Source organism: Insulibacter thermoxylanivorax, from assembly GCF_015472005.1.
In the GTDB taxonomy this organism is placed as follows: Bacteria; Bacillota; Bacilli; order Paenibacillales; family DA-C8; genus Insulibacter; species Insulibacter thermoxylanivorax.
Genome location: NZ_BMAQ01000020.1, coordinates 1 through 42,136, shown reverse-complemented (window position 1 = coordinate 42,136; position 42,136 = coordinate 1). Strand labels below are relative to the sequence as shown.

Sequence of the window (42,136 nt, the reverse complement as noted above, 5' to 3'; positions counted from 1 at the left end):
TGAGCGGGGGAACCGCGAAGATTAGAAGATTATATACTAAATCTAGTATAAAAGATGATGATCGGATTCCTCCGGAAGGTACGATGTTGGTTTTTGTCCTAAATTTAGCATAAAAGGCTCCTGGATCAGCATTCATCCAGATATCTGTATCCTAAAAATCGTATAAAATGTGCCATCCCCGATTCCACGTCATCTTCAGTGCATAACGCTTTTATTACCGAACGAATGAAATTCTTCGGGCGTCGAATGTTCGGGTTTACTGATGAATAACAGGATCATGATCTAGTGTTTGTCTTCATGACATATACATGTGTTAGTTAGTACATGTCATGTATGGGTCAAGGCCGGGATAATCGAACAAAACAAAGTACCGCACAGAAAGCACAGCACGAAACAGGAGACACAGCATCACAGGGTACAAGCGGTCGGAGCAGTGACAAAGGCCAGGTCTGGTTAATACCTTAATATTGGGCTCTGAACAGCTGAACTTCACGATGGGGATCGAGGTGGAGATGATGTGGCAGAGGTGGAATGCGAAGGAGCGGTTCTGGTGTGTTGTTTTTCTATTGGCGACACTCTCGCTGATCACGGCGGCGAATACTTGGTTGGATATGGAGACGGAACGCCGGCGGGCGGAGCGGGTTGAGCGGATAGCGGAAGAACTTCGTACGGCGATTCAGGAGATCCAGGCGATTCAACGGACGGGAGCAGAGTCGACAGGGGCTTGGGATATCGGATCGGAAGTGACAGGAGCGCAGACTTTGGATTCTGGAAACCCAGGAACGGAAGTGACAGGAACGCAGACTGCGGTGGCTGAAGGGCAGACTGCGGAGACTGGGAGCGCCAAGACGAAAGCCGAGGAGATGCCTGTCCATCCTGCGCTGATGCGGAAGCGGGAATCCTATGAGGAGCTCTTGCGGCTGGAGGTCGTCTATATCCCCTATTTGCTGCGGCAGTTGGAGCGGGAGGAGGAGCAGATGGGACGGATTCTGGCGTATGGGATTACTGAGATCGGCAAGCTGAACATCCCTCCGGATGCCTGGTCGAACACAGCAGAGTGGAAGGAGCTTTGGAATGCCAGCGTGGCGCGGGCAGAGACGGCGGTTCCAAGTATTCTGGCATCCGAAGACTTGACGGAGGCTCAGCAGGCAGCGCAGCTGATCGCGCTGGGAGCGCCGGCGGTTCCTCTGCTTATCGAAGAGATGAAGTCGGGGGAGGGATCGCAGGCGTGCATGATCGCCCTGACGATCCTGCTGGAGCATGACCTGTTGGAGCAAGGTGTGAGTCGGGCTGCGGATGCGGATCACGCGGAGCCCTTCGATGCGGCAAAGTGGCGCTGGTGGGCTGAACGATATTATCAAGAATATGCTGGTTTAGCCGTTTATTTTCATTAATTCTTGTAAATATCCAGTTGATCATCGAGCTAAAAACGAACATTCGAGATAAAATTTCTCGAAGTGTTCGTTTTTTCGTTGACAGAATCGTGCCGTCCTACTACAATAATACGCATGAACCATCACGTGAACCATAAGGAGAGAGATTGCTGGTAAGATACCAATCGCCTTATGGGGAACGAATCGTAAGGATTGCAAGTAAGCAATGATTATATCTTGTGGAGGTATGAACTTTGTCGAACAAAGGAAGCAATGAGAAGGGATTGGCACGTTATTTTGAATTCAGCAAGCACGGCACGAGCTACAGACAGGAATTCATCGCCGGGCTGACAACCTTCCTGGCTATGGCCTACATCCTGGCCGTGAACCCGCTCATCCTGAGTGAAGCGGGGATGGACTATCAATCGACGATCACAGCAACAGCGATTGCCGCGATCGTCGGCTCACTGGTCATGGGCTTCTTCGCGAAGTACCCCGTCGCGCTGGCACCGGGCATGGGCTTGAACGCCTTCTTCACGTATGCAGTCGTAGGCGGTATGGGAATTCCGTGGCAGACAGCGTTGGCCGGCGTATTTGTCTCCGGGGTGATCTTCCTGCTGCTTGCGCTGTCAGGCATTCGCGAGACGATCATCAACGCGATTCCCGCAGGGTTGAAACAAGCGGTATCCGCGGGGATCGGTCTGTTCATCGCCTTCGTCGGGCTGCAGGGCGCAGGGATCATCGTCGATGATGGTGCAACCCTTGTGAAACTTGGAGATCTGGGTGATCCTTCTACGCTGCTGGCACTCTTCGGCATCGTCATTACGGCGATCCTGATGACACTCAACATCCGCGGCGCCATCTTCATCGGCATCGTCATCACCGCAGTTGCAGGCATGATCTTCGGACTGGTAGAACTGCCTGCCAGCATCATCAGCATACCGCCGTACCCGACGGCTTTGGGTGAGTTTGCTGGTCCTTTGTTCGGCGAAGTGATTGACGGTGTGAGTTTCTGGTCGATTGAGATGCTGATCGTCGTCTTGACCTTCTTGTTCGTCGATTTCTTCGACACGGCGGGTACGCTGGTGGGGACAGCCAGCCAAGCAGGGCTGTTGAAGGACGGCAAACTGCCGCGCGCTGGACGAGCTCTGGCTGCAGACTCGGTCGCAACGATTGTCGGTGCAGCGTTTGGTACATCGACAACGACATCTTATGTTGAATCCTCTGCGGGTATTGCCGCCGGCGGCCGCACAGGTTTTACAGCTGTTGTAACGGCGGGCTTCTTCTTCCTGGCGCTGTTCTTCTCGCCGCTCTTGTCCATCATTAACAGCAGTGTGACGGCTGCAGCTCTGGTGATGGTCGGCGTGCTGATGGCATCCAACCTGAGACTGATCGAATGGGATCAGTTCGATGAAGCGGTGCCGGCATTCGTTACAGCCGTAGGGATGCTGCTTACTTACAGCATCTCGAAGGGGATCGCCCTTGGCTTCGTGCTGTATCCAGTGCTGAAACTGGTAAAGGGCGACGGCAAGAAGGTGCACTGGATTATGTATGTGATGTTCTTCGTATTTATCGCTTACTTCATCTGGGGTAAGGCTTAATCGAATCGAATACCAACATGACTGGCTGCTTGAACGTTCGTTTTCAAGCAGCTTTTTATTATCTTGTAAGAAGAATAGACGTTTGTAGAAAAGGCGAACTATATTTATAAAAACTCAAAATAATGTTCGTGTTTACCATTGACACTCTCGGTTATCTCTTGATAAACTATCCATGTTGAGGTCAAAAGGCTAACGACGTCATGTTGATGTGACATATGTTACGCGGTATGACGGAGGCTTTATCCAGCAGCTTTTCGCATCATGATATCGAGATGAAGGAAGGTTGAAGCAATGTCTGCTAAAGTCGGAGTTATCATGGGCAGTACTTCCGATTGGGAAACGATGAAGCATGCTTGTGAACTGTTGGACCAGCTGGCCATCCCATATGAGAAGAAGGTCGTCTCCGCTCACCGAACGCCGGATCTGATGTTTGAATATGCGGCAACGGCTGTGGAACGCGGTCTGCAAGTGATCATCGCCGGCGCCGGCGGAGCGGCTCATCTGCCCGGCATGGTGGCTTCGAAGACGGTGCTGCCGGTCATCGGCGTGCCTGTGAAGTCGTCCAACTTGAACGGACTGGATTCGCTGCTGTCGATCGTGCAGATGCCCGGCGGCGTCCCCGTAGCGACGATGGCGATCGGCAAGGCCGGAGCGATCAATGCCGCGCTGATGGCAGCGAGCATCATCGGCAGCACGGATAAGGAAGTGCAAAGCCGGTTGATCGCTTGGCGCGAAGCTATGAAGCAGAAGGTGCTCGATTCCAGCGACTCCTTAGGAGTGGAGGGGCCGTGAAGCGGATCGGAACGAATAGAGAGAGGGAGATAAGGACACTGGAAAGCAATGCACCGCGCATCCTGCCCGGGGCGGCGATCGGCGTGCTGGGCGGCGGGCAGTTAGGCCGGATGATGGCCCTGGCCGGGCGGAACATGGGCTATCGGTTCGTCACCCTGGACCCGACGCCGAACGCCCCTTGCGGGCAGGCCGCTGATCAGCAGATTACGGCGCCCTATGACGACATGGAGGCGGCGCGTAAGCTGGCGGAACTCTCCGACGTCATCACCTATGAATTTGAGAACGTCGATGCCGATGTCACCGCCATGCTGATGAAGGAATCCTATGTTCCCCAAGGCAGTGAGCTGCTCTATACGACGCAGCATCGCCTGCGGGAGAAACGGGCGGTGGAAGCGGCGGGCATCGCCGTCACTCCCTATTCACCGATTCACAGCGTTGAAAAGCTGGAGCGGGAGGCGGAGCGGCTGGGATGGCCCTGCGTACTGAAGACAGCGACAGGAGGATACGACGGCAAAGGACAAAGAGTTCTTCGCGATCCGTCGGAGCTTGCCGAAGCTTATGCCGAACTTGCAGCGGAAGGGACGGAGCTCGTTCTGGAGAAGTTCATTCCTTTCACCAAGGAGATCTCGGTGATCGCTGCACGCAGTGCCGGGGGGGGAGATCGCCGTTTTCCCGCCGGCGGAGAATATTCATCGCGAGAATATCCTGCATGTGTCGATCGTGCCCGCTCGTATTTCCCGGGAAATTGTCGAGGAGGCACAGCGCATGGCTGTGCGGATCGCCGAAGCCCTGAACGTGGTCGGACTGATCGCTGTCGAAATGTTCCTCACCGCGGACGGCAAGCTGTATGTGAATGAGTTGGCGCCGCGTCCGCATAACTCCGGGCATTATACGATGGAGGCTTGCCGCACTTCGCAGTTTGAACAGCACATCCGTGCGATCTGCAATCTCCCGCTGACTTCCACGGAGCTTCTGACACCGGTCGTGATGGTGAATGTGCTCGGTGAGCATTTGGAGCCCCTGATGGCATGGCTCGCCGCCGGTGGAGAAGCGGAATTGGAACGGGAGTACGGGATCACGGCGAAAGTTCATCTCTACGGCAAAGCGGAGGCGAAGCCGAAGCGCAAGATGGGGCATGTGAATTTGTTAACGCCGGATGTGGAACGCGCGCTCGTTTGGATCGAACGATCGACAATCTGGAGCTGACCGGCTGCGGGTTGTCGAAGCGGAAGGAAGAAAATTAATGAACTTAACTAATTTTCGAGCTTTTTTATCCTTTGAATGAATTAAGGAGGCACCTGTCTATGTTGAAAGCAGCCGTATATGTGACGATGAAGCAGAATGTTCTGGACCCGCAAGGCAAAGCATCGCAAGAGGCGCTCAAGGCCCTCGGTTACGAAGAGGTCAGCTCGGTGCGCATCGGCAAGTATATCGAGCTCAAGTTGGATACGAATAACCGCGCAGAAGCAGAGGAGCGGGTCAAGGCGATGTGTGAACAACTGCTGGTCAATACCGTGGTGGAAGATTACCGCTTCGAGCTTACGGAAGAGTAATTGGGCCAGGATCTAAGGGTGATCTAAAGGTTGTTCTAAAGGTTGTTTGAATCGACATCGAGGGAAATGTGAATGAACCTATGAAGGGAAGGTCGTGTGCCTCATGAAGGTTGCAGTTCTAGTATTTCCAGGCTCCACTGGTGATATCGAGAGTTACAAGGCTGTCGAAGAAGTGCTTCAACAGCAGGCAGCATATGTCCCTTATACGGCGGAGGATCTGTCCAAGTACGATACGATCATCCTTCCAGGCGGGGCTTCGTACGGGGATGCCCTGCGTCCGGGAGCGATTGCAAGCCGGATGCGGGTGATGGAAGAGGTGCGGAAGGCGGCGGAAGCAGGCCGTTATGTGCTCGGGATCGGCAACGGGTTTCAGATCCTGCTGGAGAGCGGCTTGCTGCCGGGCGTGATGCTTCCCAACGAATCCCTGAAGTTCCGCTGTCAGCTGGTCAGCCTGCGCGTGGAGAACAATCGCACGTCATATACCAGCGAGTATGAAGCCGGCGAAGTGATTCAGCTTCCGATCGCGCATCGTTTTGGCAATTACTATTGTGATGATGCAGTCTTGGCGAAGCTCAAGGAGAAGGGACAGATCGTGTTTCGCTATGCGGGTGAGAACCCGAACGGTTCCTTGGATGAGATCGCGGGCATCTGCAATGAACAGGGCAATGTGCTCGGCATGATGCCGCATCCGGAGCGGGCGATCGATCAGCTGCTAGGATCGGGAGACGGCAAGAGGGTATTCACGTCCGTATTAAAAGCTTGGAGGGAGAATCATGGCACAACAAGGATCGGGTAAAGAGCCAACCGTTGAACAGATCGCGGAACAGAAGCTGTACAGACAGATGGGCGTCACCGATGAGGAATATGCGCTCGTCTGCAAATTCCTCGGCCGCAAGCCCAACTACACGGAGATCGGCGTATTCAGCGTCATGTGGTCAGAGCACTGCTCGTACAAAAACTCCAAACCCCTGCTTCGCCGTTTCCCGACGAAGGGACCGCGGGTGCTCATCGGTCCCGGGGAGGGCGCGGGCATCGTGGATATCGGCGACAACCTGGCGATCTGTTTCAAGCTGGAGAGCCATAACCACCCTTCGGCAGTAGAGCCTTATCAAGGAGCGGCTACGGGCGTCGGCGGCATCATCCGCGATATCTTCTCGATGGGCGCGCGGCCGATCGCGATGCTGAACTCACTGCGCTTCGGCAGATTGGACAATGAACGGGTGAAATATCTCTTCGAGAATGTGACAGCGGGCATCGCAGGCTACGGCAACACCATCGGCGTTCCGACCGTCGGCGGCGAAGTGATGTTCGATGAGAGCTATGAGGGCAATCCGCTGGTCAATGCGATGTGCGTCGGGCTTGTGGAGCACGACAAGATCCAGCGGGGCGTGGCGCAAGGCGTCGGCAACCCGGTCTTCTATGTTGGTCCGCCAACGGGCCGCGACGGCATCCATGGGGCGACCTTCGCATCGGAGGAACTGACGGAGGATGCGAAGGTCGAGCCGCCATCCGTACAAGTCGGCGATCCCTTCATGGAGAAGCTCGTGATGGAAGCTTGTCTGGAACTGATCGAATCCGGGATCGTCATCGGCATCCAGGACATGGGGGCGGCGGGACTCACCTGCTCGAGTGCGGAGATGGCGAGCAAGGCGGGCAACGGCATGGAACTGAACTTGGATGCGGTGCCGCAGCGGGAAGAGGGCATGACCGCCTATGAGATGATGTTGTCCGAATCCCAGGAGCGCATGCTGTTCGTCGTTGAGCCGGATAAGGAGGAGCAGGCGAAGGAGATCTTCGCGCGCTGGGGCGTGCCTTGCGTGAAGGTCGGTCGTGTGACCGATGACGGCCGCCTGCGCCTCATCAAGGACGGCGAAGCGGCCGGCGATATGCCGGTATCGGCGCTGGTCGACGAGTGCCCGGTCTATCACAAGCCGTCGCGCATTCCGGAATATTACGTGAAGAACGGTTCCGTAGATACGACAAGGTATCCGGAAGTGAAGGATCTGGGGGATGCTTTGCTGAAACTGCTGGCTTCCCCGAATATCGCAAGCAAGGAATGGGTCTATCAGCAATACGACTATATGGCGCGCAATGAGACGATGGTGGCGCCGGGGTCCGATGCAGGAGTGGTCAGGGTGCCGGGGACGCGCAAGGCGATCGCCATGACGACGGACTGCAACGGCCGCTATGTCTACCTCGATCCGGAAGTCGGGGGCAAGATCGCCGTGGCCGAAGCGGCGCGCAATGTCGTCTGTTCCGGTGCAGAGCCGCTGGCGGTGACGGACAACCTGAACTTCGGAAGTCCGGAGAAGCCGGAGGTGTTCTGGCAGCTGGAGAAAGCGGTGGACGGCATCTCGGAGGCCTGCGAGACCTTCGCAACACCGGTCATCGGCGGCAATGTCAGCCTCTACAATGAAAGCGAGAAAGGCCCGATCTACCCGACGCCGGTGATCGGCATGGTCGGTCTCGTGCATGATCTGGATCATATCACGACACAGGCCTTCAAATCCGAAGGCGACGTGATCTTCCTGCTCGGCGAGACGAAGGCAGAGCTCGGCGGCAGCGAATTCCAATACGTCATCCATGGCGTCACGGAAGGGCGACCGCCGCAGATCGACCTTGCGGCGGAGAAGCGGCTGCAAGAAGCGGTGCTGCGTGCGATCCAGTCCGGTCTCGTCGCTTCGGCGCATGATCTGTCGGAAGGCGGCCTGGCCGTTGCCCTTGCGGAAAGCTGCATCAGCGGCGGCATCGGCGCTGCGGTGGAGATCGAGACGGAGCTGCGTCATGATATCGCACTGTTCAGCGAGAGCCAGTCCCGCATCCTGCTGACGGCCAAGCCGGAGCAGGCGGAGGAACTGGAGCGGACGATCGCGGCGGCCGGCGTACCGGTGAAGCGCATCGGCACGGTAGGCGGCAGCGATCTGTCGATTCGGATCAACGGCGGGCAAGGTTTGGAACTTCCAGTCGACCGACTGGCACAAGTATGGAAGGATGCGATCCCATGCATGATGAGATGAAGCATGTGAGCCGCGGGGCCGGCGCTGCGAACCGGGGATTCCCGGTTCCCGCCGTTACGCAGGGGCTCTGCGCGATGCGCTGTGAGCGGGATGAATCCCTTCGGACAGGGAAGATCTGGTCCGGGGATTATTACAACGAAGGTCTCGTGAGCAAACACGACCAGGTCTTCGACAAATTGGGGGAAGAGTGCGGCGTATTCGGGGTGTTCGGTCATCCCGATGCGGCACACTTGGCTTACTACGGCCTCCATGCCCTGCAGCACCGCGGTCAGGAAAGTGCAGGCATCTGTATCTCCGACGGTGAGCAGTTTCATTATCATCGCGATTTGGGATTGGTGAAGGAAATCTTCGACGGCAAGATCATGAGCGGACTGCGCGGGACGATGGGCATCGCGCACGTCCGCTATGCGCCGTCCAGCGAAAAATCTTCTGCTGAGATCAAGATGGCGAATGCCCAGCCCTTGGTGTTCAAGTATCGGGAAGGGGATCTGGCGATCGCTGCGAACGGGAGCCTCGTGAATGCAAAGGAACTTCGGGATCGCCTGGAGCGTGCGGGTTCGATCTTCCAGACGACGGGGGATACGGAGGTGCTCGCCCATCTCATCGCCCGTTCTTCCCATGACGATATCGTGGATGCGGTCAAAGAGGCGCTTCACCAGGTCGACGGCGCTTATGCCTTCCTCTTCCTGACGCGCACGAAGCTGATCGCGGCCAAGGATCCGCACGGCCTGCGTCCCTTCGTATTGGGCAAGCTCGGCGATGCATATGTGTTCGCGTCGGAAACCTGCGCCTTCGATGCGATCGGCGCGGAGTATGTGCGGGATATCGAGCCGGGCGAGCTGCTCGTCCTTGAACTCGGCAGCGGGAAGCTGCGTGCAGGGCGGTTCACGGAACCGAAGCGGCGCGCCATCTGTGCGATGGAATACATCTACTTCGCACGGCCCGATTCGGATATCGATGCTGTGAATATCCACATGGCGCGCAAGCGGATGGGACGCCGGCTGGCGATGGAGTCCTTCGTCGATGCGGATGTCGTGACGGGCGTTCCGGATTCGAGCATCTCGGCGGCGATCGGCTATGCGGAAAAGACGGGCATCCCGTATGAGATCGGGCTGATCAAGAACCGCTACATGGGCCGCACCTTCATCCAGCCGAGCCAGGCGCTTCGCGAACAGGGTGTGAAGATGAAGCTGAGCGCTGTGCGCAAAGTCGTCGAAGGCAAACGGGTCGTCATGATCGATGACTCCATCGTGCGCGGTACAACGTCGCTTCGCATCGTCAATCTGCTGCGGGAAGCAGGAGCGAAGGAAGTGCATGTGCGGATCTCGTCGCCGCCTTTTCAGAATCCGTGTTTCTACGGCATCGATACGCCTACGCGGAAGGATCTGATCGCTGCGCAGAAATCCGTGGAGCAGATTCGACAGGCGATCAATGCGGATTCGCTGTATTTTCTCAGCCATGAGGGCTTGCTTGAGTCGATCGGCCGCGGCGACGGCAGCGAGTACAACCGCGGGCTGTGCACGGCATGTTTTGACAACAACTATCCGACCCGATTGTACGGGATTCATGAAGATGAGCGAGCAGGGATGAAGGACGGAAACGAAGTCCTGGGCGGAACATCTTCTGAGCTGCAGTTCATGAGCCCCCGTTCCGATTATGCGAAGGTGTAAGGGCTGACGTGACCGTTCAGGCGGGGGAACAGAGGAACTAGAACTATAGAGACTAGATTATATCGATGTTAGGAGAGGGATCACCGATGTCCGATGCATATAAACAAGCCGGGGTCGATATCGCCGCGGGCAATGAGGCCGTCGAGCGAATGAAGAAGCATGTCAAGCGCACCTTCCGGTCGGAGGTGCTGACGGATCTGGGCGGCTTCGGCGCACTGTTCGACCTGGATCTGAAGCGCTATGAGGAGCCCGTGCTTGTCTCGGGTACCGACGGGGTCGGCACGAAGCTGATGCTGGCCTTCATGATGGACAAACACGACACGATCGGCATCGATGCCGTCGCCATGTGCGTCAATGACATCGTCGTGCAAGGAGCGGAGCCGCTGTTCTTCCTCGATTATCTTGCATGCGGCAAGGTGGTGCCGGAGAAGATCGAGGCGATCGTGGCCGGCATCGCAGAGGGCTGCGTACAAGCGGGCTGTGCCTTGATCGGCGGCGAGACGGCGGAGATGCCGGGGATGTACGGCGAGGATGAATATGATATCGCCGGATTCGCCGTAGGCATCGTCGATAAGAAGAAGCTGATCGACGGCCGCAGCATCTGCCCGGGCGATGCCGTGATCGGCCTGGCTTCCAGCGGCGTGCACAGCAACGGCTTCTCCTTGGTGCGCAGGCTGCTTCTCGAACAGCAGGGCTATCAATTGACGGATGTGGTGCCGGAGGCAGGCGGTGACAGCGGCAAGACGCTGGGTGAGGTCCTGCTCGAGCCGACGAGGATCTACGTGAAGACGATCCTGGCACTTAAGGAACAAGTGACGCTGAAGGGCATGTCCCATATTACCGGCGGCGGTTTCATCGAGAATATCCCGCGCATCCTGCCGGCTGATGTGGATGTCGAGATTGATTACGTCTCATGGCCGATCCTGCCGATCTTCAAACATCTGCAGGAAGTCGGCAGGATCAGCGGCCGCGATATGTTCACGACCTTCAATATGGGCATCGGCATGGTGTTGATCGTGCCGGAAGAGGAAGCGGAGCAGACGCTGCAGCTGGCGCAGGAATTGGGTGAAGCGGCGTACCGGATCGGCACGGTCATCCCCGGCGAACGCAAGGTGAGATTCAAGGGAGCGGAGATCGCATGAGGAAGCGCATCGCCATATTCGCCTCAGGGAGCGGGTCGAATTTTCAGGCGATCGTCGATGCTCAGCGCCGCGGCGAGATCGATGCGGAGATTGCCCTGCTCGTCTGCGATAAGCCGCAGGCGAAGGTGGTTGAGCGGGCGGAGCAGGCAGGCGTGAAGGCCTTCACCTTCCGGCCGAAGGATTATCCCTCCCGCGAGGCCTATGAGGCGATGCTCGTTCAGGTGCTGGAAGAACATCGGATCGATCTGATCGTACTCGCCGGCTATATGCGGCTGATCACCCGGGTGTTGCTCGAGCCGTATGAAGGCAGGATCATCAACATCCATCCTTCGCTTCTGCCGAGTTTCCCGGGGGTGGAAGGCATCGGTGATGCCTATCGCTACGGCGTGAAAGTGACGGGCGTGACGGTGCATTATGTCGACGACGGGATGGATACGGGACCGATCATCGCTCAGGTCCCCGTGTCGATCGAACCGCAGGATACGCTGGAGACGCTGGCTGAGAAGATCCATGCGGCGGAGCACGCCCTCTATCCCAAGGTGATCCAGTGGATCTGTGAAGGGCGTGTGCGATTGGATGGACGGCGTGTGTTGATCGATGGATTATCGTAAAATATTGGAGATAAAGAAGATCAGTTGTCACTATATACAATAAAGAAACCAAGGAGGAACAGGATTCGTGGCTATCTCAAGAGCGTTAATCAGCGTGTCTGACAAAACGGGCATCGTGGAATTTGCCGCAGGGCTGGCTAAGGCCGGCATCGAGATCATCTCGACCGGGGGGACGAAAAGGCTGCTCGAGCAAAACGGCATCCCAGTGATCGGCATCAGTGAAGTAACGGGTTTCCCGGAGATCCTCGACGGCCGGGTCAAAACCTTACATCCTGCAGTGCACAGCGGCCTGCTGGCAGTGCGCGATAACAGCGAGCATCAGCAGCAGCTGCAGGAATTGAATCTGGGGTATATCGACATGGTGGTGGCTAATCTCTATCCCTTTGCGGAGACGATTGCCAAACCCGATGTCACCTATGAGGATGCGATCGAGAACATCGATATCGGCGGGCCGACGATGCTGCGTTCGGCGGCTAAGAATCATGCCTATGTGACTGTCGTCGTGGATGCGGCGGATTATGAGACCGTGCTGGCGGAGATCAAGCAGTCCGGGGATACGACTTTGGAGACGCGCAAGCGCCTGGCTGCGAAAGTATTCCGTCATACCGCGGCTTATGACGCGCTGATTGCGGATTATTTGACCCGACAGGTCGGGGAGGCATTCCCTGAGAAATACACCGTAACTTATGAGAAAGTGCAAGAACTTCGCTACGGCGAGAATCCGCATCAGAAGGCGGCCTTCTATCGCAAACCGCTGGCTGAGGCCGGCAATATCACGACGGCGGAGCAGCTGCACGGCAAGGAGCTGTCCTACAACAACATCAATGACGCCAACGCGGCTCTGCAGATCGTCAAGGAATTCCAAGAGCCTGCCGTGGTTGCCGTGAAGCATATGAACCCATGCGGCGTCGGCATCGGCAGCACGATCCTTGAGGCTTATGAGAAGGCTTATGAAGCCGATCCCGTCTCGATCTTCGGCGGCATCATCGCGGCGAACCGGGAGATCGACGGGGAGACGGCGAAGCGGATGCATGAGATTTTCTTGGAGATCGTGATCGCTCCGAGTTTCACGGATGAAGCGCTGGAGATCCTGACTCAGAAGAAGAATATCCGCTTGCTCCGCCTGGGCGATGTGTTCACGGCGGAACATGCAGCGGCGAGCTATCACAATATCACCTCGATCGAAGGCGGCATGCTCGTGCAGGATAACGATCATCTGCAGCTCGATCCGGATTCGCTGCAGGTGGTAACGGAACGGGCGCCGTCTGAAGAAGAGCTGAAGCAGCTCTTGTTTGGATGGAAAGTCGTCAAGCACGTCAAATCCAATGCCATCGTGCTGGTGAAAGACAATATGACGATCGGTGTCGGCGCCGGGCAGATGAACCGCGTCGGTGCGGCGGGCATCGCCATCAACCAAGCCGGTGAGAAGGCGCGCGGCAGCGTGCTGGCATCGGATGCTTTCTTCCCGATGAGCGACACGGTGGAGCTGGCGGCCAAGGCCGGGATCACGGCGATCATCCAGCCGGGCGGCTCGATCAAGGACCAAGATTCGATCGATGCGGCGAACAAGCACGGCATCGCGATGGTCTTTACGGGAGTCCGACATTTTAAACATTGATATATAGAATAACAAGGAATTAATCAAGGACTAGGAATCCATTAAGGATAAGCAATCCATAAGGCAAAGGAGGCAGCTCACGGTGCGGATCTTAATCGTCGGCAGCGGGGGACGCGAGCATGCGATTGCTTGGGCGCTGAGCAAGAGCCCGCAGGTGGAACGTATCTACTGCGCGCCGGGCAATGCGGGTATAGCAGAGATCGCAGCATGTGTGCCGATTGGCGAGATGCAATTTGAGGCATTGGCACAGTTTGCGCTGCAGCAAGAGATTGATCTCGTAGTGGTTGGGCCGGAAGCGCCGCTCTTCGGCGGATTGGTCGATGTTCTGGAGGAGAAGGGGCTGAAGGTGTTCGGTCCTAGGAAAGATGCGGCGATCATCGAGGGCAGCAAGGTTTTTACCAAAGAGCTCATGAAAAAATACAACATCCCTACTGCGGCCTATGAGACCTTTGACGACTATGAAGCGGCCAGAGCTTATCTGCTCAAGCAGCAGGCGCCGATCGTCATCAAAGCGGATGGTCTGGCAGCCGGCAAAGGAGTCACCGTTGCGCAGACGCTGGAGGAAGCGGAACAGGCGCTGTGCGGCATCATGGTCGAGAAGGTATTCGGCGAAGCGGGATCGAAGGTCGTCATCGAAGAATATTTGAGCGGACAAGAGATGTCGATCCTGGCCTTCGTCGATGGCGAGACGGTCCGGCCGATGGTACCGTCCCAGGATCATAAGCCGGTATACGACGGCGACCGCGGACCAAATACAGGCGGTATGGGGACCTATTCGCCGGTGCCGCATATTCCGCAGTCCGTCGTGGATGAGGCGATCGAGACGATCCTGAAGCCGGCGGCACGGGCGATGGTGCAGGAGGGGCGGCCGTTTCGCGGCGTGCTCTATGCGGGACTGATGATCAGCGAGAAGGGCGAGCCGAAGACGATCGAGTTCAATTGCCGTTTCGGCGATCCCGAGACGCAGGTCGTGCTGCCGCGGTTGAAGTCGGACCTGGCGGAGATCTTGCTGGCGACGGTAGAAGGACGGCTGCATGAAGTCGAGATCGAGTGGAGCGATGAGGCGGCGGTATGCGTTGTGCTCGCTTCGGGCGGCTATCCCGGCCCGTACGAGAAGGGCAAACCGATCACCGGGCTCGATCAAGTCGAGCACTCCCTCGTCTTCCATGCCGGCACGGCGCTCCAAGACGGGCAGATCGTCACGAACGGCGGCCGCCTGCTCGGCGTCACGGGCGTCGGACGGGATATCACGGAAGCCCGGGAGATCGCCTATGCGGATATCGAGAAGATCCGCTATGAAGGCAAGCATTACCGCACGGACATCGCGCTCAAAGCCTTGCAGGCGATGAAGGGTTGAGGAAGGGCAGAGGAAGGTTTGGAGAAGAGTTGAAGAAGTGCTGATGAAGAGTTTGATGATGAGCTTGATGAAGAGTTGATTGCAAAGACGGCCTTGTTTCCGATCGGTTGTTGATCGGGCAGGCCGTTTTGTTTTGGTACATCATGGCAGGCATTAAGGCGGGTGGCGTGCGGAGGCTGAGTTGGCGTGCGGTGAATGTATGATGCGTGAAGTATGTATGATGCGTGAACTTGCATGGATGCTAAGTCGAATCGATGTGTGTTGGGCTGAGAATGAGCGTGAGTCGACAAAAACTGTTGATTCAGGCTGTGCGGAGAGGAGGTCGGCGTGCGAACTGACAGAAACTGTTGATTTAGGCTGTACGGAGGCAGGATCGGCGTGCAAACCGACAGCAACTGTCGACTCATGCTGTGCGGCGGCTGGATCGGCGTGCGAGTCGACAGAAACTGTTGATTCAGGCTGTGCGGAGAGGAGGTCGGCGTGTGAATCGACAGAAACTGTTGACTCAGGCTGAGCGGGGGCGGATCGGCGTGCGAGTCGACAGAAATTGTTGATTCAGGCTGTACGGAGAGGAGGTCGGCGTGTGAGTCGACAGAAACTGTTGACTCGGACTGTGCTGAGGCAGGATTGGCGTGTGAGTCGACAGAAACTGTTGATTCAGGCTGTACGGAGAGGAGGTCGGCGTGTGAGTCGACAGAAACTGTTGATTCAGGCTGTGCGGAGAGGAGGTCGGCGTGTGAATCGACAGAAACTGTTGATTCAGGCTGTACGGAGAGGAGGTCGGCGTGTGAATCGACAGAAACTGTTGACTCGGACTGTGCTGAGGCAGGATCGGCGTGTGAGTCGACAGAAACTGTCGATTCAGGCTACGAGGATGCGAGATCGGAGTGCGAACCGACAGAAACTGTTGACTCACGCTGCGAGGTGACGAAATCGGAGCGCAGCCGACAAATGACATCGTTTCATAGTCGCATCATTCCGCTCATTTTGCGCAGATTTGAAAATATGTTCAAATAATGGTTCTCTTTTTCCGTATTTGTGATAAAATTTAGTAGATATCGTGTACCTTGGGGTCGTGTACCCAGGGGGGACGATTCTATTCTCAGTTGTATAGGTGGTGTATGAAATGAATGTTGAACAGACGCAAACAACCTATCTAGGAACGGCTGAACAGGAGACGCGCTCGGATTCCTTTCAACGTCTGATGCGCACGTTCTCGCTCTCCGTGTTGCTCTGCTTCATCGGTACACTCGTGGGCATGGCGGTGCCGATCCAGTGGTTCATGCCGCTCGCGGTTGTGCAGCTCATCATGATGATCGCAGCGTTCATCATCCAATGGCGGGGCAAGGCGATCGGTTATCCCTTCGTCTTCAGCTTCATCTTCCTGACCGGCGTTGTGTTGTATCCGGCGGTTGCCTATTACACCTTTGTCGGCGGCGGGGCGATTGTCACTCAAGCTTTACTGCTGACGGTGGTCGTATTTGGAGCGCTGACTTTATATGCCTACTATTCGAAGCGCGATTTCAGCTTCCTGAGAGGCATCCTGCTCGTCGGTCTGATCGTGCTGATCGGCGCAGGATTGATCTCGCTGTTCACCGGCGGCATGGGCGGTACGACAAACTTGGTGATCACGATCCTCGGGGTGCTGGTCTTCTCTGGATTCGTCCTTTACGATGTATCCCAGTATAAGCACGGCGTTCCGGAGCATCTGATGCCGCTTGCGGTGCTCAGCATGTTCCTGTCGTTCATCAACCTGTTCCTGTATATCTTGCGTTTGCTGGTCATCATCGCCAGCGAATAATCAAGTGTTGTTGGACAGAGGCACATCGTGCCGCAAAGATTTATATCACGTATCGAAAATATCGGATGATGTCTCGAATGGATCGGATCACATGACACATGATGTGGTCCGATTTTTTCTTTTATTTGTTCAGAAAATTCCGACTCATCCCGCAACCTTTCCCGATCGTCAAACGTCTGTTAATCAAATTCCAGATCTTACAATTAAGAAAGGGTTGAGACTATGGGGGGTCGTTCGTGTTGGTTTAGAAAAATCGGCATCGGAGCGGCGGCGGTATTCCTCGGCTTGGTACTCATCATGGCAGGATGCAGCAGCGGCTCCAGTTCGGACACGGCGGGAAATGCTGCACCGAACAGTTATATTGCGAATGAGTCGACATTAGGTTTTGTGGACACGGGAGCAGGCGCGGATGATGAACGAGACGATGCAGCGAATGCTGCCGCGCCGGAAAGCGGCGGCGGAAGCGAAGCAGGAATCATTGGCGGCCGTGATGCTGCAGGTTGGGGGATTGACGAAGCGAATCCTGCGATTAACCGAAAGCTGATCTACAAAGCATATGTAACGATAGAAGTTGAAGACTTCGGTGAAGCGCGGTCGAAGATCCGCAGCCTCGTTCAGTTAGCAGGGGGGTATCAGCTGAATTTTAATGAGATTAATAGCGAGCATGATAGGAGCGGGCATTTTACGATTAAGGTTCCGGCGAGCGGCTTCATGGACCTGCTGAATCGACTGGAGGAACTCAGCCCGGATCATTATGAGAGCAAGGTAACCGGGCAAGATGTAACCGAGGAGTACGTGGATCTGGAGGCCCGTCTGAACGTATTGGAGGTTACGGAACAACGGCTCTTATCGTTCATGGAACAAGCGGCGAGCACGGGGGATCTTGTGATTTTCTCGCAAGAGTTGAACGACGTGCAGCAGGATATCGAGCGGATCAAAGGCCGGATGCGGTATCTGGAGCAGAACGTCGCATACTCCACCATCGAATTAACGGTATATGAGAAGAACGACAACCTCACAGCCAAACAAGAAAAACAACAGGAACCCTCCTTCGGCGAGCGTCTGAGTTCTGCCCTGCAGTCGGTGTTAAGCGGTATCTCCAGCGTGCTGCAGGAACTGGTCATCTTCATCGTCGCCGCCATTCCGGTATTGCTCGTGTTGGCCTTGTTGGCATCGCCTTTCTTCTTCTGGTTCCGCTATAAGTTGAAACGGGAGCGAGAGGAGAGACTGGAGCGTCATCCCGATATGAGACGGCACGATCGAGATGTGTTCAAGCAGGCGTATAAGGATGAGGATGAAGCGCCAGAAGAAGCGGCAGACCGTGAAGTCATGCAGGGTGGAGAGACAGATGACGGAACAATAGACGATCGAGCAGCAAACGGCGGCAAAGACTGCGAAAAAGATGAACCTGATGAGAATCATGGCGAGGATAGCGAGCCAAAAGTCAAGAAATAACAAGTAATCATCCATACAGCAGATGAGATAAGGGAAACCTGAGGACATTCGAAGAGCGTCCTCGGGTTTCCCTTTCTGTACCCGGATTGACCAAAAAACCTTCCCCTCAAGGAAGGAAATGGGGTGCCGGAGAGAGAAGAAGGTATCCGGGCTTTATCATCTAGACATCAACAAACGAGTATGAGGTGAATTAGACAAGTGACGAGGATGAAAGGATGGCCTGCTGTACTAATCGTATGCTTAGCACTCATCGTCTTGGCTGCCGGCTGCGGACAGCCCCAACCAACGGAGGACCTTGAGCCGGAACCGCCGCTTCCAGCACCGATCATCGAACCAGAACCTGAGCCTGAACCGGAGATCGTCTATCCCTATACATATCCATTAACCGGGATCGGCACGGAAGAGGAGATGGCAGCTCGTCCGATCCTCGTGATGATCGAGAATCATAGAGCAGCTCGTCCGCAGAGCGGACTGATCGATGCGGATATCGTTTATGAATTCTTGGTAGAGGGAGAGATTACTCGATTCGCTGCTGTGTTCCACAGCCAGCAACCGGAGGTCATCGGTCCGGTGCGCAGTTTGCGTCCGTATTTTGCACAGATCGCCGAAGGGATGGACGCGATGATCGTCCATGCCGGATACAGCCCGGCTGCCATCGAATATGTACAGAAGAAGAAATTGGACCGTTTAGATGAGATCTACGGCGGCGGCGCTTATTTCTGGCGCAGCAAAGAACGGTCTAAACCGCACAACCTTTATACGAGCATGGAGTTGATCCGCAAGGGGCAGGAGAACCGGAAACTGCGCACGGAATGGAATCAGCCGGAGGCGATACCCTTTGCTGATAAGGATATTGTGATGACCGGGGAACCCGCGGAGAAAGTCCGTGTCAACTATCTGCTGGGCTATCATGTGGAATATGAATATGATGCTGAGAAGGAGACGTACCTGCGCTATATGGCAGGAGCACCCCACGTGGATAAGGAGAGCGAAGAGCAGATTGAAGCGGCGAATATCATGATCATCGCCGCTTCCCACCGCGTAGTGGATAATGTCGGCCGCCGGGAGATTGATGTATACGGCCCGGGCAAGGGCTGGATTGCCCAGAAGGGCAAGGTGCGGGAGATCGTATGGGAACAGAAGGACGGCATCATCAGACCGTATATCAACGGCGAAGAGGTGCCGCTGATCCCCGGCAAGACCTGGGTGCAGGTGATTTCTCCGGATCTCAAAGTCACCTTCTCCGCGGCTGATGAGAACGCGGATGCGTAACATCGTATATTGCAACTTCGCAGCATAGTACTTACGATAGTTATATGGAATCATGACCGGGCATTAGAACCGATAGAAGCGATGAAGAAGACAAGGCGAACGACCTTGGATGGAGTAACCGTCTGGTCATCGCCTTGTCAGCTGACTTCCGCCGTTTCGTGTTCACCTGATGCGATTCCTGGATCGGGAACGGGAGGAGCCGGAACCAGAACCCGCTCTTCCAGTTCGGCTGGTATTCCTGCCAGACCGTCTCCCTCGCCTGCTGCCGCTGCCGCTCCGGCGCCGGCGGCGTCTTCGGCTGGGTGAACGGTAGCCGGCATCCGCCTGGGCAAGACTGGTTCCAGGTCCCTTCTTATTCAGAAGGAGGCTGAGCATCGGAGTAATCTGCTGAACGGTGGACATGAGTTTCTGAACTTTGGTAACCGTCGATAAGATGCCGTCGATCCCGCCCATTCGATTCACAAAACTTTGCAGATCTCCGAGCATCTGACCTGCCCGGCCGCCGCCGAGGAGACCGCCTAGACCGCCCCCGCCGCTGCCTCCAGCCGGCTGCTGCAGCAGCTCAGCAGGAGGTTGGGGGTAGGCATCGGGATAGGGATTATGGAAGCCCGCAGGCGGATAACTGGCTGGCGGATACGGCGTTCCCTGCGGCAGTTGGTTGTGCTGATGAATGTGCGGTTGATGCCGATAAGATGGATAGGGATATTGATTCACGCCAATTCACGATCCTTCATAAGAGATGTAGATCTGTACGTTTTCCCTATACTCTATGTGGCAAAGGCCTTGGTTGTATGGACGAATATCCCGATTATTCCCATTCGCACAAAATGGGCGGAAACTTATACCGCGTCATCCGCTGGCAACCCGTGCTTAACCCATTTAAAGTTTGATATCTTTACAGAGGTAAAGTAAAATAGAAGTATCAACGTTCATGAAGAGGTGAATCGTTCGTGCAACTCAAGAAGTTAAACGACAAAACGATCGATCAATTATTCGAAGCTATCCTATCGCTCAAGACGATCGATGAATGCTATATTTTCTTCGAAGACTTATGCACGGTTAACGAGATTTTATCGCTCTCGCAGCGCCTGGAGGTTGCACGTATGCTGGGTAAGGGATGCACGTATAACCAGATCGAACAGGAGACGGGGGCAAGCACAGCTACGATCTCGCGGGTGAAACGCTGCCTCAACTATGGTACCGACGGTTATCGCATGGCCTTGGAGCGGATCAAGAAGTTATAATATCAGATCATAGGACGACATGAAGACGGACCTGGGTGTCCGTTTTATTATATGTTAGGAAGTTTTTCCAGCGGAGCTGAGGAGGTGCGTTGCCGATGATGATGTATAAGGGCAAATACGGCGTCCTGGTGATCAGCCATGGTTCACGGGAGGAGGACTGGGTCCAGCTCGTCGATGAAGCAGTGGCGCAGGCGGCTATCCCTGCCGGTATTCCGGTGTTCTCCTCTTATCTTGAGCTCGTCGAGGGAAGATTGATCCAGGATGGGATCGACTGCTTGGAAGCGAAAGGGGTGACGGACATCATCACCGTGCCCCTGTTCATCTCATCGGGCAGCGTCCATATCGATGAGATCCGATATGCGCTCGGACTGGAAGCGGAGCCTGCGCTGCCGACGGATCTTCCGCGCATGCGGGCAGAGGCGAAGATCCATTGGACCTCGGTGATGGACGATCATCCGCTGATCCTCGAAGCGCTCTACGATAAACTCCGTCCGCTGTCCGAGGAGCCGGAACGCGAGGTATTGATCGTCGTCGGCCATGGCAGCCGTGAGGAAGGATTCTATGAGAGATGGCTGGCCGTCTTGGAGCGGGCCGCACATCGGCTGCGGGAGCTGGGCGGATTCCAAGTGGCCTATCCGGCGATGCTGCAGCAGGAGGAGCAGGCGCGTCAGTTGATGGAGAAGGTGCAGGTGGAGCATCCGGGTTGTCAGGTGATTTTGTCGCCGTTTTTTGTCAGTGAGGGGTATTTTACGAGGAAGGTTGTGCCGCAGCGCTTCGCTGGGTTCGAATGGCGTTACAATGGGAAGACGCTCCTTCCCCATCCCGCTGTCAGCAAGTGGATCGCAGAGCAGGTTCGCAGCGTGCTGCCTGGGATGGAATGATCAGACAGGAGAGGGGCAGACAATAGTAAGGTCAAGAGGAAGCTGCAAGGAGCCGTCAACAGGACGAATCGCAGCGCCGGCGTGAGGCGTGAGTGGACAGGTTTCGCTTAGGTGATCAGGATTGGAACGGAACAGGGTTTGTGCCATAATGGAACTAAACGGTATATGATATTATCGTGGATGGTGGTGCTGTACGAATGGTGAAGCGCGCCAGATTGATCTATAATCCGAGTTCTGGTCGAGAGGAGATGCGCCGGCGGCTGCCTGATATCCTGGATCGTTTGGAACGGGGCGGTCTGGAGACTTCCTGTCATGAGACGAAGGGAACGGGGGATGCTACGCAGGCTGCGGCGGAGGCGGTCGCCCGTGGTTTCGATATCATCATCGCTGCCGGCGGCGACGGCACGATCTACGAGGTTGTGAATGGCTTGGCGGAGCTGGAACACAGGCCGAAGCTGGGGATTCTGCCCGTCGGAACGACCAATGATTTTGCCCGGGCGGTCGGCATACCGCGCTCTTGGGAGCAGGCCGCCGATGTCATCCTGCAGCAGCATACCGTGCCGATCGATCTCGGCAAGTGCGAGCTGGAGGATGGGACGAAGTATTTTATCAATATTGCCGGCGGGGGATCGATTACGGAGTTGACTTATGAGGTGCCCAGCAAGCTGAAGACGATGCTGGGACAGCTGGCATACTATGTTAAAGGGATCGAGAAGTTGGCTTGGCTGCGGCCGATCAAGGTGGAGATGCGCACGGGGGAGCGGGTCGTCGATGAGGAGATCATGCTGTTCTTCCTGGCGAACAGCACTTCTGTGGCCGGCTTCGAGAAGCTGGCTCCGGAAGCGAGTCTCAATGACGGCAAGCTTGATCTGATCATTCTGAAGAAATGCAGTTTGGCGGATTTTATCCGATTGGCATCGATGGCTTTGCGCGGGGATCATCTGAACGATCCGCTGGTCGAATACCTGCATGTCGATGAGATCATGCTAAGGTCCGAGGATCAAGTGCAGTTGAATCTGGACGGGGAATTAGGCGGCAGTCTTCCCGGCCGATTCAGCGTTCTGCCGCATCATCTGCATGTGATCGTTCCCGCGGACAGTGCAGCAGCAGGCACAAGGCCGATCTGACACGTTTGTTGTGTGCAGAATCGGCCTTTTTGGGTGAGAAGATATGGGATATATATCAGCGAACTATCAAGCAGCGCAGGACTGTTATTCGTTCCCTGCCGCGGCTGTGCCCATGAAGTTAACAGGGCCGCGTATGCGTACGCGGGATTTCCTGCTTCTCTCGGCAACGGCGAACATCGTATAGCGAATCTCGCCGCTAGCTGCATCGAGAGCTGAAGGGAAGTCTCCTGCTGTGAAGTTAAGCAGCCGGGTGTTGCCCGCCTCCGCGGGCAGATCGCCCTGCAGGGTGTAGATGATCGTCCCGGAACCGAAAACTTCGGTACTGCCGCGCTGGACATAGACTATGACTCTGGGATTGCCGGAACGGATCGTAACGCCGATCGTTCCCACGAGTTGAACGCGAATGCTGCTTTGGTTAGGCGTGCCGAGTGCCGCTGCGGTCTGCAAACCGATATCTCCAAGCAGAATCGGAGTATCCGTTGGCAATATAAGATCCTCGTTATCCGAAGTGAAGAAGTCGGATACTCTGGAGTCTAGGAATTGTACTGGCATCGTCCTGCACCTCTTCTCGACAAGCGTTACTCCAATATATGAATGGACTTGCAGAGAAGGCCGTGCAACAGCCGCCTTGCGGAAGGGTTTAAGCAAAAAAGGCAGATCAGCATGGGCAAGTCCAGCCGAACGCGCTCGCCGGATGGACTTGCGTTGCTCGGAAATCATGCGTATTTGCTCGGCATCGCACTTCGCTGCACGCAGGGCCGGCTGTTGTGGCATAATGATGGTAATTGTGATAAGAGAATGATGTTAGAGCGGCATTCATTCGATAGTAACGGGAATTAAGAATGAATGAGGATACAGGATATAAGGGACAGGGAGCATAGACAAGCTATGAACAAAAAGACACGTACAACGATTAAACAAAATCATCCAGCACCGCTTCCGGTGAATCAGGGACAAGTCTGCGAGGTGGAGATCCTTGATCTCACCTATGAGGGACATGGCGTAGGGCGTGTGGAAGGATTCACGTTGTTCGTGTCCGGTGCTTTGCCCGGTGAGCTGGCACGTGTGCGGGTAACGGAGCTGAAGAAGCAGTACGGCCATGCGAAGCTGGAGGAGGTGCTGCGAACCAGCGGGGAACGGGTCGCACCGCTGTGTCCAGTCTATGGCCGATGCGGCGGCTGCCAGCTGCAGCATCTAAGCTATGAAGGGCAGCTGAGGTGGAAGAGACAGCTCGTTATCGATAATCTGCAGCGTATCGGGAAGCTGGATGTCCGGGGATCATCGAGCGCCAGCGATGCTGGCTCGCACGGAGTGATCGTGCACCCCGTGATCGGCATGGAAGATCCATGGCGATACCGCAACAAGGCCGTCGTGCCGATCGGAGAGCGGGAAGGCGGATTGATCGCAGGATTCTATGAGCCGGGGAGCCGCCGCATCGTCGATATGGACAGCTGTCTGATTCAAGATCCGCAGAATGATGAGCTGATCCGGCAGGTGAAGCAGATCGCCGGTGAGCTGGGGATCCCAGCCTATGACCACGCGACGCATCGCGGCCTGCTGCGCCATGTGGTTGTGCGGGTCGGCGTGCAGTCGCGGGAGTTGATGCTCGTGCTGGTGACCAACGGCAGGAAGCTGCCGAAAGCGGATGAGCTGGTGGATCGCATCCGTGAGGCGGTGCGCGTGAGCCAGCCTGAGTATGCGCTTAAGAGCATCTGTCAGAATGTGAATACGAAGCGGACAAGCGTGATCTTTGGCGAGGAGACACAGGTGCTGTGGGGAAGCGAGACGATCGAGGATCGGATCGGGGAGGTTCGCTTCGCGATCTCGGCGCGGTCCTTCTATCAGGTGAATCCCGTGCAGACGAAGGTGCTGTATGATAAAGCATTGGAATATACCGCACTTACCGGAGAAGAAACAGTGATCGACGCTTACTGCGGCATCGGGACGATCTCGCTGTTCCTGGCCCAGCGGGCGAAGAAGGTGTACGGCGTAGAGATCGTGCCGGAAGCGGTCGAAGACGCAAGGCGCAATGCGCAGCTGAACGGTGTAACAAACACCGAATTTGCCGTTGGCCGGGCGGAGGATCTGCTGCCGCGTTGGCGCAAGGCCGGCATAGCGGCGGACGTGATCGTCGTCGATCCGCCGCGCAAGGGCTGCGATCGTTCGCTGCTCGAGACGATCATCGAGATGAAGCCGAAGCGGGTCGTCTATGTCAGCTGCAATCCAGCGACCCTCGCCCGCGACCTGCGCATCCTTGAAGACGGCGGCTTCCGCACAGTCGAGGTGCAGCCGGTCGACATGTTCCCGCATTCGGGGCATGTGGAGTGTCTAATATTGATGGTTAGTGAAGAATAGATGAGATGTGGCAGTATTGCTCAGATATATTATCGCTAGTGGTAAGACGGAAAGTTGAGTTGAGTGTTGAAGCGGCAATACTTAATTTACAGGTTGGGGCATAAATTCGTTTAAGAACTCGATACTTAAAGGAGCAGTAGCTTCAATGATAAGTCACAATGAGAAGGAGTCGATATCTAAGGTATTAATATTGTGTAGAGATGACAATCACGCTAGTATGGTACGCTTTATTAAATGAATGTTATTAAATTTGTTGTAAGGAGGTATTTTATGAACATTGAGAAAAAGCTTACCGAACATCTTAACAACTTTGAGTCCGCACCTTTTCTTTTTGTTGGATCAGGGTTTTCACGAAGGTACCTTGGATTAGAAGATTGGCATGGGCTTCTTCGGAAATTTGCTTCCTTTAATGACAAGCCATACGAGTATTATTTATCTTCTACTGAAGACGGCGCGGCTGAACAGGTAGCTACACTACTGGCAAACTATAATGGACCCATAAAACTAGACACGAAATGAGGAGATGTTAAAGTAGGTTTATGAAAAGAAAACGATATACACCAGAGTTTAAATCCCAGATCGTGCTAGAGGTCCTAAAAGAAGAAAAAACTATGAGTGAAATTGCTTCCTCTCATGGAATCCATGTGAATCAGATCCGGCAATGGAGGAATGCGTTTCTTGAACAAATGCCCCAGTTGTTTGCGAAAGAAAATAAGAAAGTAGATCAAATGAAGGCTGACTATGAGCAACAAATTGAAAACCTTTATGCCGAAGTTGGTCGTTTAACCACGCAATTGTCGTGGCTTAAAAAAAAAATCTGGCCTTAAGGAGTAGGGCAGAACGTATTGACATGATTGATTGGGACGATGCAGAACTCCCTATTGCCACCCAGGCTGAATTGCTCGGACTCAATCGGTCCAGCTTGTATTATAAGCCTGTGGAGCCTTCTCCTGAAGAAGTGTTCATCAAGCACCGAATTGATGAAATTTACACCAAATATCCGTTTTTTGGCTCTCGGCGGATCACGGCCGTTCTAAATGAAAACGGGTTACACATTAACCGAAAGGCCGTTCAGCGCCATATGAGGGAGATGGGGATTGCCGGGATTTCACCTGGCCCCAACCTTAGTAAGCGCAACCTGGAACACCGGATTTATCCCTATCTTCTTAGAAATCTCGACATCACTCACCCCAACCAGGTATGGGGGATTGATATCACTTACATCCGGCTTCAACGCGGTTGGATGTATCTCGTCGCCATTATTGACTGGTATTCCCGTTACGTCGTTAGTTGGGAGCTGGATCAGACGCTGGAAATCGATTTTGTCCTTGAAGCCGTCAAACGGGCGCTGTCGCACGCTCAACCTGAGATTATAAACAGTGATCAGGGCAGCCACTTCACCAGCTCGAAATATACCGAGCTGGTACTGGATAAGAAAGTTCAAATCAGTATGGACGGCAAAGGTCGGGCTCTTGATAATATCATTACCGAGCGATTGTGGCGGACGATAAAATATGAAGAGGTCTACTTGAAGGAATACGAGAGTCCAAGAGAAGCAAGAAAAGAGATCAATAACTATTTCCATTTCTATAACCATGAACGCCCTCATCAATCATTAGGCTATAAACCACCTGCCTCTGTTTATGGCCTGTGAGTGATTCATCCTTTATAGAGGATCCTTCTCACGAGAGAACCTGTCAAGGATTCGGCAGAGCCCTCGCTTCGCTCGCTCTTGACAGAACCTCCCCTGAGAAGGAAAAATAAAAGCAGGATGAATCACTCCAAAAAAATGTGTACTCCCACTTTATTAGCCTCAATGAGCACCCCAAGCTCTAGAATGCAGATATCCTTTTTGGTTTCTGCCCCACCTTAAAAAAATAAAATTAGTGTCTTGACGATGGGGTCCACCATAAGTTTAGCCTCCAGCATGAGCTGGGGATATTCCTACGTGAAAAGCTTCCGGATTATCGTATTCAATTTGAAAGAAATGTATCATACTTCACACCAGACAATAAAGCTATAAAAAAAGAAATAGATATCACTATATTTAATGAAGATAAATCGGAGAAGTATGCAATTGAACTTAAGTGCCCATTAAATGGCCAGTATCCAGAACAGATGTATTCATTCGTGAAGGATATTAAATTTATGGAGGAGCTTAAGAACCGAGGATTTACTAGAACAGCTGCTGTTGCTCTTGTTTCGGATAGACCTTTTTATGAAGGGCGCAACAATGAAGGTATATATAAGTTTTTTAGAGAAGAATATTCTGTTTACGGTTGCATTTTTAAGCCAACAGGTGTAGGAAAGAACAAAGATAGCATTGCATTAACAAGCAGACAGGATTTTATCTGGCAGGACTTAATTGATGGTCGAAAATATTACATAATAGAAATTTAACTTTATGGAGGTGAAATGGAGAATGAAGGACGATTATCCAACGACAAGGGATTTATATGATTATGAATATTACATGAAAAGCAGACCGCATGTTGTTTTACTGGGCGCAGGTGCGAGTTGTGCGGCTATCCCAAATGGTGACAAGAATGGTAGGAAAATATCTGCAATGAATGGTTTCATTAAAAAGCTCGGATTGACAGATATACTAGAAAAAATAACGCTACATACTTCTTCAGATAATTTAGAAGACATTTATATGGAACTTGATGAACGCAGTAAAGCAGAACCTATTTGCATGGATGCTAAGCAAAAGTTGGAGGAAGTCATCCGTGAATACATGTTAAACTTTAAGTTACCTGATAATCCTACGGTGTACGATTATTTGATTATGGGACTAACTTCAAAGGATTTAATTGCAACCTTTAATTGGGATCCACTATTAGTGCAGGCTTATGCCCGTGCGATGACTTATACTACCAATTTGCCACAGTTAGCTTTTTTACATGGAAATGTTGCAGTTGGATATTGTCTAGAGGATAATGTCATGGGCAATGTAGGAATGACATGTAGATGCGGTAAACCCCTCGCTCCAACAAAACTCTTATTCCCAATAAAGAATAAGAATTATTCCAGTGATACAGCTATATCAAAGTCATGGAAATCATTAAATAATGCGTTAGAGGTAGCATATATGGTCACTATTTTTGGATATAGTGCACCAAAGAGTGATGTAGCAGCTATAGAAATGATGAAAAAAGCATGGGGTGCAGTAGAAGATAGAAATTTTGAAGAAATAGAAATAGTTGATTTACGTGAAGAAGATGAAGTTATTGAATCTTGGGGTGATTTTATTCATACGCATCATTACTCATATCATTCCAGCTTTTTCACTACCACAATAGGAAGATGTCCTAGAAGAAGTTGTGAAGCAACGTTTGACAGATTAATGATGAACCGTTGGTTAAAACCAGATAAAGGGTTTAAAGCAGATATGGATTTTGGTGATATAGATAAATTGACATGTGATTTAATAATTGATGAGGAAAACAAAAAAGGAACAAAGAAACTTCTTATAAATCCATATGTATAAAGTAGGAGAAAAATCAGGTATGCTGGATATTAGTTATAATTATTTAAATGGGGTTAATTGTGGGGAATTTAGAGATAATTCGTTATCAGTATTCCCCGGTACTGAAGAAAAATGGATATGGAAAATAAATGGAAAGTCTTACGTTGACCCTGATTCAAGATGTAAAAAACTATATGAAGACCTAGCTTTATATTACAACGGTCTTAAATTGCCCAGTGGGAATTACATTGAAAGTATTAAAATCAAAGAACGTAATAAAGGCAGAAAAGACTGTTATTATGAACTAATAATCAACATAATTAAAAAAGGTAAGTCAGAGAAAACAATAATTGCTCAAATCGGATTAGGAGTAGATTACATCGGACCATCAATTTATTGGGCTTGTGAGGCAGGAATGACTTCAAGAGAAATAGGAACATTCTTACAAACTACAAGAACAATCGGGGGGCATATTGTATGGCCACGATGGATTGGAACACCAAAGAAAAATGGTAAGATTGGTTATGATTTTATCGAAGATTTTAAGTCTATTAACGTGTCTAGAGGTGGGGAGAAGGGTTTTTATGATAGAATAGATCTCACCTTGTTTGATTTGAAAGAATGGTATTTAGAACGTAAGTGTAAGTTACAAATTACTTACGACAAAAATAAGATATGGTTGGAGCAATTTGTTGATTTTAAGAACTTTATCAGTTTTTTTAAAATGGATTGTTTTGTATATACAGAAGAGAAAGAGATTAAAATTATAAATCTCTGTTCTTTTTGTAATCGGGGGAAAAACGAATACTTGTGTTCAAATGACGTAGAACATGCATCTATTCCAAAAGATAAGATAGCATATAGCATATTCGCATCCGCAAGCATGGATTTAATTAAGTTGAGAAATTCATTATTGTTATTGAAGTAAAATGCATTTTATTTTTTATGTAAAATTAGTGGATATGTTCCCGCTTACCGATAGTACAAAAAATGTTTTTGACGTGTTTCCGACTACCCACAATGTAAAAGACATCAAACCAACCGGCTCGTTGCATGTGGAGTGCTGTGTGTCGCTCATCCGGAAGTAATATATAAGTAGCCGCATTTACCTATAATTTAGCCTGACAAAGCTTAAGCTGAAAAAATGCTTGGGTTTTTCTTTATGCAAAAATGACTTGCAGACCCTCCCAACTAGAGCTAACATACACAAAACTCGATGACTGGGAGGATTTTTCTGATGCACGAAGCCGTATCTTCAAACCGCTATTCCTTGATCGGACTCGAAGTGGACGATGCGACAATGGCGCAATTATTAGAAATGGCAAGACGCCATTGCAAGCTCGTCCTCGAACATGGCAGATCGCAAACTTCAGCAGAGCGGCGGCGGGAAATCATAAGGTAACATTACCTTCCTCTACAACTCCAACTGAAAGCGGCTCTTTCCTGCTTTTCTGCACCTACCTTTTGATAATTTATAGATTCTAGAGATGATGTCTCCACAGGCATCATCTCTTTTCTTTTGTCATCAAATCTCATCTTTTATCAATAAAAGTGCAAAAATTTCATTCTACACTTTGTTGGTCAGATAATAAACTATTTTATGGTAGGAAATCTCAAGCCTACGAAACAAACTATTTAAGGTGAGTCCTGGTTTTAGTCGCACGCAGGAAACGGATGTGCAGTTGAATCCTCATTTGGACGTCTTCTTTGAGGACAATGGATGGCGTGCAGGAATGTTTTGCTTGCGACAAGCAATGGCAGACGTCGGGCAACCGAGGGACCGTGCTCCTGGGCAAATACTTAGATATGCCAAGTAAACTAAACAGCGAGTTGTTGGTTGGCAAGCTCCAGGATTTTCGCAACGATTTGATCTTCGACGTTATCTTCAAGCGGAATGGACTCCGAGGCGAAAGGTTTCAATTCATCATGGTGTCCTATCATCACGGAATGTAGCGCCGTCTTGAACATGGGAATATCGTTCGAATCGTTTCCGAATGCGACAAACTGTTGTTCATCCACTCCCAATTTCTTTAAAGCGGTCCACTTGTCGACTTGAGGCGGATTCACATCAATGATGTGTTCTTTTCTGTGTCTGTGAACGGTCACTCCGAGCGCACGAAATTTTTCTGCAAGCGATTCCATGTCTTCTGCCGTAAGGATAAGTATTTTAATGACGGATTTGAGAGAATGTACAGGAACTTGCCGAGCCAGTTTTGAATGATCAATTTTGTGCAAAATAGGGTGATCTACGGGACCCGTGTACGCATAATCCCAGTCGCTGTCGATTAAAAAAGTCGCTTGATGTTCTTCTATAAGCCGAAACAATCCTTGCATCTGATCTTCAGAAAACGATTCAACGTGTGCGATTTTTCCATTGATGGATATGAGAGACCCGTTTCCTCCAATCAGAGGATACTCATGGAATCGTTGATGAAGAACCGGAAGCAGATCTCGGATCGGACGAGCCGAAGCGAAAATGACTTTATGCCCTGTTGCCGTCAAATCCTCCAGACAACGTAAAATGACTTCCGAAACGGGCTGTCCGTTGAAGCAGATCGTGCCATCCAAGTCAAAAACAAAGGTCGTCAAATTTCTCCCCCCAGCCGTCGTCATTCCATACCAAATACCTTATCTTATCGAAATCTTGTCGTCAAGCGTCATAAATCGGGGGATGGATTTTGACGGTAAAATGAGCTGATGCGGCAGAGCAGAAAGAGAATGAGAGCAGAAAGAGAATAAATGTTGCCTGTTGACAAAATAGTAACCAATGGTTATAATATAACCAATGGTTACTATTTTGAAATGAGGTAAATCAAATATGTCAACGAGACAAAAGAAACGTTCCGAGGAGACGAAACAGGCGATTTTGACTGCTGCAGGCAGGATGTTTGCCGATCGGGGATTCGATTCCGTGACCATGCGGGAGATCGCAAAGGAGGCGGGCTGTTCCCACACGACAATCTACATTTACTTTAAGGATAAGGAAGAACTGCTATATGAACTTTCCATGCCTTCTCTTTTGGAATTAAAGAAGCGTTTTGACATCATATCTGCAAAGAGCGGAACGTCTCCGGAATCCAGGCTGAAAGAAATGAGCATGGAGTTTGTACGGTTTTGCCTGATGAACAAAACGATGTACACCATATTTTTTATTGCGAAGGGAACGAGGGTGGATGAAAAAGATCCGAAGCTGGCCATTAACCGGCTGAGGATGGATCTGTTTGAGCAAATCAAGCGGGAACTCCTTGCAACTTTACGATTGACTCCCGATGATGACCGTCTGCTGATGTTCAGCCGTATTTATTTCTATATGATGCATGGAATGGTGAGCACCTATAAGGACTCCGCAGAATCACTCCAGGACATGATGAACCGCCTGGGCGCCACTTTTGATGAAGCGTTTGAAGTCCTGCTCGTCGGCTTGAAACAAAAATCGCAGAAGGGGGACGATAAACAATGAAAGTCACCCGGGTTTCCGAGCATATATGGAGCGTTAAATTGTGGATCATCATTCCGATTCACGTTTGGTTGGTGAGGGAGAAGAGCGGAATCACACTGGTAGACACAGGGTTAGCGATGATGGTGAAGGGAATCTTGAATGCCATCGAACAACTGCAGGCCGAACCGTTGCAGCGAATTGTGCTGACCCATGGTCATCCCGACCACATCGGAGGCCTCCAGCGTATCTTGCATGCAAATCCGGTTCCGGTTTACGCTCACAGAGTCGAGATTCCTTATATTGAAGGAGAGCTTCCCTACAGACAAGGTAAAAAACCGGTTGCTTACATGCAAAAGGGGGCCGTTCAAGCTCTTAGCGAGGATGAACACGGACAATTGCGATCCATAGGCAGCTTAATGCCTTTCAATACGCCGGGACATTCCCCCGGGCACGTTGTATTTTATCACGAGGAGGACCAGGTGCTGCTGGCTGGAGACCTGTTCACATCTCGGAACGGAACATTGCGTCCCGCGCTCTTTACTTCCGATATTGAAGAAGCGGTTCGAAGCAGTTCCATCGTGAGCAAGCTTCGACCTGCAAGAGTGGAAGTTTGTCATGGAAATCCTCTGTTTCACGCTGCGGATCAGATAGAGGATTACATGTCAAAACATTTAAAAGCCCCAAAAATTCAGACAGGAGGCCAATAGGCCTTTTTTTTAACGTTTTAATCAATTGCTCCGCCCTCCCCTCCCTTTACTCCGGGATACGATGGCTCGACGACGTTTCCCGTGCCTGAGATAAATATCCAGCATGGACACATTTCCCAATGTGTTGAGCTGATTGATGGAAAGAGCATTAATATAATTCCGGTTATCCTTTTTGAAAAACGTGTTGTTGTTTACATCATACGTAAACTGTGCGGATGGAGAAGTATAGTCCATATACGAAACCGCCACTTGATTTCCTTCCCTTCATTCAGTAATGGGCATTTGACTCATGGGATATCTTATGTTTCACCGCGGATGAAAGTGCGTCTTTGCACGTGTGGTCATTGAACGGAGAGTAATTGAACGGAAGGTAATTGAACATATGTGTAAAATTGTTCTCGGTCACGTTTTGCCGTCATTCTGGCAAAAAAAGAAGAGGCACTCTATCATAAATGTATGCTTGCACGGCAAATACATTTAGAAAGAGGCCTCTTCATGAAAACCATTATATCAGAATTAGAGAAAATAATACACCAAACAAAGGACTTAATTGACTTTGAAGAACAAGTTCGTCTCCTAATGTACGATACATTTGCCCGCATGGTGGGGGACGTTTTCACATCGATGAATCGTGTCATCTCGATGAGTGGATTGGATTCAAAGCATATGACCGGAGAAGTCCCTTTGTGGATGTGAAAGTGGCTGAAATGGCTGCGGAAACCACCTATCGTGAAGTCGCCCATATCCTCAACGAGTGGACAGCTGTCAGCATCAGTCATACGACCGTAGGAAATATTGTGAAGAAGGTCGGGAAATCACAAAAAGAGGCGGACGAAGAACTGGTCAAGGAGTTGGAAGAGTCCGCAGAACTGCCGAAGGGGAAGGAAGTTGACTTCCTTTACGCAGAAGCAGATGGGGTATTCGTGCGTGGGACGGAGAAGAAAAAGAGCCATGAAGTGAGTCATGCCATCATTTATGAGGGCTGGGAAAAGAACGGGGATCGTGTGTCTTTGGTGTCACCGAAAGTCATTATGACCACGGAACCGACGGATCAATTTTGGAAGGAAGTCCAAGCATTTACTGCTCACGAATATTCCCTGGAAAAGACGCAAGTCGTGACGAATAGTGATGGTGGGCCGGTTATACAGCCGAGCGCTTTCAAGAAGTCTTTTCTCAATCCGAATACCCTGTTCTTAGATGGAATCCAATCAACGCCGCATCACTTACCGGATGAAGAAAAGAGGCATGCATTGGAGCTCTGAAGGTGCGGAGGCGATGGTGAAGATCAAACAAGGTATATTTAACGGCACGTTGAGGGCAGCTTATCTGAAACACATGAAAATGAGCACACGAAAGCAACGAGAAGTGAAAAAAGTGATCCGAATGTCTTTCTATCTCCGACAACCGACACGTCCTTCCATCGGTGTCAAAGAAGGTTCAATTCCAGTTTATGGCCCGCATTCATCCGCCATTGGAAAATTGGCGAAGAGTTTCAGATGAAATCCGGACGGAGTCACTCATCAGCAATATAAGGAGACTCGAACGGGAGGAAAGGCCTAGGGGAGACCCCGCAGGGCGCAGCCCGAGGAGGCTCCCCAGCCTCCCGCGGAAAGCGAAGTATATTTCCGGAGCGGTGTATCAGCACACGTTACGTCATACGATTTAGCACTAAGAAAGCCGAAAAATGCGTACAAAAATAGAGTGCTCAAAATATTGGTGCCATTACGGTACCGAGAAAAGCTTGACACACACGAACTCCCGGAGTTACTTTGACCGATGCTTTCGGATTTATATGATAATTATAAACGATTATTTACTCTACCGCTACTATTGTCTATTTATAATGTTAGTTCAAATCATGTTAGTATTTTACTTGAGCGGAGGTGCTAGTAGCTGTTTCTAAAATTCTGTTCCTCTCTTTGTTCGTAGCTATTGTCACCACTCTGTAGGTGTTGCCCAAGGTAACGTAATATTCTTTTTCATAACAATGATGGCCTTTACCTGTAAAGGGTTTTTCCCCATAATATAACGACCGACCAACGGTTGCCATTTCGACGTGTAATTCAATCGTTATTGTCGCGTTGTAATTACCCCAATAATAGTCGAAACCACCAGAAATAGCTTTACCTTGCATCCAATGTTCAAAGTGGCCCCTATTACTTCTCAATTCAAAATGACATTGGTTGTTCTGTAAAGGGCATCCAATCCGCAAAAATTGACTTCCTAAGAATCAGAAAAGATAGTGACGTAATAATTTTGATCTCTTCTGTTACATATTCTGATTTCAATCGTCATTATTTAGTAGACAACATGATATTGCTTCAGTATCTTTCAGATAGCTATGAAATTTAACGAGGGAGGGAAGGGTTATGTAACATAAAAGAAAATCAGGGAACTCCGTTGCCTACTGTAATCGCTTAATCTTTTGTAAAAAAAATGTTAGGAGGAAGAAAATGAGAGAGTTTTATAGAAAATCTATGATGTTCCTGCTCATGTTCGTTTTGGCATTCTCAGTAGCTACTGTTTCGGGAGTTAGTGCAAATGCGGATGAAAGTCATATTCATGTGTTAAAAGAGTCTGAGTTCTCAACATATGGTGCAAATCCTCCCGGTAGTAGTGCCTCTACTCATGATCTCTCAACAAGCAATTATAACTATCAGGTTGAATCAGTGGGATATCGGGTATTTACTGACAAATGGCTTACTGGAGCATCATCCATGAAGGTTACTGTTGAGAACTGGGAGTTGATTGAGGAATACGGTGGTACCAATGACAAAATAACTATTAGTGTATGCCAAAGTGGTTTTTGGGGAGATACTTGTACTAGCAAGGTTATTACTGGACTCAGCAAAGGCGGCAGTGATTATGTTACGTTCAGCAACTTGGATTCTTCTACTAAATACTATGTGCGGTTTGAAGTGCCTACAAACAGTAACAGGTACAAGTTCAACGGAACGATAAGCAAATCCTAGCAATCTGATAAAATTAGGTAGGATCAGGGCTGTCGTCAAGATTGCGCAGCCCTGATTCAAATTAAATTAAAGATGGTAGTGTTAATGCGTTCACTAGCATCAATTAAGTGCTTGTCTAAAGAGGTTCATTCATTATCTTCTTCGTTATTTAACGGGGAAAACTTTACAATACCGAAATTTCGCCTTTCATCATTCATTAAAAGCGTTGGGAAGGATATCAAATGAATACAAATAATGTTTGGAGGTTTTGGAAGTTAATATTTGTTGCCTACGTTTTTTTTCTTCTGTGGTTTGTTGTAGTAAAACCTATTGGTTTTATTGATAGAATACAATCCATACTTGAAAATAGGAGTATCGGGATCTGGAACTACAATGTAGATCCGTTTCGAAGTATCTCAAGTTATTTCCGTTTTAAAACGACTCCATTTGCCTTCATAAATATTTTGGGTAATATTGTTGCGTTCTGTCCATTAGGATTCTTAATCCCTACTATTTTTACAAAGTACAGGAAACTTTCTAAGACTTTGTTGATTTGTTTAATCAGTATAATTGGGATCGAGAGTTTCCAATTTGTCACAATGTTAGGTTATTTTGATGTTGATGATATCATTTTGAATATGACAGGTTGTTTAATTGGATATTTTGTTTATAGTGGGTTTAGAATATTAGCCAGGAAAATAGCTAAACCTGAATTTCGAAAGTAACAACTCTATGAATACGTGAAAAGGGCTCAAAATCTTAGATAATGGTGCTGGATGCTGAACACATCACATAGAGTGCGATTACGTGACTTTCACAGAAAAGGGGTTAAATAACTCAACTGGATATAAGGACCTGCAATCGGGTATTAAACTTTGAAAGCCGTCAGCTAGTCTGACCGCAAATCCGCGTAGATATTTGCCCTGGAAACTTTGCTTCCACCGGGTTAGCATCTAGGTAAAAGAAACAGTACGCGAGCTAGAGAACTGATCTTAGTACGCATTATTTCATGAATAAAAATTGTAAATAGACTGTTGTACGGTCTTTTTTCGTTTATAGCGATTTGAATTCAGATTTAGAAGTCTGTTTTCCTATTACAAGCGTTTATTATACGCACATGAAGTTTGCTCATTTGACTGATTTGTAAAGAAAATAAGAAATGCTGATGATCTTGCAGCATAAGGTCATCGGCATTTCCCGACGGTGTTTCATACTCGTGGCTTACAATTTCGCGCATGAGTGCCATTTGCTCTCCGGGATCCAATTTGCGGCTAACCAGGGGCGCAATCAAGCCGTAACGGAAGTTAGCGTCTTGCTGCCTTGCTTGCTCATCCATGCAAAATCTCCTCTCCCTGTGGTCTATGAGAGTATCCCATAGACGCTAGAAACCAGGGAGGGCGCATATTTTGTGGGATCGGGAGGGCAACTTGCCGTCCAGGCGATTTTTAAAGCGATTTTGGGGGCGACTTTCGCTTGCCGTGCTCCTTGGCGGCGGATGCTGAAGGAATTTATAAGCGTGATGCTGCAGGTAACCCTGCATTTAGAAAAGTCCAATAGCCCCGTCTAGATGCGCCAGCGGGGATGAATCGGGATAACAGTTTGTTCAGCCAATCCAGTGTGTCCATTGGCGTTGGATTCATCATGGTGGGGTAAAGGCGGAGCATATCTTCGTCTACTCCCCCGGCAATGAATTGCCCGGCAACCCAAAGTGCCGCATTTGCTGCGCGGTGCAAATGCCTTGCCCACCAGCGTTTCAACGTACGGAAGCTGTAACGGACGCTAGATGTTGTCGTGCTTTCTGCGATCTGCCGCCAAGAGAATCCCTTGCGCTTGCGCTTCAATGCCGCTTCTCGCACCCAAGTCGCATACCGGGCCCATGGAATCAGAAATTCCGGCAGAAGGGAAATCGTCTTATTACAAGCAGGACAGTACCAGCGGTAGATGGGGATCAGGATGACTTCGTGTTTCGTCACAACGCCTCGCCAATAACGACCGTGTTTATGGAGAAGCCGGCCGCAATCGTCACAGCAGATTTGGACGTCAGGAGATTGATTCTCGAAAGTGCGTAAATAAGCCTTGCAAGAAAGGCCGAAATAAAGTACTTTTGACATGATGAAGTGAATGCTCCTGGGGATCCTCGCCAAAGGTTCGGGAGCATTTTCCTTTTTAATCGACAATAGCCTAATCCCCCGTCAATGTACAGAAGGGATTAGGCTATTGTCGGCTGTTTATTCGGTTTGGCTCCGCCAAACCGAATGGCGAATCCATGGTTTTTTTCCGCCAAATAACCAGGCGGCGAACAGCATATCATGATTTCAAACGTTTTTAATAATAGACAAACATGATATTGCTTTAGCATCTTTTCAGAAAGCTATGAAATAAAAAGAGGGAGGGAAGGGGGGCGAAATAACAAGAAAAAATGCCCGATGAAAAGAAGTTTTGAGCTGTGTTATTAAGGGAAGAAGAAAAAAAATTGAAAGGAGTATATCCGGGTTTGCTAAAATGCCCAAGTTTACCACATATATTTATTTTTTATAAACATATTATACGAGGAGATACTGATATAAAAAAACGGTAATTGGTATTCTAATAGTCTGTTTTGTTTATTTTTCAATGCACCAAGATTTTGAAAATAGTTTAATGCTTGGTTATTTAATTATGATTATAGTGATTTCACTTCTTGCTTTCCTCCGACAGAAGTATTATTTGATAGGGAAATCTATGAAATGGTTATCCCGCACGAGATCAACCCGTTCAAAATCAGTACCCTAGAATCTGGCTACAAGGTAGGTATGAAGAAACGGTTTATTATAAGCATTAATTTTGCCGCTAGTAATCATTCGTTTTCAGTCATCCTTCATATCTCCTGCTAAGTTCCTATCACAAGGATTGGCGGATCATAGTGGTACTAAACTGGGAAGAACCCGCAAAACTTCCCATTCTACGTTTATATCATCATCGTTGAAATGGATTTTAACATTTCAATTATTCTTTCAATAAAAATCGTAATGATAAAAGGACGATGATTCACGATACAAATCCATAATCCGTATCCAATAACAGATACAGCCCCAAAAACTGCTGCATCCCGATAAAGTCTCTTTCGAAGCAATCCCAACATCGGTAAACCGATCAAAGGCGCCAGCAGGATGTGAAGCATCAACATGTTCAATTCATCCTCCTTTTCGCTTCTCGAACGTGCGTTTGACCCATGTTGTCACCAGCAACAAAAAGGGGATCAGCTTTTTTATTGACCATCGATTCCAGATATACGCACTGCACGGTTTGTTCCCCTTGGACAAACAAGGATCGGCAGACCAATTCCGGGGGTAACCCGAGGGCTGTTTGAATGTCTCCGAAAAAATCATTCTTGATCGATTGATTTTATTTTTTTCTTGCCATCGACGAACCTCCAGATTCTCACATCTCATCATTATCATTATTTCCTATTGGGTGGATTCTTTAGAAAAAAAAGAGGGTAGCCCGTTGACCTCATATTTGTGCACCGTCTGCAAAATCAGGCAGAACAATTCGGCTTTGCGGATCGCGTGACTATTCTGTTTGTAAACGAACTCCCCTAGTCCGTCGAGAACGAAAATGGGGTGGTGGTACGGGGCCGATCTGAAGACAGGAAGGTGTGCGCGTGGACAACCCGAGGCGGCTGTTTCCGTCGGTCTAACGCCCGCGGGCGCTCCGGCGTTAACAATCGGATCGGCAAGGCGAATTTGATCGTATCCCTCAACATGGGCGCACACTCGCGCGAATTTTATTTGGGCCTTGCGATCATGTACTGACTCTTCTCTATCTGATTCCCCGCCATCTACGGCGGTGACTCTGTCAGATCGTCGTGGATTTAACGGATCGACTGCCGGTTGTCATCGGAAAAGCTACCGGTTTTACTGGCAGGTTTGGGTGGACAGTATCATGTTTGATGGGGCTCGTGACTGCCTCGATAACCGTAAGCATCGTTCTCGCCCCAGAAGTTCCTCAGCTGACTTCCTCTTTTTCTGAAATACAGCTGTCTTAACAAAAATTTAACAACAGATCAAATACACTGTGGTTAAGTAGTCGGGGAAAAGAAAAAATGAGGTGAAAAAAATGAGAATGAAACGTTTTTTAATTACGGCTGTTTTGTTGATAACCGTGTTGCCCATGACCGCATTTGCCTTGGCAAATGATGCGCTGCCAGTAACGATTCAAAAGGGTGATGTTGTTTCGAAGTCAGAGGATATTTCGGGTCAGTCTTCTGGAGCTGTTACAGTAAATCAACAAGCAATTTCTCAAGCGAATGACACAAACCCAACTTCAAGTGATGTCACTGTGGACGGGCAGCCGGTACACAAAATTCAACTATCAGAGGAAAACATCATTGAATTGAATCTTGGGGATTCTGACGATGTTGGTGTACAGGCTACTTATCCGGTTAACTTCAACTTGCCGGGATCATCACTTGCCACAATAAGTGATGGGTCTGGAAACCCGTGGTATTTGACTCGGAACGAAGAGGTAACCATATCATTGACATGGCTGCCTCGGGACGCTGCACTTCGAGTTGGTTTAATCGACTCGGACAATACATTTTTTTATGTGAACTTTACAGGCGGTGCCGATAGTCGAACCTTTGTAGTGAATGTCGCTGACAACTATCGAGTGGGGATTTACAATACAGATACCCACCAAGTGACAGTCACCGGAAATATCACGATCTAAACAAAAACCATTCCCCGACTACATTGTTTTATGAAAGGTGAGCAAAAGATGCGGATGCTGGTAATTGAAGATGAGCAAGATTTGGCCAATGCGATTAAAAAAGGATTGGAAATGGAAGGATTTGCGGTAGATATTGCATTAGATGGAGAAGAAGGCTGTCACCTGGCGGAAATCCATGCCTACGATATCATCATCTTGGATTTAAACTTGCCAGATAGGAATGGGTTAGACGTGCTGCAACACATACGACATCTGTCTAAACAAATCAGAGTGCTGATTCTAACAGCGCTTTCTGATACATCTTCTCGTGTGAAAGGATTGAATTTGGGAGCGGACGATTATCTTGGTAAACCATTTGATTTTGAAGAACTGAAAGCAAGAATACGCGCCTTATTGAGACGTGATCTTTTACGAGAAAGCCCGCTGCTCACCTATGGCCCTATCGAGTTGAATCCGATCACGAAGACAGCAACTTGTGCTGGGCAACAGCTGACCCTTACTCGTAAGGAGTTTGCCTTATTACAGTATTTTTTATCTCATCCTGATCGAGTTGTCTCGTCCGAAGAATTGGTTGAACATGTGTGGGATCAGCATGCGGACCCTTTTTCCAATTCCGTCAGGGTACATATTACGACTTTGCGTAGTAAGATAAGATCCGTTATCCATGCAAACTTTTTGAATACGGTGCCAGGGTACGGCTATCGACTGAACAAACAAATTGAGAGGTTATCAAAATGATGAAAAGCAAGCGGCTCACATTGGCGGGAAGAATCGTGTTGTGGAACCTGGGTTTAATCATATTAACAGGCGTGTTTCTGTTGGTTTCGCTCAATGTTTTTGTTCAAATTATGCTTCCTGCTGTTCATGTGAAGCCCAATGATATGCTACTTCAACAAGATCATGAAGTGATCGTACCCACCATTGAAGTGAATCAGGTAAACGAAGAGGGGATGCTCAGATCGGATGTAAGCTTTTCATCTGAATTGATTGCATTTAAAGGACAAGTTCTCCTTTTTTCGCTGATCTGCCTGCTCATCATGATTATATTAGGTGGGGTCGGGGCGTTTTATCTCTCCAAAAGAAGTCTGTGGCCGGTGCGTTTATTGAGTGAACGACTTATGAAAATCAATGCCAATGATTTGTCCGTGCAGCTTCCTGTTAAGGAACTGCCCAATGATGAATTGAAAGAATTAACGGAATCGTTCAATACCATGCTGAAAAAATTAGAACATGTCTTCCAGCAGCAAGAACGTTTTATGGCCAATGCCGCTCATGAATTTAGAACTCCCTTGACGATTTTGAAGACGAATCTGGAAGTCTTGAGGAGTGATCCATCCGCAACTTTGGCAGATTATCGGCAGCTCTCGGACATTTTTGAAAAGACGTTAAAACGAATGAATCATATGGTCAATGAACTGCTCGTTCTGGCTAAAAATCAAGACCCGGATAAGGATGTGATTGAAGCGGGTTCACTGATCCGTAAAGTCGTGAGTGAATTAAACGATTTAGCTTCAACACAGACAATTTCTATTGAAACCCAGATCCATCCTGATGTTGAGATATATGGGAACGATATTTTAATCCAGAGAGCCATCAGCAATCTGGTCGAGAACGCTATTATGTACAACAAGCCACAAGGAAAAGTGATCATCACGTGTGCAAGTCAAGAAGGAGAGTGTTTCATTTCTATCATGGACACCGGAGATGGCATAGATGAAAAACACATTCCGTTTATCTTTGAACCGTTTTACAGAACTTCGGAAGGTAGAACGAAGAACAAGGCAGGCACAGGGCTAGGTCTATCCATAGCGTTATCCATTATTAAAAAGCATGAGGGAACGATTGAATACAGTCGTGCGCAAACGATGAAAGGCTTTATCGTCCGCCTTCCTGTAGTCGACTAGCGGAAAGATGTACTCCATTCTATTTCATGTTAATAGTACCCCCAGCATTGTCGATCGAAGTGATTTGTTATTAGCCCCCTAATCCAT

Annotated in this window: 37 protein-coding genes and 3 pseudogenes; 33 read left to right on the top strand and 7 right to left on the bottom strand. The window is 50.2% G+C overall.

Annotated elements, in window-relative coordinates:
- Positions 1-494: 494 nt before the first annotated feature.
- The 15 genes and pseudogenes from PRECH8_RS09140 (at position 495) to PRECH8_RS09070 (ending at position 19,262) form a co-directional block, all read left to right on the top strand.
- Complete coding sequence (locus PRECH8_RS09140; RefSeq protein ID WP_200966797.1) at positions 495-1,394, top strand: hypothetical protein; 900 nt, start codon at positions 495-497, stop codon at positions 1,392-1,394.
- Between the two features lie 263 nt (positions 1,395-1,657).
- Positions 1,658-2,974, top strand: a complete 1,317-nt coding sequence (locus tag PRECH8_RS09135; protein WP_200966801.1) for an NCS2 family permease — start codon at positions 1,658-1,660, stop codon at positions 2,972-2,974.
- A 291-nt stretch (positions 2,975-3,265) separates the two neighbouring features.
- Positions 3,266-3,766 (top strand): 5-(carboxyamino)imidazole ribonucleotide mutase, encoded by a 501-nt coding sequence (purE, locus tag PRECH8_RS09130; RefSeq protein ID WP_200966796.1) that lies wholly within the window; start codon positions 3,266-3,268, stop codon positions 3,764-3,766.
- Between the two features lie 29 nt (positions 3,767-3,795).
- Positions 3,796-4,972 (top strand): annotated as a pseudogene (gene purK, locus PRECH8_RS09125) (5-(carboxyamino)imidazole ribonucleotide synthase).
- 98 nt (positions 4,973-5,070) lie between these two features.
- Positions 5,071-5,319 (top strand): phosphoribosylformylglycinamidine synthase subunit PurS, encoded by a 249-nt coding sequence (gene purS, locus PRECH8_RS09120; protein WP_200966795.1) that lies wholly within the window; start codon positions 5,071-5,073, stop codon positions 5,317-5,319.
- A gap of 103 nt (positions 5,320-5,422) precedes the next feature.
- Positions 5,423-6,115: a phosphoribosylformylglycinamidine synthase subunit PurQ gene (gene purQ / locus PRECH8_RS09115; protein ID WP_200966794.1), complete on the top strand. Its 693-nt coding sequence runs from the start codon at positions 5,423-5,425 to the stop codon at positions 6,113-6,115.
- Positions 6,093-8,336: a phosphoribosylformylglycinamidine synthase subunit PurL gene (gene purL, locus PRECH8_RS09110; RefSeq protein WP_200966793.1), complete on the top strand. Its 2,244-nt coding sequence runs from the start codon at positions 6,093-6,095 to the stop codon at positions 8,334-8,336. Before purQ ends, purL begins: the two co-directional genes overlap by 23 nt.
- A 74-nt stretch (positions 8,337-8,410) precedes the next feature.
- Positions 8,411-10,006 carry an amidophosphoribosyltransferase gene (gene purF, locus PRECH8_RS09105; protein WP_200966800.1) on the top strand — a complete coding sequence of 532 codons (1,596 nt, stop codon included), beginning with the start codon at positions 8,411-8,413 and terminating at the stop codon, positions 10,004-10,006.
- A gap of 86 nt (positions 10,007-10,092) precedes the next feature.
- Positions 10,093-11,148, top strand: coding sequence for a phosphoribosylformylglycinamidine cyclo-ligase (gene purM, locus PRECH8_RS09100; RefSeq protein WP_200966792.1), 1,056 nt, complete (start codon positions 10,093-10,095; stop codon positions 11,146-11,148).
- Positions 11,145-11,759, top strand: coding sequence for a phosphoribosylglycinamide formyltransferase (purN, locus tag PRECH8_RS09095; RefSeq protein WP_200966791.1), 615 nt, complete (start codon positions 11,145-11,147; stop codon positions 11,757-11,759). The genes purM and purN overlap by 4 nt, the downstream gene beginning before the upstream one ends.
- A 67-nt stretch (positions 11,760-11,826) precedes the next feature.
- Positions 11,827-13,377, top strand: coding sequence for a bifunctional phosphoribosylaminoimidazolecarboxamide formyltransferase/IMP cyclohydrolase (purH, locus tag PRECH8_RS09090; RefSeq protein WP_200966790.1), 1,551 nt, complete (start codon positions 11,827-11,829; stop codon positions 13,375-13,377).
- 82 nt (positions 13,378-13,459) lie between these two features.
- Positions 13,460-14,734 carry a phosphoribosylamine--glycine ligase gene (gene purD / locus PRECH8_RS09085; protein ID WP_200966789.1) on the top strand — a complete coding sequence of 425 codons (1,275 nt, stop codon included), beginning with the start codon at positions 13,460-13,462 and terminating at the stop codon, positions 14,732-14,734.
- 1,126 nt (positions 14,735-15,860) lie between these two features.
- Positions 15,861-16,535 carry a Bax inhibitor-1/YccA family protein gene (locus tag PRECH8_RS09080; RefSeq protein ID WP_200966788.1) on the top strand — a complete coding sequence of 225 codons (675 nt, stop codon included), beginning with the start codon at positions 15,861-15,863 and terminating at the stop codon, positions 16,533-16,535.
- 222 nt (positions 16,536-16,757) lie between these two features.
- Positions 16,758-17,990, top strand: coding sequence for a DUF4349 domain-containing protein (locus PRECH8_RS09075; RefSeq protein ID WP_200966787.1), 1,233 nt, complete (start codon positions 16,758-16,760; stop codon positions 17,988-17,990).
- Between the two features lie 207 nt (positions 17,991-18,197).
- Entirely contained in the window at positions 18,198-19,262 is a 1,065-nt protein-coding gene (locus tag PRECH8_RS09070; protein ID WP_200966786.1) for a DUF3048 domain-containing protein, read from the top strand.
- A gap of 162 nt (positions 19,263-19,424) precedes the next feature.
- Here the strand turns inward: PRECH8_RS09070 and PRECH8_RS09065 are convergent, their stop codons facing one another.
- Complete coding sequence (locus PRECH8_RS09065; protein WP_200966785.1) at positions 19,425-19,976, bottom strand: hypothetical protein; 552 nt, start codon at positions 19,974-19,976, stop codon at positions 19,425-19,427.
- A gap of 236 nt (positions 19,977-20,212) precedes the next feature.
- Between PRECH8_RS09065 and PRECH8_RS09060 the strand changes: the two genes are divergently transcribed.
- From PRECH8_RS09060 to PRECH8_RS09050, 3 genes are all read left to right on the top strand, one after another.
- Positions 20,213-20,506, top strand: coding sequence for a YerC/YecD family TrpR-related protein (locus PRECH8_RS09060; RefSeq protein ID WP_200966784.1), 294 nt, complete (start codon positions 20,213-20,215; stop codon positions 20,504-20,506).
- Between the two features lie 95 nt (positions 20,507-20,601).
- Positions 20,602-21,387, top strand: a complete 786-nt coding sequence (locus PRECH8_RS09055) for a sirohydrochlorin chelatase (RefSeq protein WP_242457511.1) — start codon at positions 20,602-20,604, stop codon at positions 21,385-21,387.
- A gap of 197 nt (positions 21,388-21,584) precedes the next feature.
- A complete protein-coding gene (locus tag PRECH8_RS09050) occupies positions 21,585-22,514 on the top strand; it encodes a diacylglycerol kinase (RefSeq protein ID WP_200966783.1) in 930 nt (309 codons plus the stop codon).
- Positions 22,515-22,598: 84 nt separating this feature from the next.
- On the opposite strand, the gene PRECH8_RS09045 is transcribed toward PRECH8_RS09050, so the two are convergent.
- Positions 22,599-23,066, bottom strand: a complete 468-nt coding sequence (locus tag PRECH8_RS09045; protein ID WP_200966782.1) for a hypothetical protein — start codon at positions 23,064-23,066, stop codon at positions 22,599-22,601.
- A 336-nt stretch (positions 23,067-23,402) separates the two neighbouring features.
- Between PRECH8_RS09045 and rlmD the strand changes: the two genes are divergently transcribed.
- From rlmD to PRECH8_RS09010, 7 genes are all read left to right on the top strand, one after another.
- Complete coding sequence (rlmD, locus tag PRECH8_RS09040) at positions 23,403-24,869, top strand: 23S rRNA (uracil(1939)-C(5))-methyltransferase RlmD (RefSeq protein ID WP_242457510.1); 1,467 nt, start codon at positions 23,403-23,405, stop codon at positions 24,867-24,869.
- Positions 24,870-25,139: 270 nt separating this feature from the next.
- Positions 25,140-25,388: an SIR2 family protein gene (locus PRECH8_RS09035; RefSeq protein ID WP_200966780.1), complete on the top strand. Its 249-nt coding sequence runs from the start codon at positions 25,140-25,142 to the stop codon at positions 25,386-25,388.
- 20 nt (positions 25,389-25,408) lie between these two features.
- Positions 25,409-26,523 (top strand): IS3 family transposase gene (locus PRECH8_RS09030; RefSeq protein WP_200966779.1). Its coding sequence is split into 2 segments (ribosomal slippage): positions 25,409-25,676 and positions 25,676-26,523, totalling 1,116 coding nucleotides; the frame shifts between segments, so codons are not numbered across the junction.
- Between the two features lie 494 nt (positions 26,524-27,017).
- Positions 27,018-27,269: a hypothetical protein gene (locus tag PRECH8_RS14520; protein WP_242457509.1), complete on the top strand. Its 252-nt coding sequence runs from the start codon at positions 27,018-27,020 to the stop codon at positions 27,267-27,269.
- Positions 27,270-27,291: 22 nt separating this feature from the next.
- Complete coding sequence (locus tag PRECH8_RS09020) at positions 27,292-28,359, top strand: hypothetical protein (protein WP_200966778.1); 1,068 nt, start codon at positions 27,292-27,294, stop codon at positions 28,357-28,359.
- A complete protein-coding gene (locus tag PRECH8_RS09015; protein ID WP_200966777.1) occupies positions 28,352-29,266 on the top strand; it encodes a DUF6994 family protein in 915 nt (304 codons plus the stop codon). Before PRECH8_RS09020 ends, PRECH8_RS09015 begins: the two co-directional genes overlap by 8 nt.
- 309 nt (positions 29,267-29,575) lie before the next feature.
- Entirely contained in the window at positions 29,576-29,740 is a 165-nt protein-coding gene (locus tag PRECH8_RS09010; RefSeq protein ID WP_242457508.1) for a hypothetical protein, read from the top strand.
- Positions 29,741-30,156: 416 nt separating this feature from the next.
- Here PRECH8_RS09010 and PRECH8_RS09005 read toward each other — a convergent pair whose 3' ends face one another.
- Positions 30,157-30,951 carry an HAD-IIB family hydrolase gene (locus PRECH8_RS09005; RefSeq protein WP_200966775.1) on the bottom strand — a complete coding sequence of 265 codons (795 nt, stop codon included), beginning with the start codon at positions 30,949-30,951 and terminating at the stop codon, positions 30,157-30,159.
- A gap of 205 nt (positions 30,952-31,156) precedes the next feature.
- Between PRECH8_RS09005 and PRECH8_RS09000 the strand changes: the two genes are divergently transcribed.
- Positions 31,157-31,798 carry a TetR/AcrR family transcriptional regulator gene (locus tag PRECH8_RS09000; protein WP_200966774.1) on the top strand — a complete coding sequence of 214 codons (642 nt, stop codon included), beginning with the start codon at positions 31,157-31,159 and terminating at the stop codon, positions 31,796-31,798.
- A complete protein-coding gene (locus PRECH8_RS08995; protein WP_200966773.1) occupies positions 31,795-32,484 on the top strand; it encodes an MBL fold metallo-hydrolase in 690 nt (229 codons plus the stop codon). Before PRECH8_RS09000 ends, PRECH8_RS08995 begins: the two co-directional genes overlap by 4 nt.
- A gap of 62 nt (positions 32,485-32,546) precedes the next feature.
- On the opposite strand, the pseudogene PRECH8_RS14515 reads toward PRECH8_RS08995, so the two are convergent.
- Positions 32,547-32,733: pseudogene (locus PRECH8_RS14515) on the bottom strand (cupin domain-containing protein); the annotation flags it as partial.
- A gap of 246 nt (positions 32,734-32,979) precedes the next feature.
- Between PRECH8_RS14515 and PRECH8_RS08990 the strand changes: the two are divergent.
- The 3 genes and pseudogenes from PRECH8_RS08990 (at position 32,980) to PRECH8_RS14775 (ending at position 36,160) form a co-directional block, all read left to right on the top strand.
- Positions 32,980-33,984, top strand: a pseudogene (locus PRECH8_RS08990) (UPF0236 family transposase-like protein).
- A gap of 953 nt (positions 33,985-34,937) precedes the next feature.
- On the top strand, positions 34,938-35,456 hold the full coding sequence (locus tag PRECH8_RS08980) for a hypothetical protein (RefSeq protein ID WP_200966771.1): 519 nt from the start codon (positions 34,938-34,940) through the stop codon (positions 35,454-35,456).
- Positions 35,457-35,677: 221 nt separating this feature from the next.
- The gene (locus tag PRECH8_RS14775) at positions 35,678-36,160 is read left to right on the top strand and encodes a VanZ family protein (protein WP_200966770.1); all 483 of its coding nucleotides are present in this window, start codon (positions 35,678-35,680) and stop codon (positions 36,158-36,160) included.
- 350 nt (positions 36,161-36,510) lie between these two features.
- On the opposite strand, the gene PRECH8_RS08970 is transcribed toward PRECH8_RS14775, so the two are convergent.
- The 3 genes from PRECH8_RS08970 to PRECH8_RS08960 form a co-directional block, all read right to left on the bottom strand.
- A complete protein-coding gene (locus PRECH8_RS08970; RefSeq protein WP_200966769.1) occupies positions 36,511-36,771 on the bottom strand; it encodes a hypothetical protein in 261 nt (86 codons plus the stop codon).
- A gap of 172 nt (positions 36,772-36,943) precedes the next feature.
- On the bottom strand, positions 36,944-37,546 hold the full coding sequence (locus PRECH8_RS08965; RefSeq protein WP_207161785.1) for a DUF6431 domain-containing protein: 603 nt from the start codon (positions 37,544-37,546) through the stop codon (positions 36,944-36,946).
- An 836-nt stretch (positions 37,547-38,382) separates the two neighbouring features.
- Positions 38,383-38,601: a hypothetical protein gene (locus PRECH8_RS08960; protein WP_200966767.1), complete on the bottom strand. Its 219-nt coding sequence runs from the start codon at positions 38,599-38,601 to the stop codon at positions 38,383-38,385.
- 932 nt (positions 38,602-39,533) lie between these two features.
- Here PRECH8_RS08960 and PRECH8_RS08955 point away from each other — a divergent pair.
- The 3 genes from PRECH8_RS08955 to PRECH8_RS08945 are packed head-to-tail and all read left to right on the top strand — an operon-like array spanning position 39,534 to position 42,049.
- Complete coding sequence (locus PRECH8_RS08955; RefSeq protein WP_200966766.1) at positions 39,534-40,145, top strand: hypothetical protein; 612 nt, start codon at positions 39,534-39,536, stop codon at positions 40,143-40,145.
- A gap of 30 nt (positions 40,146-40,175) precedes the next feature.
- On the top strand, positions 40,176-40,883 hold the full coding sequence (locus PRECH8_RS08950) for a response regulator transcription factor (protein WP_242457506.1): 708 nt from the start codon (positions 40,176-40,178) through the stop codon (positions 40,881-40,883).
- Positions 40,883-42,049: a sensor histidine kinase gene (locus tag PRECH8_RS08945; protein WP_242457505.1), complete on the top strand. Its 1,167-nt coding sequence runs from the start codon at positions 40,883-40,885 to the stop codon at positions 42,047-42,049. The genes PRECH8_RS08950 and PRECH8_RS08945 overlap by 1 nt, the downstream gene beginning before the upstream one ends.
- Positions 42,050-42,136 lie beyond the last annotated feature (87 nt).

What these genes read in the sequence shown, in the direction of transcription:
- PRECH8_RS08960 (WP_200966767.1), bottom strand. Translation starts at nt 38,601, where the DNA reads ATGTTGATGCTTCACATCCTGCTGGCGCCTTTGATCGGTTTACCGATG.
- purS (WP_200966795.1), top strand. Translation starts at nt 5,071, where the DNA reads ATGTTGAAAGCAGCCGTATATGTGACGATGAAGCAGAATGTTCTGGAC.
- PRECH8_RS08970 (WP_200966769.1), bottom strand. Translation starts at nt 36,771, where the DNA reads ATGGATGAGCAAGCAAGGCAGCAAGACGCTAACTTCCGTTACGGCTTG.
- PRECH8_RS09045 (WP_200966782.1), bottom strand. Translation starts at nt 23,066, where the DNA reads ATGCCAGTACAATTCCTAGACTCCAGAGTATCCGACTTCTTCACTTCG.
- PRECH8_RS09140 (WP_200966797.1), top strand. Translation starts at nt 495, where the DNA reads ATGGGGATCGAGGTGGAGATGATGTGGCAGAGGTGGAATGCGAAGGAG.
- PRECH8_RS08995 (WP_200966773.1), top strand. Translation starts at nt 31,795, where the DNA reads ATGAAAGTCACCCGGGTTTCCGAGCATATATGGAGCGTTAAATTGTGG.
- PRECH8_RS08950 (WP_242457506.1), top strand. Translation starts at nt 40,176, where the DNA reads ATGAAAGGTGAGCAAAAGATGCGGATGCTGGTAATTGAAGATGAGCAA.
- PRECH8_RS09015 (WP_200966777.1), top strand. Translation starts at nt 28,352, where the DNA reads ATGTATAAAGTAGGAGAAAAATCAGGTATGCTGGATATTAGTTATAAT.
- PRECH8_RS09035 (WP_200966780.1), top strand. Translation starts at nt 25,140, where the DNA reads ATGAACATTGAGAAAAAGCTTACCGAACATCTTAACAACTTTGAGTCC.
- rlmD (WP_242457510.1), top strand. Translation starts at nt 23,403, where the DNA reads ATGAACAAAAAGACACGTACAACGATTAAACAAAATCATCCAGCACCG.
- PRECH8_RS09000 (WP_200966774.1), top strand. Translation starts at nt 31,157, where the DNA reads ATGTCAACGAGACAAAAGAAACGTTCCGAGGAGACGAAACAGGCGATT.
- PRECH8_RS09050 (WP_200966783.1), top strand. Translation starts at nt 21,585, where the DNA reads ATGGTGAAGCGCGCCAGATTGATCTATAATCCGAGTTCTGGTCGAGAG.
- purN (WP_200966791.1), top strand. Translation starts at nt 11,145, where the DNA reads ATGAGGAAGCGCATCGCCATATTCGCCTCAGGGAGCGGGTCGAATTTT.
- purF (WP_200966800.1), top strand. Translation starts at nt 8,411, where the DNA reads ATGCGCTGTGAGCGGGATGAATCCCTTCGGACAGGGAAGATCTGGTCC.
- PRECH8_RS09080 (WP_200966788.1), top strand. Translation starts at nt 15,861, where the DNA reads ATGAATGTTGAACAGACGCAAACAACCTATCTAGGAACGGCTGAACAG.
- purQ (WP_200966794.1), top strand. Translation starts at nt 5,423, where the DNA reads ATGAAGGTTGCAGTTCTAGTATTTCCAGGCTCCACTGGTGATATCGAG.
- PRECH8_RS09005 (WP_200966775.1), bottom strand. Translation starts at nt 30,951, where the DNA reads ATGACGACGGCTGGGGGGAGAAATTTGACGACCTTTGTTTTTGACTTG.
- PRECH8_RS09075 (WP_200966787.1), top strand. Translation starts at nt 16,758, where the DNA reads ATGGGGGGTCGTTCGTGTTGGTTTAGAAAAATCGGCATCGGAGCGGCG.
- PRECH8_RS14775 (WP_200966770.1), top strand. Translation starts at nt 35,678, where the DNA reads ATGAATACAAATAATGTTTGGAGGTTTTGGAAGTTAATATTTGTTGCC.
- PRECH8_RS08980 (WP_200966771.1), top strand. Translation starts at nt 34,938, where the DNA reads ATGAGAGAGTTTTATAGAAAATCTATGATGTTCCTGCTCATGTTCGTT.
- PRECH8_RS08965 (WP_207161785.1), bottom strand. Translation starts at nt 37,546, where the DNA reads ATGTCAAAAGTACTTTATTTCGGCCTTTCTTGCAAGGCTTATTTACGC.
- purE (WP_200966796.1), top strand. Translation starts at nt 3,266, where the DNA reads ATGTCTGCTAAAGTCGGAGTTATCATGGGCAGTACTTCCGATTGGGAA.
- PRECH8_RS08945 (WP_242457505.1), top strand. Translation starts at nt 40,883, where the DNA reads ATGAAAAGCAAGCGGCTCACATTGGCGGGAAGAATCGTGTTGTGGAAC.
- PRECH8_RS09055 (WP_242457511.1), top strand. Translation starts at nt 20,602, where the DNA reads ATGATGATGTATAAGGGCAAATACGGCGTCCTGGTGATCAGCCATGGT.
- purM (WP_200966792.1), top strand. Translation starts at nt 10,093, where the DNA reads ATGTCCGATGCATATAAACAAGCCGGGGTCGATATCGCCGCGGGCAAT.
- PRECH8_RS08955 (WP_200966766.1), top strand. Translation starts at nt 39,534, where the DNA reads ATGAGAATGAAACGTTTTTTAATTACGGCTGTTTTGTTGATAACCGTG.
- PRECH8_RS14520 (WP_242457509.1), top strand. Translation starts at nt 27,018, where the DNA reads ATGGAGGAGCTTAAGAACCGAGGATTTACTAGAACAGCTGCTGTTGCT.
- purL (WP_200966793.1), top strand. Translation starts at nt 6,093, where the DNA reads ATGGCACAACAAGGATCGGGTAAAGAGCCAACCGTTGAACAGATCGCG.
- PRECH8_RS09020 (WP_200966778.1), top strand. Translation starts at nt 27,292, where the DNA reads ATGAAGGACGATTATCCAACGACAAGGGATTTATATGATTATGAATAT.
- PRECH8_RS09010 (WP_242457508.1), top strand. Translation starts at nt 29,576, where the DNA reads ATGCACGAAGCCGTATCTTCAAACCGCTATTCCTTGATCGGACTCGAA.
- PRECH8_RS09070 (WP_200966786.1), top strand. Translation starts at nt 18,198, where the DNA reads ATGAAAGGATGGCCTGCTGTACTAATCGTATGCTTAGCACTCATCGTC.